Here is a 57,671-nt window from a genome sequence, read left to right as displayed (position 1 = left end):
TCGATACCGCCAGCATGGCGATGGTCGACGTCTCGGAAGGCGCCTGCCGCATGCTGGGCTTTTCGCGCGACGCGCTGCTGCGCATCGACCCGGTGGCGCTGGGCCTGGCCACGCGCACCCAGCTCGAACGCCTGCTGGGCGGCGGCGCCGCGCACGATGGCGAGTCCGAGGCCGACATCGTCGAGACCGACCTGCTGCGCGCCGGCGGCGAAGGTTCGGTGGCGGTCGAGATCAGCTGGAAGCTGCAGGAACCGGATCTCGAGCACCCTGCGCAGCGCATGCTGATCGCGGTAGCGCGTGACATCAGCGAGCGCCTGCAGGCCCAGGAAAACCTGCGCCACGCGGCCAGCTACGACGCCCTGACCGGCCTGCCGAACCGCACCCTGTTCTTCGAAAACCTGCGCGACACCATCGAACTGGCCCAGGACAAGAACTGGCGCGTGGCGGTCCTGTGCATCACGCTCGACCGCTTCAAGGTAATCAACGACACGCTCGGCACGCGTGGCGGCGACGAGCTGCTGCGCCAGTTCAGCACGCGTCTGGTGCGCTGCGCGAAGGTGCGCGATTCGGTCGGGCGCCTGGGCGGCGACGAGTTCGCGCTGATCCTCACCATGCCGCGCGAGCAGCAGGATGCGGTGAACATGGCCAACGACGTGCGCGAATCCCTGCGCATGCCGTTCGACCTGCACGGCCAGCAGGCCGCGCTGACGGCCAGCATCGGCATCGCCATGTACCCGGACGACACGGTCGAGCCGGGCGCGCTGGTCAAGTATGCCGACACCGCCATGGTGCGCGCCAAGGAGGCCGGCCGCGACGGCTACCGCTTCTTCACCGCCGGCATGAACGTGCAGGTGCTGGCGCGCCTGGACCTCGAACTGGCCCTGCGCGGCGCGCTCGAAGATGCGCAGTTCGTGCTGCACTACCAGCCCAAGATGGAATTGAACACCGGCCGCATCGCCGGCACCGAGGCGCTGCTGCGCTGGCACCGCCCCGGCTACGGCCTGGTGTATCCGGCCGAATTCGTGCCGATCATGGAAGAGACGGGCCTGGTGGTGCGGGTCGGCGACTGGATCATCGACGAGGCCTGCCGCCAGATCGCGGCCTGGAGCGCGGACGGGGTGCGCGACGTGCGGGTGGCGGTGAACGTGTCGAGCCGCCAGTTCGTCGAAGGCGACCTGGAAGGCGTGATCCGCGACGCGTTGGCGCGCCACGACGTCGAACCGGGGCTGCTGGAACTGGAGCTGACCGAGAGCGCGCTGATGCAGAACGCCGAGCGCACCACCGAGGTGCTCACGCGCCTGAAGGCGCTCGGGATCCGGATCGCGATCGACGATTTCGGCACCGGCTACTCGAGCCTGGCCTACCTGAAGCGCTTCCCGATCGACAAGCTCAAGATCGATATCGCCTTCGTGCGCGACATCGTCAACAACCCGGACGACGCCGCCATCGCGCTGGCCATCATCAGCATGGCCCACAGCCTGCACATGCAGGTGATCGCCGAGGGCGTCGAGACGCGCGCCCAGATGGCCTACCTGCGGCGCAACCGCTGCGATCAGATCCAGGGCTTCTATTTCTCGCGCGCGCTGCCGGCCGACCAGCTGGCCGAGATGGTGGTATCCAACCGCGCCAAGCCCGACGAGAAACAGACCGCCGACGACAAGGTGCAGACCCTGCTCGTCGTCGACGACGACCCGAACGTCCTGAGCGCGCTGCACCGCCTGTTCCGGCGCGACGGCTACCGCGTGCTGACCGCGTCCTCGCCGGCCGAGGGCTTCGAATTGCTGGCGCTGTACCGGGTGCACGTGATCCTGTGCGACCAGCGCATGCCGGTGATGAGCGGGACCGAATTCCTCAGCAAGGTCAAGGAGATGTACCCGGAGACCATCCGCATCATCCTGTCCGGCTATACCGGGGTGGACTCGGTGCTCGATTCGATCAACCGCGGCGCGATCTACCGCTTCTACACCAAGCCATGGGACGACCAGCAGCTGCGCGACAATGTCCGCCTCGCGTTCCGGCATTACTGGATGACGTACGGGCCCTACGACGACCGCAAGACGCCGCGCGAGGAAGACCAGCAGGGCGAGGCGGCCTAGGACTATCTTTATGGAACTCGATCAGTCCACGCTGGCAGCGATAGTGGGTATCAAATCGATCATCGGCGGCGTCATTTTCTACCTGCTCCACGTCTCGGCCCCGCGTATTTCGGGCATTTGGCTATGGGCTGCCGCCTCTTTCTCGGTCGGCGTTGCCGTTCTGTTCGATACCCTGGATGTCATCGACAATTCGCATCTGGCCGCTCTTGTCTTCACCACGCTGCTGGTGAGCGGGCAGGTTCTTTTTCTGTTCGGGACTGCCGAGTTCCTGGATCGTCCTTTCAAGCGACATACCTTACCCCTGGCGCTTTCACTGGTTGTCATCCTGACGGTAACATGGTCGATTGTCGTGCCTGACAGGCCAGCGAGAGTGCTGGCCCTGACGCCAATGTATGCTGGGGCGAATGCCTGGATGGCATGGCTCCTATGGAGGTATCGCAAGCCACACGCGCGATTTGCCTACGGTATTGCCGCCGCCATCATGGTGATCCAGGCTGCGGCTGCATCGATTCACGCGCTCCTGGAGTTCGGTGCTGGAATGACTGTCCCATCCCCACCCTGGAATTTCCCGGTCATTGCTGTCATCTGGGTCAATGCAATACTCACCATCGTTGTCGGAAGCTGGGTGCTCCTTTTGCTCATCATGCTCCGGCTGGTGGACGAACTGAAGGCCGCGGCCGAAAGGGAAGAGCGCGAACGCATCGCGCGCGACCTGCATGACACCGTGCTGCAGACATTCCAGGGCTTCGTGATGAAAGCGACGGCGCTACTGCCTGAATCCGAATCCGCGTTGGGGAACTCGCTGAGCCGGTGCCTGAACGACGCCACCATCGCCATCCAGGAGGGGCGCGACAAGATCGCCAGCTTGCGTGCCAGCCCGGGTCATGCTCCCCTCTTGCACGAGTATCTGCGGATGGCTGGCGAGCAGGCGGCCGTGCCTGGCCAGCAGTTCATATTACGCTGCAAGGGAGAGGCGCGAGCGCTCCATCCGGGCGTACAGCGAGAGTTATGCGCGATTGGACAGGAAGCCATATGCAACGCCCTTCGTCATGCGAATGCAAGACAGCATGAAGTGATCGTCGAGTACGGTTCGAGAGCGCTCGTGCTGACCATCCGGGACGACGGACGCGGCATCGGCGCCGGCGATCGGGAAAAGCCCCGTCACTGGGGCCTGAGCGGTATCGAGGAGCGCGCCCGGCTCATCCAGGCCGATGCCGCCTTGTATTCCGTACCTGGCGCCGGCACGACATGGCGTATCGAAATCAGGGCGGGCTTGGCCTATGCGGATGTGCAGTCGCTCTCGGCGATCCCGGCCTGTGTTGCGTCGATGGTGAAATAGTCCGCCGGCCGCGCGCGCCGTATCCCGCTCCTCGCGGAAGTCTATGATTCGTTTTCGGCAGGCAGGTTGCTGAAGCGCGCGGGCAGGTCCTCGGGACCGATCCTGCATCCGCATGAAGCCGACTCGCACTGCGCATATTTCCTCGTGTAGCTGACGGTGCGGCCCTGTACCGTTTCTTGGTAGATCTTCAGTCCGCTACCGCACACGCCGCAGAAACCGGCAGGATGCGATTGTCCGTGATCAGGACAGCAGCTGCCGCATCCCGTACAGATGTAGCGGCCTTCGCTGCAGCGCTGGTCCAGCACGCGCGAATCGATGATGTGGTGACAGCCGAAGCCGACGCAATGGTTGATGTAGTGCCTGGCCCCGATCTGGCCGCAATGCTGGTTGTTGCAATGGAAGACCGTGATGCGATAGGCCGCGGTCATGGATACGGTTTCGACGACGCCGTCACGCACCTGCTTGTATTCGGTGCGCGCATAACGCATGTCCGGCAACATCAGCTCACCGCACCCATGGCAATGCAGGAGCGGGAAGATCTCTCGCAAGCGGTTGAAGTAGCCCGCCAGCTTGATCGGGAAGTCCTTGCTGGCCGGTTTGCCCTGGGCGAGGTAGTCGATCCCGTAATGGGCCAGCCATTCATAGATGCTGAAGTCGAGGTAGTGGCGGTTCGGGCGCGGCAGGACCTTGGGGGTGTGGCAAATCTTGCGACGGCAGAGGAAGACGTCTTGCTTCTCCCAATGGACGGCCTCGCACGACAGCGCTCCCAGGGTGTGACAAGAAGGAAACAGCGCCTCCAGCCTGGTAGCCTGCGCTTCGAGCGGCAGCGATTGCGTCATCAGCGCTTCCCATAAGCGCTGCAGGAACACCTGGTAGACGGTGTCGCGGTCGTTTCCAGCCACGACCAGGCTGAACAACTGGTACAGGACGAAGGTCTCCAGATTGCGCGGCATGCGGGTAGAGCCGGCGTACAGCGTGATGAACGCGAGATCCCTGTCGAACAGGCTCTTCTTGAACAGCAGGTTCTCGACGATATCGCGCAGGACCGGATTCGACGGCAGGTCGTCGTCGCAGTTCGTCCTCGCGGCGAAGTGCGTCTGCAGGTAATCCGGGAAGGTGGCGGCTTGCAGTGCGATGACCGATTTCAGGTAATCGTAGATGCGTATGGTGTTGCGGCCGAGCTGGCCGGTGCTGGTATAGACCTGCTGCGCCAGCAGGCAGGTCAGCAGGGGAGCCGGCAGGATATCCAGATGGACCTGGAGCCTGCCACGTGCAGTCAGCGGATCCAGTGTGGCGACACGGCTGGCGATGTCGGCCTCGAAGCGGTGCAGGACCCCGGGGCTGGCGCATGCCCATGGCGCCTCATCCATGATGTGCGATCCGGTGGCGTCCAGCAGCAACGCGTAGTTCTCGCTCTCGTTGCTTTCGTTGGCCACGATGCGCAGGAGCGCTGGCAGCCCGCCGCCGGCGTCACCGTGGACAATCAGCTGAAGGACTTCCGGCGTCGCGTCTTTCAGGTGTTCGCAGAACAGCTTGCGCGCCGCCTGCTGCAGCCGGCCGTTCTGGTCCAGGACTGGAATACGGCCCGGGTTCGGCAGCAGCCCGCGCAGCATGCTGGCCAGGTCGACAAGGCTGACGTTGCCGATGGCCAGGCGCGCCGCCCTGCGGGCGTTGCATTTCCCATCCTTGTACTCTTCGAAGTAGGTGACGAATTCACCTTCCTCCGGCAACTGCGTTTCCCGCCATTCGCGTTTGTGAAGATAAACATCTCTGCCGTCGACTGCCTGGATGAAACCGAACTGGTTCTCGCGACCGGTATTTTTATTGTGTCCGCCGAACCATTTCACTGTGCCATATTGTCGTACCTGTCCGCTGTCGCTGCCTGTCGCCGGGGATGTCATTGTCTGCTTTAGTGGTCGTGAAGATGAAAAAATGCGTCAGCGTACAGCCTGCGCCGGCGACGACGAGGACGGAGGCACGTCGTCGACCAGCCGAAATCCCGGCGCCTCGTCGGCGCGGTGGAGCGTGTGGGAGCTGCAACTCCAGCGCTGGAAGCCGATGTCCGTGACGAAGCCGTCCATCCAGTATTCCCCGGGCGTCCCGGCGCGCATCAATACCGTCACCGCCTGTCCCGCGCCGATGTCCGGGCGATGGCATCGGGTCGGGTAGGATTTTCCACCTGGGCCGAATTGTACATAGGCGATACGCACGAGTGGTGTCCTTGCCATGATGTTCCTTTCAATGGGTAGCCCGGTAGCGGGCGGGGCGCCGCCAGGGCGGCTGCGGCGAATCGTGTTGCGCGTGTTACGACTTCTTGGCGTCGCCCATTGCGGCCTCGCTCGCCTTGAGGAAGAGTTCCATGGCGATGACGCTGATCGGAGCGCCGGTCTCTTCGGCCATGCGCTGGACCAGGTCATGGAACTCCTGGGGGACGCTGATATTGAAATCGACGGGGGGCCGTTGGACGTACTCCATGCCGCTCATGGTCGGTACGAATCCCTTGCGGCCAGCCAGCCAGCGGCGCGCTTCTTCCACAGTGACCAGGGAACGGTTCCCGACCTGCCGCGTTTTCAACGGATCCGCGAGCCTGGGGTTGGCGGCATTGCGCACGCTACGCTCATCCATATTCGCCAGCAGTGCAATTTCGGGCAACGTCAGGTCGTCGCCATCGCCCTTGCCGAGCCCATACACATCCATCGCATGATCGCGATGGCGGCGGCCACCGTCGAGAACGATCCGCGCAATGGCGCCGTGCACGGTGCGCAGCGCCATTGCAGGAAAAGGAGCGCCGCATGTATCGAGGTAGACTTTCATGGCAGGCGTGTCGAGCGTGCGAAAGAACGCCTCGGCGCGGGCATAGGTTCCATCGACGGCGTTTCCCGGACCAAGTTCACCGTTGGGCACGCCGGCCGTTCCGTAGTCATACATGTCGCTCACCGCATTCCAGAGCGCGGAGGCGCGGATGGCCTCCGGTTCTGGCGGACCATTTGCGCCAATCAGGCTGGTGATTTCCTCGCCATATGCCGAGAGGAAAGCAAGCAGCTGTTCCTGCATGTCTGTTTTTGAAAAACGCATTTTTCGTGCCTTTGGATGATATGGTGAATATCATATGACATTCAAATTATCATGTAAAGGATCTCATGGTGAATTCGACACCTATCGGGCGAGCGGGCTGCTGCCGGCCTGAAGCCCGACCTCGCGATACGCCACCGGCGCATGGCTGGGCGCCAGCACCAGCCCGGCGAAGCGCTCGCCGATGAGCCGGTGGCCGGCGCCGTCCGGATGCAGCTCGTCGCGCAGGACCAGCCGCGCGCTGTCGGCCAGGCCATACAGCCGCCTGCCATCCAGGTAATGCAGGTTGGGATCGACGGCGGCCCGCTCGTGCACGATCGCTTCCAGCTCCTGCCGGATGACCCCCAGCGTCAGCTTGCCCTGCGCGATCTCGTTCACGTCGCCGGTGGCCCGGTACAGCACCCGGCCCGCGGCCAGCGCCTCGGTCTCGAACTGCGTCGGACCCGGCACGTCTTCGTGGATCGGAGAGCACAGCGGCGAGACGACGAATAGCGGCGTCGTCGGATGGCCGTCCCGGATCGTGTCGAGAAAGCCATGCACCGCCGGGCCGAAGGCGCGCAGGCGCATCAGGTCGGTGTGCACCAGGTCGATGCCGATCTTGAGGCTGATCAGGTCGGCATCCAGGTCGCGGATGGTCCGCGCCAGGAAGGGATCGAGCAGGGCGTTGCCGCTCAATCCCAGGTTGAGCAGGTCCACGCCGGCGCGCAGCGCGGCGACGGCGGGCCAGGTGCCGGTGGGGTGCAAGACGTTCGCGCCCTGGCTGATCGCGCCGCCATGGTGCAGCCATCTGCGTTTGCGCAGCGAGGGCAGCGCGGCCACCGGCGCCGACGAGCGCAGCGCCACGACCTCGGTCACTTGGTCGTGGGGTAGCCAGATATCGACCGTCTTGCGTCCGCCCGGCAGGTCGTCGAAGCGCACGGTCTGCATCCCGGCGCCGACCGGCGTGGTCGCGCCGGACCGGACGTCGATCTTGAGTGAGCGCGTCCCGCGCGCGCTGGCACGGCGCGCCAGGCGGCCGTCGACCAGCAGGTCATAGACGCCGTCCGGACCGCTCGCGGGCCGGGTCGCGCGCACCACGAGTTCCAGCCAGCGCGACGCGGTCTGGAACGCCAGCCGCACGCCCGCGCCCTGCGCCGCGGCCAGCGCCAGCTGCGGATCGCGCGAGCGGACCCTGGCCCAGGCGGGCAGCCGGTGCGGCAGGAAGCCGGCATCCGTTTTCTCGACCTCGACCGCGCCATGGATGAAGCGCGGCCCGAGCGGCGTGACCAGCGGATGAAAAGCCAGCGCCATGCGCTAGCCGGCCCTGAGGCGCCGCGGGCGGAACTGCAGCAGCAGCGCCGACATCAGGAAGTAGAAGGCGCCGAAGCCGGCGTAGCCGGCCACCGTGGCGACCGTGGGTTCGGCCGGCATGCGCGCCTGGCCGATGAAGACGGCGCCGGCCAGCGCCGACTGCGCGCCGCTCAGGACCATCGCCCACTGGGCGCCGAACGACTTCCAGCGGCGCAGCGCCGTGCCGAGCTGCAGCAGCCCGGACAGGACGGCCCAGGCGCCGAACACCGCCAGCACGCGGTGCATGTCGGGCAGCGAGATGGCCAGCGCCAGCGCGACGGCCAGGCTCACGACGACGTTCAGGAGCTGGGTGCGGTTGGCCGCCAGCCCGCCACTGCGGCGGCCGTCGGCCATATTGGCCAGCGCGTCCCAGGCGGGATAGGCGACCAGCAGCACCGCGCTGGCGACCGCCGACTGGCTGGCGAGCGCCAGCACCGCGATCACCCAGCAGATCGAAAAGCCGGCGCGCACGAAGTAGTAGCGTTTCAGCCAGCCTTCATCGGCGGCGTGGTGGGCAGGTAGTTTGTTCATGGTGTCCCCCTTCGGTTGAAATTAAATGCCGGCATACCATTCGTAGCCGCGGTCTTCCCAGTAGCCGCCGTTGCCGCCCCACAGGCCGGCAAAGCTGTCCACCAGCTCGATCCGCATCAGGTACTTGGCCTGCTTGTAGCCCAGTTGACGCTCGACGCGCAGCCGCAGCGGCGCGCCATGGCCGACGCCCAGGTCGGCGCCGTTCATGCCGTAGGCGAGAATTGTTTGCGGGTGGAAGGCGTCGACCAGGTCAATGCTCTCGTAATAGCGGCCGCTGCCGTCGAGCGTCGTTTCCAGTTCGTCGGCGCAGTGGAACACCACGTAGCGCGCGGACGGCATGACGCCGACCGCGCCGAGCAGGAAGCCCAGCGGCACGCCGGTCCACTTGCCGATCGCGCTCCATCCTTCCACGCAGTCGTGGCGCGTGATCTGGGTGCGCGAAGGCAGCAGCTTGAGCTGGGCCAGCGAAAACGACTGCGGGCGCGCGACCAGCCCACCGACCTGCAGGCGCCAGTCGGCGAAGCCGCCGGCGAGCAGCGCGGCATAGGTGTCGCTGTCGGGCATGCTGGTGCCGTTGACGCGAAAGCGCGGCGAGATGTCGGCCTCGGTGTACTCGCGCGCCAGTGCCGTGCGGTCCAGCAGCCGGCGCTGCGCGCCCATCGTCAGGCTTTCGGCAAGGCGCAGGACGTCGCCGGTTCCGGCGGACGGCCCGCCCAGGTCGCAGCCGGCCAGGGCCAGGGCGCCGGCGCCGGCCAGGAAGCGGCGCCGACCGGCAAGGAAATCAGTCATGGGAGCCTCCTTCCTGGACCGCATAACGTCCCGACAGCATCGAGCGCAGGTTGTTCCACGGGCCCGACAGCAGCACCATGGCCAGGTGCACGACGAGGAACAGCACCAGCAGCGCGGCGCTGATGAAATGGAGGGTGCGCGCCGACTGGCGCCCGCCGAACAGGTCGAGCAGCCAGGGTACGGCGGCGTTCATTCCCGGCGACATCGTCAGGCCGGTCAGCACCATCAGCGGCAGCAGCAGGCCGATGACGGCGAGGTAGCTGAGTTTTTGCAGCGCGTTGTAGTCGCGCGCGCGCTCGTCGTGCGCGAAGCGCAGGCGGGCATGGTCGAGCACTTCGCGCCACAGGTGGCGCGCGGCGAGTTCGCTCCGGCGCGGCAGCAGGTGGCGCCGGAAGTGGTCGCTCAGCAGGCCGTACGCCAGGTAGGCCGCGCCGTTGAAGACGAAGCACCAGGCGAAGAACAGGTGCCAGCGCCGCCCGGCGGCCAGGTCTTGCGCCGAGGGCAAGGTGAGCCAGGCGGGGAAGGGGCCGAGCGCGAGCCACGCCTGCGCGCTGTCGGCCCCGGCCTGGCCCCAGTACAGCTGCGGCCATGCATTGAAGATCTGCATGCCGCTGGCCGCCAGTACGCAAAAGAAGACGGCGTTGAGCCAGTGGGTGAGCCGCGTGACGACGGCGTGGCGCTGGATCATGACGACGCGCGGCGCCGCCTTTTCCTGGGCTGCCTGGTGGATGTGCATGGGAACCTCGGTGGCGATTACATCGGCGGCACGATGCCGTTGTTGCCGACCACGATCTGCTGCGTGACCAGCTTGCCCTTCGCGTCCTTCTGCGCCGGAATGAAGACGACGGCATCAGGCTTCAGGTCGGCGCCCGTGGCCGGTCCGAGCGTCACGATCGGGGTGCCGTCGGGGATGGCGATCTTCTTTTCCTTGCCGTGGTAGGTCACGGTGACGGTATGGCCGTCGACGCCCTGCACCGCATTGGCCACCGTCGCATTCGTCATATTGCTCTTCGGCTTGAGGTCCCAGGCGTAGCTGCCTTCGCCGATGCCCTTCATCGCGGGCGGGAACACCAGCACTTCGAGCGCGCCGTCGCCGCCTTCGGCCTTCGGCAGCGAGGCGATGCCGACGAAGCTGCCCGGCTTGATGTCGGCCATGGTGGCGCGCGCCACGCCGGCCACCTTGTAGCCTTCGGCGAGCGTCACCGTCACGGTTTCGCCTTCGCGGCTTTTCACTTGCAGGGTGTTGGCGGACAGGCCAATGATCTTGCCGCGCACATTGACCTTGTCCTGCGCATTGCCCGCAGCCAGGGCGGGTGACACGGCGCCTGCGGCCAGCGTCGCGGCGGCCAGCAATGGGATGAAACGACGGAATTGAATATTGTTCATGTATATACCTACTAGTTGGTAGATTGAGGGCGCAAAAAAATGCCGGTGCCCGCACGCTGCGCCATGACTGGCGGGACCGGACCGGATCCGGGCGTTCTTCTCTGGAACGCCCGGGTGACACTCATGCCGGCGCCTGGATGCGCGCCAGCTGGGCGGCCGTGATGGCGCCGAACACCTTCGCATCGCCATAGGCGCGTGCCGACAGCATGGCGCCGTGCACCGTGGCCATGAAGACCTCGGCTTCGACCTCGGGCGGCTGCGCCAGCCGGATCGTGCCCTGCTGGACGCCCCGTTCCAGCACCGAGGCCATCCAGGCCGACAGGAAGCGGAAGTAGCCGCGCACCTCCACCGCCACGTCGGCCGGCAGGATCGGCAGTTCCCCGGCCAGCAGGGCGCATACGCAGAACGGCGCGCTCAGGTCTTCGATGCACTTTTCCCAGTACTGGGTATAGGCGCGCAACATGGCGAGCGGGTCGGGAATCGCCTGCTGCAGCCGCTCGATCCCGTCGGCCGTCGCCTGGCGGTGCTGCACCACGATGGCCTTCACCAGGTCGACCTTGTTCGGGAAGTGGTGGTGGATGCTGGCCTTGCGGATGCCGACCACGTCGGCGATATCCGCGTAGCTGAAGCCGTTGTAGCCACCGGCCACGATCAGGGCGCGCGCACAGGTCAGGATGTCTTCGGAGGTGTTGGACATTTTCTTCATGCGAGTATCCTACCTTCTGGTAGGGAGGATCGTCAAGCAGAGTTTCCGGGCCCGTGCCGATCCCTTCAGCCGTCGGTCGAGCGGGTCACGGCCTCCCACGCATCGATCTCGGCCATCCGCCCGGCGAGGGCGGTGCGCACCAGCGCCAGCGCATCGCTGCCGAGCAGCAGGTGGGCCGGCGGGCTCTCGCTGTCGACCAGGCGCAGGATGGCTTGCGCCGCCCTGGCTGGATCGCCGGGCTGCTTCCCGCTTTTCTCGATGCGCGCTCGCCGTACCGGTTCGAAGCTGGCGTCGTAGTCGCCGATCGCACGCGGGCTGCGCACCATCGAACGTCCGGCCCAGTCGGTGCGGAATGATCCCGGCGCGACGGCGGTGACCGCGATATTGAACGGCGCCAGTTCCTTGCTCAGCGTGTCCGAGATCCCCTCCAGCGCGAACTTGCTGCCGCAGTAATAGGCGATGCCCGGCATCGTGATGGCGCCGCCCATCGAGGTGATGTTGACGATGTGGCCCTGGCGGCGCCGGCGCATGCCGGGCAGCACGGCCTTGATCACGGCCACCGCACCGAATACGTTGACGTCGAACTGGCGGCGCATCTCGTCCAGCGGCGATTCTTCCAGCACGCCTTCGTGGCCGTAGCCCGCGTTATTGACGAGCACGTCGATCGGGCCCAGTTCGCGCTCGACGCGGGCCACGACCGCCTCGATGGCGGCGCTGTCGGTCACGTCCAGCAACTGCGGATGCGCGTGCGCCGGGTCGAGGGCCGCGAAGGCGCTCGCCTGCTCCGTGCCACGCACCGTGCCGGCCACGCGATGACCTGCCACGATCGCGGCCTGTGCCAGTGCCCGCCCGAATCCGCTGCTGACGCCGGTAATGAAGAATAGCTTGCCCATATGTCCTCCTTGTTTGCGATGACTGGCATAATATTCTTCAGCTCCAGGCTGTTGATGCCTGAAATGGTCGATTTCTGGCCCAATCCTATGAGTGTCCGCGAACAAACCGTCGAACTGCTGGCCGCCCTGTCGCCGCTGGAAGGCTATAACCTGACGCCGCTGCCGGATGTCCGGCTGCTGCGTTCCGACCGCCCGCTGGCGCGCACGCCGGTGCTGTACGATCCCGGCATCGTGATCGTCTGCCAAGGCAGCAAGCAGGGGTATTTCGGCGGCGAGGTGTATCGCTACGACGCCCAGCATTACCTCGCGGTGGCGGCGCCGGTGCCGTTCACCATGGAGACCCAGGCCAGCGCGGCCGAGCCGCTGCTGGCCATCTACCTGCACCTGGACCTCGAACTGGCGGCCGACGTGCTGCTGCAGGTCCAGCAGCATGGCGGCCTGGCCGAGGCGGGCGCGAGGAGCATGGTGTCGACGCCGGTCGATGCGGCCTTCGCTGCGACCGTGCTGCGCCTGGTGCAGGCGCTGGCCGACCCGTTGGAGGCGGCAGTGCTGGGACGCGGATTGCTGCGCGAGCTGTATTACCGCGTGCTGACCGGGGAGCAGGGCAGCGCCATGCGCGCGGCGCTGGCCCGGCAGGGGAAGTTCGGCCAGATCTTCAAGACCCTGCGGCGCATCCACGCGGCCTACCGCGAGCCGCTGACGGTGGAACAGCTGGCGCTGGACGCCGCCATGAGCGTGCCGACTTACCACCAGCATTTCAAGACGGTCACCGGCACCACGCCGATCCAGTATCTGAAATCGATCCGGCTGCACCAGGCGCGGCTGCTCATGGTGCGCAACGACCGCAGCGCGGCGGTCGCGGCATCGGAAGTGGGCTATGAAAGCGCCTCGCAATTCGGACGCGAGTTCAAGCGCCTGTTCGGCCTGAGTCCGGCGCAGGAAGCCAGGCGCATGCGTTCCAGCTTCGCGCTGCCGCCGCAGGCCAATCCGGCCTTCGTGTCATCGCATTGACGATGATGCCACGGTGCGGCCAGGCGGAAGGCCGTGTCGACGATCTGGCGGCTTTGCATATCCAGGTATGTAACGTTCTATCGGGCAACCGTGCACCGCTGTGATGGTGCGCGCTATATCCTGAATTACATAGCGATGCGCTGTAATGCGCCTTGCTCAACGAGCGAAAAAGGATATCCATGAAAGCACTTGTTTACAACGGCCCCTGCGACGTCCAGGTCAAGAACATGCCGGATGCGAAGATCGAGAAACCCACCGACGTGCTGGTGCGGATCACGACCACGAATATTTGCGGTTCCGACCTGCACATGTACGAGGGCCGCACCAGCATGGAAACCGGCCGCATCCTCGGGCACGAGAACATGGGCGAGGTGATCGAGGTGGGTAAGGCGGTCGACCGCGTCAAGGTCGGCGACATCGTCTGCCTGCCTTTCAATATCGGCTGCGGTTTTTGTGAAAACTGCGAGCGCGGCCTGTCAGGCTATTGCCTGACTGCGAATCCCGGCACCGCGGGCGCGGCCTACGGTTTCGCCGGCATGGGTCCATACAGCGGCGGCCAGGCCGAGCTGCTACGCGTGCCCTATGGCGACTACAACTGCCTGGTGCTGCCGGACGATGCGAAGGAAAAGGAAAACGACTATGTGATGCTGTCGGATATCTTCCCAACCGGCTATCACGCGACCGAACTGGCCGGCGTGAAGGCGGGTGAATCGGTCGTCATCTACGGCGCCGGGCCGGTCGGCCTGATGGCGACCATGTCCGCCTTCATCAAGGGCGCCAGCCAGGTATTCGTGGTCGATACACACAAGGATCGACTGGCCCTGGCCGAAAAGATGGGGGCCATCGCGATCGACGATACCGAAGGCGCCGGCGTGCAGAAAGTGCTCGACCTGACCGATGGCAAGGGGGCCGACCGCGGCTGCGAATGCGTGGGTTACCAATGCTGCGACAAGCATGGCAAGGAAGTGCCGAACCTCACGATGAACAACCTGGTGCAGACGGTGAAGGCGACCGGCGGCATCGGCGTGGTGGGCGTGTTCCTGCCGGAGGATCCGGGTGCGCACGATGAACTGGCCAAGGAAGGCAAGCTGGCCTTCGACTTCGGCAGTTTTTGGTTCAAGGGCCAGAAGATCGGCACGGGACAGGCCAACGTCAAGCACTACAACCGCCAGTTGGCCAAGCTGATCCATGCCGGGAAGGCAAAGCCGTCACAGATCATCTCGCATGAACTGGCGCTGGATGAGGCGCCGACCGGTTACCAGAACTTCGATAAACGTGCCGAGGGCTGGACCAAGGTGGTGCTCAAACCAGGAAAGTAATACCGGGAAATCTCAGCAGCTTAACCCGCGCTGAAGTGATCCCAGCCCGTCAAACCCAGGTCGAGCGGCGCGCAGTGCGCATCGACCAGGCGCAGGCCGGGTGCGGTCTCGATCGTGCCCACCCGGGTGACCGGCGTGGCGGCCTGCGCCGCCGCTTCCAGCACCGCCGCGCGTTGGTCGCTCGGGGCTGTGAAGCACAATTCATAGTCATCGCCGCCGGCCGCAGTGAAGCGGCGCCGCAGCGCGAGGTCCTGGCGCGCCAGCGCCGGGCCAGCCGGCAGAGCGTCGACGTCGAGCGTGGCGCCGACGCCGGATGCCGCCAGGATGTGTCCCAGGTCGCCGACCAGGCCATCCGAGATGTCGAGCGCGGCGTGTGCAATCGGCGTCGCGGCCAGGGCCAAGCCGAGGGCCACGCGCGGCGTTGGCATGTGCAGCCTCGGCGCGGCTTGCTCCTGTGTCTCAGGGGGGAGTTCGACCTCTTTCCAACAGCCTGCCAGCGCCAGGCGTGCATCGCCCAGCGTGCCCGAGATCCAGATGTCGTCACCCGGTTTGGCTGCAGCGCGCCGCAGCGTATGGCCGGGGACGACTTCTCCGAACACGGTGATGCAGATATTCAGCGGCCCCTTGGTGGTGTCGCCGCCGATCAGTTCGCAGCCATGTTCGTCGGCCAGCGCGAACAGGCCGCGCGAGAAGCCGTCCAGCCATGCCTCGTCGGCCCGCGGCAGCGCCAGCGCCAAGGTGAATGCAATAGGCCGCGCGCCCATCGCGGCCAGGTCCGACAGGTTCACGGCCAGGGCCTTGTGGCCCAGCATGACAGGATCGGCGCCGGCGAAGAAATGGCGGTCTTCGACCAGCATGTCGGACGAGATCGCGATCTGGCGGCCAGGCGTCGGGGCCAGCAGGGCGCAGTCGTCGCCGATGCCCAGCGCGACGTCATGGCGGCCGGGGCGTTCGCGGTGGAAAAAGCGCTTGATGAGGTCGAATTCGGAAAGCATGGCGACGATTGTACCGTCCTCGGTTGGTCTGCCAGAAATTGCTGCAACCGCACATAAGTGTGGTGAAAATACGTAGCCATTGACAACATGCTGTCTGATAGAATCGAAAGTCCCGTTTTGTATCAGGAAGGCTGCCCAGCATGGATTCGTCATCTGACAAAAAAGAAGAATTACGTCAGCAACTGCGTCAAGCAGCGCTCGAGTATCACCAGTTTCCCCGTCCCGGCAAGATCAGCGTGGCGCCCACCAAGGGCCTGCTGAACCAGCGCGATCTGGCCCTGGCGTATTCCCCGGGCGTGGCCGCGCCTTGCGAGGAAATCGTCAAGGACCCCGCCAACGCCTACAAATACACCGCGCGCGGCAACCTGGTCGCCGTGATTTCCAACGGCACCGCTGTGCTGGGCCTGGGCAATATCGGTCCACTGGCATCGAAGCCGGTCATGGAAGGCAAGGGCGTGCTGTTCAAGAAGTTCGCCGCGATCGACGTGTTCGACATCGAGATCAACGAGACCGATCCCGATAAACTGGTCGACATCATCGCCTCGCTCGAGCCGACCTTTGGCGGCGTGAACCTGGAAGACATCAAGGCGCCCGAGTGCTTCGACATCGAGCGCCGGCTGCGCGAGCGCATGAAGATTCCGGTCTTCCACGACGACCAGCACGGCACCGCGATCATCGTCGGCGCCGCCATCCTGAACGGCCTGAAGGTCGTCAACAAGAACATCAAGGAATGCAAGCTGGTGGTCTCGGGCGCCGGCGCGGCCGCGCTGGCCTGCCTCGACCTGATCGTCGACCTGGGCTTCCCGATCGAGAATATCTTCGTCACCGACCTGGCCGGCGTGGTCTATAAAGGTCGCGTCGAACTGATGGACCCGGACAAGGAACGCTTCGCACAAGACACGCCGCACCGTTCGCTGGCCGACGTCATCCCTGGCGCCGACATCTTCCTGGGCCTGTCCGCCGGCGGCGTGCTCAAGCAGGACATGGTCGCGAAGATGGGCCCGAGCCCGCTGATCCTGGCGCTGGCCAACCCGAATCCGGAAATCCTGCCGGAAGACGCGAAGGCGGTGCGCGGCGACGCCATCATCGCCACCGGCCGTTCGGACTATCCGAACCAGGTCAATAACGTCCTGTGCTTCCCCTATATGTTCCGCGGCGCCCTGGATTGCGGCGCGACCACCATCACGCGCGAAATGGAAATCGCCGTGGTGCACGCGATCGCCGACCTGGCCCACGCCGAGCAGTCGGACATCGTGGCCTCGGCCTACGGCATCTCGAACCTGTCCTTCGGTCCGGAATACCTGATCCCGATGCCGTTCGACCCGCGCCTGCTGACCCATATCGCGCCGGCCGTGGCCAAGGCCGCGATGGATGGCGGCGTCGCCACCCGTCCGATCGAAGACCTGGAAGCCTACGCCGAAACGCTGCAGCAGTTCGTGTACCGCAGCGGCACCTTCATGAAGCCGCTGTTCACGGTCGCCAAGAGCGCGCCGCCTGAGCTCAAGCGCATCGTCTACGCCGAGGGCGAGGATGAACGCGTGCTGCGCGCGGTGCAGGTGGTGGTCGACGAAAAGCTGGCGCGCCCGATCCTGGTGGGCCGTCCGGCGGTGCTGGAGCAGCGCATCGAGAAGTTCGGCCTGCGCCTCAAGCTGGGCGTGCACTTCGACGTCATCAACCCCGACTTCGACGAGCGCTACCGCGATTACTGGCAGAGCTACCACCAGATGGTGATGCGCAAGGGCGTGACGCAAGACCTGGCCAAGCTGGCCATGCGCCGCCGCCACACCCTGATCGGCGCCATGATGATCCACAAGGGCGAAGCCGACGGCATGATCTGCGGCACCTACGGCACCACCCAGATGCACCTGGAATTCATCGACCAGGTGCTGGGCAAGCGCGCCGGCGCCAACGTCTATGCGGCGATGAACTTCATCATCACGCCGGAACGCCAGCTGGCCATGGTCGACACCCACGTCAACGAGAATCCGAACGCCGAGCAACTGGCCGAGATCACGATCATGGCGGCCGAGGAAATGGAGCGCTTCGGCATCGCGCCGCGCGCGGCCCTGCTGTCGCACTCGAACTTCGGCAGCGCCAATTCGGAATCGGCGCAAAAGATGCGCGCCGCCCTGGCCCTGGTGCAGCAGAAGAAGCCGGAACTGGAAATCGACGGCGAGATGCACGGCGACGCCGCGCTCGACGCCAAGAACCGCGCGAAGATCATGCCGGAATCGACCCTGAAGGGCGACGCCAACCTGCTGGTGCTGCCGAACATCGATGCCGCCAATATCTCGTACAACCTGCTCAAGACGGCGGCCGGCAACGGCATCGCGATCGGCCCGGTCCTGCTCGGCTGCGCGCGCCCGGTCCACATCCTGACCCCGTCGGCGACCGTCCGCCGGATCGTCAACATGACGGCGCTGGCCGTGGTGGACGCTGTTTCTCAGCGGTAATAATTAGCCGGTTTGTACCTGACGCCTGCCCGAGCGCCTTGCGCCCGGGCAGGCGTTTTTGTCTGGACCTGTCTTCAGCTGTCGCGGTTTGTCGTCCTGCAAAGACACTGGTAACAAACCGTAAGCGACCGTCGATGAGCGTCATTTTCGGGTCATAATGTTCAGATAAGTGTTGATTTATTTGCACTCGTTTCTGATGTGCAATTAGGCAAACCGACCTCCTCTGTTACAATCCTAGCTTCGCCGGGCTCGTCAGGTAATACGTGGCGCCCGCAAGACCACCTTCATATCCATCCAAGAACATGCAAAACAAACGAGCCCTCATCACCGGTATCACCGGCCAGGATGGCGCCTATTTGGCCCAGTTGCTCCTGGAAAAAGGCTATCACGTCACCGGCACCTACCGTCGTTCGAGCTCGGTCAATTTCTGGCGCATCGATGAACTCGGCATCACCTCGCACCCGAACCTGTCGCTGGTCGAATACGACCTGACCGACCTGGCCTCGAGCCTGCGCCTGATCGAAACCGCCCAGCCGAGCGAGGTGTACAACCTGGCGGCGCAGAGCTTCGTCGGCGTGTCCTTCGACCAGCCGGTGACCACCGCCTCGATTACCGGCCTGGGGGCCGTCAACCTGCTCGAAGCCATCCGCATCGTCAATCCGAAGATCCGCTTCTACCAGGCGTCGACCTCGGAAATGTTCGGCAAGGTGCAGGCTATCCCGCAAAAAGAAGATACGCCGTTCTACCCGCGCAGCCCGTATGGCGTGGCCAAGCTGTACGCGCACTGGATGACCATCAATTACCGCGAGTCCTACGACATCTTCGGTTCCTCGGGCATCCTGTTCAACCACGAATCGCCGCTGCGCGGCCGCGAGTTCGTGACCCGCAAGATCACCGATTCGGTGGCCAAGATCGTGCAGGGCAAGCTGGAACTGCTGGAACTGGGCAATATGGACGCCAAGCGCGACTGGGGCTTCGCCAAGGAATACGTCGAAGGCATGTGGCGCATGCTGCAGGCCGACAAGCCCGATACCTATGTGCTGGCGACCAACCGCACCGAGACCGTGCGCGACTTCGTCACCATGGCCTTCAAGGCCGCCAACGTCACGCTGGACTGGAGCGGTTCGGGCGAGCAAGAAGTCGCCCACTGCAGCCAGAGCGGCAAACAGCTGGTGGGCGTCTCGCCCAAGTTCTACCGTCCGGCCGAAGTCGAGCTGCTGATCGGCGACCCCGAAAAAGCCAAGCGCGAGCTGGGCTGGGAGCCGAAGACCACGCTCGAAGAGCTGTGCCAGATGATGGTCGACGCCGACCTGCGTCGCAACGAACAGGGCTTCTCGTTCTGATATGACGCGCCTGGCCACGGATGACGTTTCCGCCCTCGCCAAGCAGGCGAGCGGGCGTGAAGGGGAGGGCCGCCGCGCCCTGATCACGGGCCTGCGCGGCTTCACCGGCCATTACCTGGCGCAAGAACTCACGGCCGCGGGTTACCGTGTGTTCGGCACCGTGATGCCGGGCGAGGAAACCGGGCCCGATCTGTTTGCGGTCGACCTGTGCGACCGCGATGCGGTGGCCGCCATGGTCGCCGAGGTCAAGCCCGACGTCGTGGCCCACCTGGCCGGCATCGCCTTCGTGGGCCATGCCAACGTCGAGGCGATCTACCGCGTCAATGTGGTGGGCACGCGCAACCTGCTGGAAGCACTGGCGGCCGGCGCGCATCGCCCCACCAGTGTGCTGCTGGCGTCGTCGGCGAATATCTACGGCAATGCCAACGTGCCGGTGATCGACGAAAGCGTGCCGCCGGCGCCGGCCAACGACTACGCGGTCAGCAAGCTGGCGATGGAGTACATGGCGCGCCTGTGGATGGACAAGTTGCCGATCACGATCGTGCGTCCATTCAATTACACCGGCGTGGGCCAGGCCGAGAATTTCCTCCTGCCCAAGATCGTCAACCACTTCCGCCGCAACGAACAACGCATCGAACTGGGCAACCTTGCCATCGCGCGCGATTTCTCCGACGTGCGCATGGTGGCGCGCAGCTACCGCCGCCTGCTGGCGGCAGCGCCCGCCGGCGAGGCCTTCAACGTCTGCTCGGGCACCCCGCACTCGCTGTCGAGCGTCATCGAGACGATGGGCGAGATTGCCGGCTACCGTATCGACGTGCAGGTCAATCCCGCCTTCGTGCGCGCCAACGACGTGCTTCAACTGACTGGCAGCAATAGCAAGCTGGCCGCCGTGATCGGCGACCTGGCGCCGACGCCGCTGCACGAGACGCTGGACTGGATGTACCGGGCGTGAAACCGGCAGTCATCAAGGTCGGTCTGGGCACGACCATGGTCGAGCCCGGTTTGACCGGTGGCCGCCTGGACGGCATCGGCGTCTACACCCGGGCCTTGATGCAGCACCTGCCCGCAACGGGCTGCGAGGTGGCGCCGTTTTCCTGGCCCCGCCTGCGCCAGGGCGATGCGGGTATCTCCATCGGCCAGGCATTCCCTCAATCTTTTGAGTCAGCGACCTTGACCGACCTGGTGACGCCGGGCGCGCACCGTGTCCACATGCCAGTCGACATCTTCCACGTGACCGACTACCGCGTGGTGCGCATGGATTGCCCGGTGGTGGCCAGCCTGCACGATGCGCTGCCGATCAAGCACCCGGAATGGTGCAATCCGCGCCTGCGCAAGGTCAAAAATTGGCTGCAAGCCCGGGCGGCGCGCAAGGCCGATCACGTGATCGCGCTGTCGCACTTCGCCATCGAAGAACTGGTCGAATGCTTCGGCGTCGACGAGCGGCGCATCTCGGTGGTGCCCTGCGGCGTCGACGAGGAATGGCTCACCGCGCCCGAACCGCAGGCCGTCAAGGCGACCCTGGATGCCTATGGCCTGCAGCCTGGCTATTTCTTCTTTGTTGGAACCCTGCAACCGCGCAAGAACGTCGAGCGCCTGCTGGACGCATATCTGGCGCTGCCCGCGCCCTTGCGCGCCGAGCGCGGCCTGGTAATCGTCGGCGCACCCGGCGCGCGCAGCGGAGCCCTGGTGGCGTCGATCAAGGCGGCGCAGGCGGCGGGCGAGAACGTGGTCTGGCTGGATCGCCTGACCGACTATGGGCAATTGCGCGACCTGTATGCCGGCGCCGGCGTCTTCGTCTTTCCGTCCTTGTATGAGGGCTATGGCATTCCGGTACTGGAAGCCTTCGCCTCGAACGTGCCGGTGGTGGCCTCGAACACGACCTCGCTGCCGGAAGTGGCGGGCGACGCGGCGCTGCTGGTCGACCCCTTGTCGAGCGGCGCCATCGCCGACGCCATGCGCATCCTGGCCACGGACGGTGTTGCGCGCGCGCGCTGTATCGCCGCCGGACGCGCCCGCGCCGAACAACTGACATGGCAAAACACCGCACGCCTGACGGCGGAAGTGTACCGTGCCGTCCTTTCGCAGTAAGCTGAGTTGATTATGCGTGTCCTTCATTTCTACAAGACCTACCACCCGGATTCCGTGGGCGGGGTCGAACAGGTGATCCGCCAGATGTGCGTGGGTACCGGCCGCCTCGGCGTGAGCAATACGGTGCTGTCGCTGTCGCGGCAAGACAACCTGGTTCCGTTCGAATTCGAAGGCCATATGGTGCACCGCGTGCCGCTCAATGCCGAGATCGCGTCCAACGCCATCTCGGTGCAGTCGATCGGCGCGCTGGCGCGCCTGGCGAAGCAGGCCGACGTGGTGCACTACCACTTCCCCTGGCCCTTCATGGACCTGGCCCATTTCATGGCCCGGGTCGACAAGCCGACGGTGGTCACCTACCACTCCGACATCGTGCGCCAGCGCCACCTGCTGCGCCTGTACCAGCCGCTCAAGCACCGCTTCCTCAAGAGCGTCGACGCGATCGTCGCCACCTCGCCCAACTACCTCGGTTCATCGACCGTACTGGCGCGCTACAAGCAAAAAACCTCGGTCATTCCCTTCGGCCTGGACCGCGGCACCTATCCGCAGCCCGAGCCCGACCGCCTGGCGCACTGGCGCGAGCGCGTGGGCCCCAAGTTCTTCCTGTTCGTGGGCGTGCTGCGCTACTACAAGGGCCTGCACATCCTGCTCGAGGCGGCGCAAGGGCTCGACTATCCGATCGTGATCGTCGGCGCCGGGCCGATCGAGCAGGAGCTCAAGGAACAGGCTGCGCGCCTGGGCCTGTCCAACGTGATGTTCGTCGGCGCGATCGACGAACCGGACAAGGCGGCGCTGCTGACCCTGTGCTATGCGGTGTCTTTCCCCTCGCACCTGCGTTCGGAAGCCTTCGGCATCTCGCTGCTCGAAGGAGCGATGTACGGCAAGCCGATGATCTCGAGCGAGATCGGCACCGGCACCACCTATATCAACGTCGATGGCGACACCGGCCTGGTGGTGCCGCCGTCCGACGCGCAGGCGCTGCGCGCGGCGATGCGCACCCTGTGGGACAACCCGGACATGGCGCGCGCCATGGGCCGCCGCGCCGAGGCGCGTTTCGAAGAATTGTTTACGTCAGAGAAGATGGCGGCCAATTACACGGCGCTGTACCACGAGCTGGTGGCAAGGCGTTTGCCCAAGGAAGTCGATACGGCGGTTGAACAGCCTAAATCGCAGTTCATTCGTTAGCGCCAGCACGTCGTTCCTGCCACTGGCAGCAACGACTTCCCGCGCAGGCGGGATCCCAAGTTTGCGTGCTACGCGGCTACGTTTGCCCCTGCCACTGTGTGACGAGACTTGGATTCCCGCCTCCGCGGGAACGACGTTTCAAGGCTAACGAAGATGGATTGTTACGCCGTCTCGGCCCAGCGCAGCCTGATCTCGCGAATCGCCGGCATCTGGTCGGCGAACAGGTCCACCAGCTGCGGGTCGAAGTGGCGGCCCTTCTGCTCGCGCAGGAAATTCACCGCATCTTCCTCGGTCCAGGCCTTCTTGTACGGCCGCACCGAAGTCAGCGCGTCGAACACGTCGGCGATCGCCACGATCCTGCCCACCAGGGGAATGTCTTCCCCGGCCAGGCCGTTCGGATAGCCGCTACCATCGTATTTCTCGTGGTGGGTCAGCGCGATCTGGCGCGCCAGCGACAGCATGCCGCCATCGTGCTCGCCGATGATCTCGGCGCCGATCGTCACGTGGCCCTGCATGATCTTCCATTCGTCGGCGTCGAGCGGTCCCGGTTTCTGCAGGATGCGGTCGGGGATGCCGATCTTGCCCACATCGTGCATCGGCGCCGCGTGCAGCAGGTCGTCGGCCTCGATCTCCGTCATGCCGGCGGCGATGCCGAGGATGCGCGAGAAGTGGCTCATGCGGATCACGTGCAGGCCGGTCTCGTTGTCCTTGTACTCGGCCGCCAGGCCCAGGCGCTGCACGATCTCCAGGCGGCTGGCGCGCAGTTCTTCCATCCGCACCAGCGACAGGTGGGTGCGCACGCGCGCCCGCACCACCGGCGGGCTGACTGGCTTGGTGATGTAGTCGACCGCGCCGGCCTCGAAGCCTTCGACCTCGTCGGCGGTCTCGGTCAGGGCGGTCACGAAGATCACCGGTACCGAGGCGGTGGCCGGATGCGCCTTGAGGGCGGCGCACACCTCGTAGCCCGACATCCCGGGCATCATCACGTCCAGCAGCACCAGGTCGGGCTGCTCCTGGCGCGCCAGTTCGAGCGCGCGCGCGCCGTCCTTGGCGAACAGCAGGCGATAGTGGTCCTGCAGGATCTGGCGCAGCAGCTGCAGGTTGCTGGCTTCGTCGTCGACCGCGAGGATCAGCGGGCGGGTATTCGGTTGGCTCATGCTGGGGATTCGTCGGAAACGTCGTCAAGTGCCCCATCACCCAGCAGGCCGATGACGGTCTCCAGGTGCCCGAGGGCGAGGTCGAAGTCGAAGTCGGCGATCGCCGACTGGACCTGGGTCACGCGGGTGGCGGCCGGATGCGCCGCCAGCGCCGCGGCCAGGCTGGCCATGGCGCCGTCGTTCAGGGCGCCACGGCGCAGGGCCTCGAGCAGCACGCCGCCGGCGCGCCGCGCGCGCGCCAGGTCGACCGTGCTGCCTTGCGCCACCGGCGCCGGCGTCGTCGCCACGGCGCTCAGCGCCTCGAGCGCGGCGTCCAGCGCATTGTTCGCCACCACCACGGTATTGGCGACCCGGCGCGCATCGGTCGGCATCGTATCGGTGGCCTGCTCCAGGGCGGCCAGGGCGTCGGCCAGCAGCTCGAGGCCGACGTTGGCGGCCGCGCCGCGCACCTTGTGCGCCAGCATGCGCAGCTGCTGGTGTTCGCCGCCGGCCGCGTGCAGGCGCAGCGCCTGGCCCAGGTCGGCGTACTGGCGGGCGAAGTGCTCGAGCGCCTCGGCATAGGCGTCCTCGCGGTTGCTCCAGCGGTGCAGGCCGGCGCGCCGGTTCAGCACTTCGCGCGGCGCATTGGCCGCACCAGGCGCATCCGGCGCGCTGCTCGACAATCCGAGCACGCGCGCGATCTCGTGCGACAGCGCGAACCAGTCCACCGGCTTGCTGGCGAAACCGTCCATGCCGGCATCGACGCTGGCAGTGCGGTGTTCCTGCAGCACGCTGGCGGTCATCGCGATCACCGGCAAACGCGGGCGGCCCTCTTGTGCTTCACTGGCCCGAATCGCGCGGGTGGCGGCCAGGCCGTCCATGGTCGGCATCTGGAAGTCCATCAGCACCAGGTCGAACCCGCCGTCGACGGCCAGTTCGACCACGGCGGCGCCGTCGCGGACGGCGGTCATGGTGTGGCCTCGGCGGCTCATCAGGAGCTGCATCAGTTCCAGGTTCTGCGGCACGTCGTCGGCCACCAGCACGCGCAGCGGCGGCAGCACGGCGGCGCTGCGCACGCGCGGCGCCTGCTGCGCAAAGCGCGCCAGCACCAGCGGCACCCGCACGTGGAAGGTAGTGCCGCATCCGAGCTCGCTCTCGGCCCAGATCCGGCCGCCCATCAGCTCGACCAGCTGCTTGCTGATCGTGGTGCCCAGGCCGGTGCCGCCGAAGCGGCGCGTCATCGAAGCGTCGGCCTGGGTGAATGGGTCGAAGATGGCGGTCAGGCGCTCGGGCGCGATGCCGATGCCGGTGTCGATCACGGCGATGCACAGCTGGTCGCCTTCGGCGCCGACCTTGAGCGTCACGCTGCCCTTGGCGGTGAACTTGATCGCATTGTCGAGCAGGTTGGTCAGCACCTGGCGCATGCGCAGCTCGTCGCCGCGCAGGCCCGTCGGCAGCGCCGGATCGTACTGGATGTCCAGGTGCAGGCCCTTCGCGCGCGCGTTCGCGGCCAGGGTCGAGGACAGTTCGTCGATCAGGGACAGCAGGTTGTAGTCGTTCTGCTCCAGCTCCACCGCGCCTTTTTCGAGCTTGGCGGTGTCGAGGATCTCGTTGAGCAGGCGCAGCAGGGCGCGGCCGGCGCTGCGGATGGTGTCCAGGTGGCGCCGCTGCTCCACGTCCAGGTCGCCGTCCAGCAGCACGTCGGTGAAGCCCAGGATCGAATTCATCGGGGTGCGGATCTCGTGGCTCATATTGGCCACGAAGGTCGCGCGCGCGGCGGCCGCCTGCTCGGCGGTTTCCTTGGCGGCGCGCAGCGCTTCTTCCATCTGGCGGCGCTCGGTGATGTCGAGGATGACGCCGTCCAGCCACTGCACGTCGCCGGCCTCGTTGCGCACACCGGTGCCGTTTTCCCACAGCCAGCGCACGCCGCCATCGGCATGCAGCAGGCGGTATTCCACCAGGTAGGGCCGTCCTTCGCGCAAGGCGGCGCCGGTCTCCCTGGCGACCCGGACGCGGTCTTCGGCATGGATCATGGCGCCGAACACGCGCCGCGGCGGCTCGCCCAGGAAGTCGGCGGCCGGGTAGCCGGTGACGCGCTCCACTGCTTCGCTGACGAAGACCATCGGCCAGTCGCCATCGAGCTTGCTGCGGTAGGAGATGCCGGGAATATTGCCGATCAGGGAACGGAACTGCTGTTCGCTGTCGCGCAGTGCCCCTTCCATGGCGCGTCGCTCGCTGATGTCGGTGACGAAGCAGACGAACAGGTCTTGTCCATCCAGCAGCGCGTGGCCGAGCGCCCCGCGCACCGGTACCAGGCTGCCGTCCTTGCGCAGGCCGAAGGTTTCGGTGCTGGTGTTGAGGCCTTCCAGGCTGCCCTTGCGCAGCACGTGCAGCAGGCCGCGTTCGGCGCTGCGGTCACGCTCATTGAGCAGCAGGGCGATATTGCGCCCGACGATCTCGTCGCGCCGCCAGCCGAAGATGCGCTCGGCCGAGGCGTTGAATTCGGTGATGGTGCCGTCGCGCCCGACCGTGATCACGCCGTCGACGGTGGTGGTGAGCAGCGCGCGCATCCAGGCTTCGCTGCGCTCCAGGCCAAGGTATAGCTCGCGGTAGCGCAGCAGGCCGTTGGCGGCGACCACACCCAGCGACAGCGCCACCGTGATGAGCGTGATCGACAGCGCCAGGAAGTCGCTGTTGGAACCCGACAGGCCATAGGGATCGACTTCGCCCGCGAAACGCGCCGCCGCCATGCCGGTATAGTGCATGCCGGCGATCGCGCAGCCCATCACCACCGCCGCGATCAGCAGGCGGCGCGAATCGGTCATCGACTTGTAGCGCGACAGGCCATGGCGCACGCCCAGGGCCAGCGTGGCCAGCACCACCGCGACCACGATCGACAGCGCGAACATGGCCGGATCGTAGTAGAGGTCGAGGCGCGTGCGCATGCCGGCCATGCCGGTATAGTGCATGGCGCCGATGCCGGCCCCGACCAGCACCCCGCCCACCAGCAGGTGCGCCAGGCGCAGCTGGGGACGCGAAATCAGGTTCAGCGCGACCCAGGATGCGCCGATGCTGGGCAGTGCCGACAGCAGCGTGATGCCATGGTCGTAATGGACCGGCGTGCACAGGTTGAAAGCGAGCATGCCGATGAAGTGCATCGACCATACGCCGGCGCCCAGGGCCAGGCTGCCGGCGCCGAGCACGATGGCGCGGTGCGCCGGATTGCTGCTGGCGCGGCCCGTGATCTGCAGGCCCATCCACGAAGAAAAAATCGCCACCAGCAGCGACAGCACGACCAGGCGTGGCTCATAGACCCCATAGGTCAGCATGGATGGGTCGGCAGGGGCGTTAAATAATTGCAACATGAATTCGCGGGTAGTCAGGATAGGAAAACTCTATCCATAAGGCATGACCGCGAAGTATGGCATCTTCCCGCGTGGAAATGTAGTGATTACTGGATTTACTGGATTTTTAGCGATGTAATGTAGCTTCCAAGCGACCATTTTGCTGCGGGCGTGGTTGAGCAACCACGTTCGCTCGCAGATTGCATGGGGCTACGCCGATCGCGGCGGTGCGTCGGCAGGGGAAGCTGGCAGCGTCGCCTCGAAACCGGTTGGCGGCAGACCCTGGCACCAGCGGCGCCAGATCAGGCGCAGCGTATGCTCGATGCCGTCGGCGATCCGGGTCCTGGAGTCCGACGTGGGCAGCGCATAACGTTCGCGCAGCGTGGCGCGCACTGCCGCCAGCGCCGGCAGGTCGGCGCAGATGGCCAGGCCCTTGGCGACGAAATCGTCGACATCGTGCGCGACGAAATGGTGCAGCCCGCAGTACTCGAGGAAGCAGGCGGTCTGGCGTCCGGTCACGGTGCCCGCATCCAGGGTCAGGGTCGGCACGCCCATCCAGCCGGCGTGCATGGTCGTGGTGCCGCCCGGGTAGGGGAAGGTGTCGAGGCACAGGTCGACCCGCCCGTGCAGCGCCAGGTAGTCGTGCATCCCGGTGCGGCCATGGAATTCGACGCGGTGCGCGGCGATGCCTTCCTGTTCCAGCCAGGCGCGCAGCAGGGCATGGTCGTCCTGCTCGGGCATCCCGGCCATCAGCAGCCGCGCATCGGGCAGGGCGCGCAGCAGCGCCCCCCAGGCCCCGATCACTTCGCGGTTGAACTTGCTGAGACGGTTGAAGCTGCCGAACGTGACGTAGCCGTTGGCCAGGGCGGGCAGCGGGCCGACGTCGGGCGCGGTGGTGACCGGGTGGAAGGGTAGCGACAATGGCAACTGCACCAGTTTTTCGGTGAACAGGTGGTCGTACTGCCCTCGCGGCAGGAACTTGCGCTCGGCCAGGTAGTAGTCCATCGCGGCCAGGCCGGTGGTGCCGGGGTAGCCGATCCAGGATGCCTGCAAGGGCGCCAGCCGGCGCGCGAAGGCGGGCAGCCGGTTGAAGGAAGTGTGGCCGGACAGATCGATCAGGATGTCGATGCCGTCGGCGCGCACCAGCCGCGCCAGCGCATCGTCGTCGAGCTCGGTGATGTCGCGCCAATGGGGCAGGTGGCCGCGCAGGCGCGCGGTGACCGAGTCATTCAGGGTATGGTTGTAGTAGGCATGCAGCGCCAGTCCGGGACGCTGTCCCAGGCGCTCGAAAACCGGCTCGATGAAGGCGGCGACCGCATGGTTGCGCAGGTCGCCCGATACGAAGCCGATGCGCAGGCGCCGCTCCGGCTCGGGCGTGTTGTCCCAGTGGAGCGACGGCGAGGTGTTGCGTTCGACCAGCTCGCCATAGTGCAGGTGCTCGCGGAACAGCGCGTCCGGCGTGAGCCCGGGCATTTCGTTCATGCAAAACAACATATTACTGCGGGCGCCGATATTCTCCGGGCGTCGCTTCAGCAATGTGCGATAGACAGCCACCGCTTCGGCCGCCCGACCCTGGGCCTGCAAGATCAGCGCGAGTGTGATGGTGGCATTCTCATGCTGTGGATCGAGCGCCAGCACCGCGGTGGCGGTGGCATACCCTTCGGACAGGTTCCCTTGCTCGGACAGGGTAATGGCCAGCTGGTTAAGGGTATCCACATTCCCGGGCTGCCGCGCGATCACGCGCCGCAGCACATTTTCGGCCTCGTCCAGCCGGTTGGCACGCATCAGCAGCGTGCCCAGGTTGTTGAGCGTTTCGAGATCGTCGTCGTCGAACCTGGCGGACATCGCCATCGCATGCAGGGCCCCCTGCGCCTCGCCCCGCCGGTGATAAATGCCGCCCAATAATTTCCAGCCGAATGGGTGCTGGGGGAAGCGCTCGACGAGCGCGCGCGCGACCTCGTACGCTTCTTCGCTGCGTCCCTCGGCGAACAGCGCTGCGGCGGCGTCGATCTCGGCGCTGTCGGGCGCGCCCGAGCTTGCCAGCTGCCGTTCGATGTCGTCGATGACCGGACCTTGCAGGCCGTGGGTCCGGCCGAGCTGGAGCAATTGCGCGGCGGCGGAGAACTGGCGCGCTGAGATCAGGGCGTCGAGATAGGCCAGCCAGTGGGCCTCCTGGTCGGGGTCGGCTTCCAGGGCGGCGGCGAAATGGGGCATCGCCACCTCCGCATCCCCGGCGCGGATGGCCAGCACGGCCACGGCGTGGTGGGCGCCGGCGTGGCCGGGTTGGAGATCGAGTACCGCCCCGTACAGGGCGAGCGCCTGGTCGAAGTTGCCCGCCTCGGTTTCGAGGTGTGCGGCCTGCATGGCCTGGTCGACGATCTGGCGGACGTCAGCGCTGGGGGGGGGCGTGCTCATGGCGCTACATTAGGGTATGAGGCGGGCGAGGGTCAAGGAGGCTGTATCTCGTGCCACAGGCCGGGCTGGGTAACAAAAAAACCGCTGGTCCGGTGATGGATGCGGGTTTCTAGCTTGCTGGTTTGGTGCCTCCGGCTGGAATCTTCATCGTAGTAAAAACAATGACTTGTGACAGCAATGCGTGATTTTGGAGTGGCTCTTTTCGTTATGAAGAAGACTTCCAATTTGTGCTTGACGAGGCACGTAGCGAGGTGCAGCATTGTAATTTTTGCACCGCTACATATGTCCTATAGCAAACGACGAGAACTCGCAGACCTGTATCGTACAATGCGTGTCGAGGCGCGGAATATCCTGATGCAAGACTTGGCGGCGGAAGGGATGTCAGAAATTCGATTGGCTGACATTGGGCCCGAAGCGCTGCGTTACGCTACTCTCTGGGAGGACGACGCCGAGCGGTTAGTGGACTGGAGTTGGGAAAAGCTCTACAAAAAATGGTCTAGTCGGCCTCGCCATATTGCGTTAGCGATCTGGATCGACCCGACGTTGTGTTGCCTGGTCTTAGGCAAAATAACAGATGGTAGAGTAGCTGCTCGGATCGATCGAATCGAGCGTAACCCGAATGTATCCGACGATCAAATCGCTTCCGTTGGGGTGGTTGCTAAGCGTTACTTAGACTACATCGGTCGCATTGCCAAATGTCGTCAAGCTGTTGTATGGGAGCCGGCATCAGAGCTAATTGACTACTACAAAGCGCTGGGATTTACCACTGAAATGGTAAAGCGAGGTAAGATAGTAGGCTTAAAGTACGAAATTGTCTGAATTGTTGATCTGAAGAAAGGTGAGGATTATGAAAAATGCAACCTCAAATCGTAAGCAACAGTTCGTCAAGCTGAAAGTTGTGAAGCTCGGAACGAAATCGGGCGTGTCGGTGGCTGCTAGGGATCTGACTACTCAGATTGAACGGGTTAGGGCCTATGCTGAGTCGAACCGGGGCACCTTTGCAACACAGGTCGAGAGTGCAAAACGTGCTCTTCCTTCAAGAGTGCCTGTAGTGATGACTGGTCCACAAAAGCGACACGCGACACGGTAGTCAGTATGCATGCTTCGTTGAAAGCCACCTGAGGGTGGCTTTTCTAATTCTGGTTCGTGCACTGCGTTAATTTCGATCTTGGTATCTTGCTGCCCACTAAATGACTTCCTTAGCCCTGCACAGCGCCTGCCACGTACAGAGCGAGTCGATGGCAACCGAATCGACTTCGGAAAATCGGGCAGGCATGCCATGCGCTCTCGTACTACGGACTCACTACGCTTGAGATAGGTCGCGATCGCGGCGATGTGCCACAAGTCGATTTCGATGGGAAGTGCTGGCTTGAGTTGCTTCGCCAGCTCGGCTGCGAGTCGCGTGATCAGGTCGCTGTCGGCGGTCATCCGGAGGCCCATCATCCGGAGGGTCACATCATCCGGAGGGTCTGACAAACTCGCCGCGCCAGAAAGCAAAAACCCGCGCTTCCTAGGAAGTGGCGGGTTTCACGCTGAACCGACTTGCTTGCTACTGGTGGTGCCTCCGGCCGGAATCGAACCGGCACGCCTTACGGCGCTTGATTTTGAGTCAAGTGCGTCTACCAATTCCGCCACAGAGGCCCAATAGCAGGCGCGAATCTTAGCACATCGCACACACAACTGACCAGTGCGCGCAAGAAATTGGCAGAACACGGCATACGGTAGCCCTGATATATGCCGCTACCCCAGACCCAGAGCGGTGGCTCAGCGCGCAATCCGATGCTGCAACAACCGCAAACTCCCCACCGGCCCGACGATCTCCAGCACATGCTCGCGCACCGCGACATTGATCGCGCCTTCTTGCCCCCGCAACCAGGGGCGCGGGCGGAAGTACCGAATGCTGGTGCTGTCCGCCGCAGTGCGCCGGTAACCCAGCGCGCCCAGCGCTTCGTCGAGCGTGTTGATCATATAGTGGGCATCGAAGCGGGTGCGCATCTCGAAGCGGCCCGGCCCGAGCATATACACCGGCAGCAAGCCGCCCACGATGGCCGGCAGCACCACGAAGGGCAGCGGCGTGTCGGGGTCGATCAGGTGCAGCGTCAGCACCAGCAGCGGCAGGCCGCCCAGCAGCGTCAGCGCCCAAGGCAGGGACTGGCGCCAGGTGTCGATGCGCCGCAGGAATCCGGGCCGCTCCCGGACGCGCACGATCTCTGAAAACGTCACACTTTTCATGGTGATCTCTCCCTCACAGCATCTCGTGCAACGGTCCATGTTGGCCAATACTTAAACTGACGCAACACCCCATTCAGCCTGGTAATTGATCTGCATCGACTCGCACATTGTGACGAGCGGCACCAGGCCGGTGCTTGACTCCGCGCAAACACGCATTCTTTGCGAATAGGTTCTCATATTGGCAACACTTGCCGCGCACAGGTGAATATCGTTGCTCGCGAGCCTCATAAAGAAACAAGCCGCACGGTGTGCGGCTTGTCGAAGTGCATTTTATTGATTGCGGCGGAACAGCCTGAAGCGCTCGTCGCGGTCGGAGGCGCGCCGGCCTTCCCACAGCGGGATCGTGTTGCGCACGCTCCATTTGCGCAGCAGCGCGCGGTCATTGCGGTTGCGCAGGCTGTCCTGCAGCAGCACATAGTCGCACTTGCCGCCGTCCAGGGTAACGAAGGGCAGGCGGCCGTAATAGGCCAGCGAGGCGCGCTGGGCCGGGCCGACATTGGTCTCGATGCAGTCGGTGTCGGCCGGCAGGCGCGCCGCGATCTGCTGGGCCACGCCGGCGTAGCTCTTGCCGTAGTTCAGATCCGGCAGGAACAGCGTCATCAGGAGCACCCACAGCAGGATCAGGCCGCCGGACGACAGCACCACCGCGCGCCACAGCACCGATGGCTGGCGCGACAGGCGCCAGTGCACCAGCACGACCCAGCCCACACTGGCGGCGGCGGCCACGGTGAAGGTGACGATGCCGATTTCCGGCGTGAAGCCTGGCACCAGCTTGAGCGCGTTCTTGGCCAGCTGGGCCGGCCAGCCGGTCAGCTTGGCGATCCAGAACAGCCAGATGGTGGCGCCCAGCATGGTCAGCACCATCACCGAGAACCAGTCGATGGCGTTGATCGCGCCGCGCTTCATGGTCGGCAGGCCGAAGGCGGCCATCAGGGCCAGCGGCGGCAGCATCTTGAGGAAGTCGCTGTTCTCGGGCACCGGGTCGCACAGCAGCTGCAGCACCAGGGCCAGGAAGAAGAACACCGGCAGCACGATGTGCAGCATCTGCTGCTGGCGGCGCCAGGCCCAGACCGCCCAGATGGCGAATGGCCAGGCCGGCCAGAAGAACCAGACGCCCGTGCGGAAGAAGGTCTTCACCGCAACCCAGCCGGGCACGCCAATCTGCTCCGCGTTCCAGGCCAGCCAGTCGGCCACCGGCGGCAGGCCAAACGGCTGCACGACGATGGCGGGCAGGATCCATACCATGGTCAGGCCAACGCCGACGCCGGTTGCGACGGCCAAGTGGCGCAGCGCCTGGCCCGCCGGCATGTCGAGGTAGCGGGTGCAGGCGAACAGAGCCACGATCAGCACCAGCGGCGGCAGGAAGCCCTGGGTGAGCGTCAGGGCGCCCAGCGCGAGGCCGACCAGCACCGCGTTGCGGGTGCTGGTGTGCTCGACGTAGCGCACGGCGCGGTACAGGAAATAGGCCAGCAGCGCGCCCTGCAGGGTGGCGGCCAGGGTCAGGTGGCTTTGCAGCAGCAGGCCCAGGCTGCCGAGGTAGATCAGGACCGCGGTGTCGCCCAGCGTGCGGCCATAATCGTCGGGCTCGGGCTGGCCGCCGAAGGCCAGGCGCAGCGGCTGGGCCTCGGCGCGTCGGCCGAGGTGGAAGGCGGTGTACCACAGCGACATCGTGCCCAGCACGAAGATGGCGATGGTCGAGACGCGCGCGGCCAGCACGTCGCCCAGGATCCAGCCGAACAGCTTGATGCAGATGGCGCCCAGCCAGAAGGCCAGCGGACCTTCGTCGACGCTGGCCAGGCCGGCGATGTTCGGGTACAGCCAGTCATCCAGGCCGCCATGCGCCATGGTCCACATGATGCCGAAGCTGCCCGCGTCTTCCTTCCACAAATCGCGGCCGATGATGCCGGGCAGGATGTACAGCATGCCCAGCGCAAGCAGGGCCCAGCGGGGCAGCGCCAGGGTGGCGGCGGCGGGTAGACGGACTGGTTTCATCGGCAAATCGGATGGATGGAATAACTGCGTAGTATAGCTGCGAAAAAAAAGAAGCCGCTGAGGCGGCTTCTTTGGCGAAGCCCGGGTGGGCTTCGAAGATTCTACTGCGGCAATTAGCCGTTGGCGACCGAGGTCTTCGAGCCGACTGCGCCGAACTTCTGGCGGAATTTTTCGACGCGACCAGCGGTGTCGACGATCTTGTGCTTGCCGGTGAAGAACGGGTGCGACTCAGCCGACACCTCGATCTTGACCAGTGGGTAATCTTTACCTTCGTGGTTGATCGTTTCGCGGGTGTTGATGGTCGAACGGGTGATGAATTTGAAGTCGCACGACAGGTCGTGGAAGACGACTTCGCGGTATTCTGGATGGGTATCGGTCTTCATGGTATTGCTTTCTATTGAGTTGGTAGCCAAACAGCACTTCGGCGGTCGTCCTGCTTCTTGACCCGATTGCCGATCACTTGCCAGGGGTTGGACTGAACCGGAGATTATAAGGCTTGTTGCATCTCGATGCAACAAGCCGTAGGGTGGGCAGCTACGCCGTCCACGCGGTGATAGTTGCAATGCGAGTCACCGCGCACGGGCCGATTACCGTGTGATTGAACGCGTGGACGGCAAGCCGTCCACCCCACATAGACAGCGCCAACAAAAAAGGCAGCCCGAAGGCTGCCTGTGCACGCGTTGCGCTGGGGCGGATCAGCCGCCGCGGCGCATCATGTCGAAGAACTCGACATTGTTCTTGGTCGCGCGCATCTTGTCGAGGATGAACTCCATCGCCTCGATCTCGTCCATCGAGTACAGCAGCTTGCGCAGGATCCAGATTTTCTGCAGCTGGTCGGGCTTGATCAGCAGTTCTTCGCGACGGGTGCCCGATTTGTTCAGGTTAATCGCCGGATAAACGCGTTTCTCGGCCAGGCGGCGCTCCAGGTGCACCTCCATATTGCCGGTGCCCTTGAATTCTTCGTAGATCACGTCGTCCATGCGCGAGCCGGTCTCGATCAGCGCGGTCGCGACGATGGTCAGCGAGCCGCCTTCCTCGACGTTACGGGCGGCGCCGAAGAAGCGCTTCGGACGCTGCAGCGCGTTGGCGTCGACACCACCGGTCAGCACCTTGCCCGAGGCCGGGATCACGGTGTTGTAGGCGCGCGCCAGGCGGGTGATCGAGTCCAGCAGGATGACCACGTCCTTCTTCATTTCGACCAGGCGCTTGGCTTTTTCCAGCACCATCTCGGCGACCTGCACGTGGCGGGTCGCTGGCTCGTCAAACGTGGATGCGACGACTTCGCCGCGCACCGAACGCTGCATCTCGGTCACTTCTTCCGGACGCTCGTCGATCAGCAGCACGATCAGGGTGACGTCGGGATGATTCGCGGTGATCGCATGTGCGATGTGCTGCAGCATGACCGATTTGCCGGACTTCGGCGACGCCACCAGCAGGCCGCGCTGGCCCTTGCCGATCGGCGAGATCAGGTCGACGATGCGGCCGGTGATGTTCTCGGCGCCGTTCATGTCGCGCTCCAGGCGCAGCGGCTCGTTCGGGTGCAGCGGGGTCAGGTTCTCGAACAGGATGCGGTGCTTCGAGGCTTCCGGCGATTCGCCATTGACCTTGTCGACCTTGACCAGTGCAAAGTAACGTTCGCCGTCCTTCGGCGTACGCACTTCACCTTCGATCGAGTCACCCGTATGCAAGTTGAAACGACGGATCTGCGACGGCGAGATATAGATGTCGTCGGTCGAAGCCATATAGCTCGCGTCCGGCGAGCGCAGGAAACCGAAACCATCCGGCAGCACCTCGAGGGCGCCGTCGCCGAAGATCTGCTCGCCCTGCTTGGCGCGCTTCTTCAGGATCGCGAACATCAGTTCCTGTTTGCGCAGGCGGGCTGCGTTGTCGATGTCGAGGCCGATTGCCATTTCCAGCAGCGCGGAAACGTGCATCGCCTTCAGTTCAGATAAATGCATGTGTGTGGGTGACCCGTGACGGGTGAATTAGGTAGGGGAGGGGACTGCGTGGGTTAATCGAGGCGGGAGGGTGACTCCCGGCCAGTATTGTGACTGCGTGGCGACTGCGCGGGCGCGCCGTCGCCGCTATATTACTTGTATCAGATGTTGCTGTCGATGAAAGCGGTCAGCGGACCCTTGGCGACGGCGCCGACTTTCTGGGCTGCGACCTGGCCATTCTTGAACAGGATCAGGGTCGGGATGCCACGGATGCCGAACTGGGCCGGCACGGCCTGGTTCGCGTCGACGTCCATCTTGGCGATCGTGATCTTGCCTGCGTATTCCTTGGCTACTTCTTCCAGGATCGGGGCAATCATCTTGCAAGGGCCGCACCACTCGGCCCAGAAATCGACCAGCACCGGCTGCTCGGACTTGAGCACGTCGGCTTCGAAGGATGCATCGCTGATGTGTTTGATGTTTTCGCTCATGGTTTCCTCAATGTGAGGTAAGAATCGTTATTAACGCCTTGAGACTCGTCATGCGGAATGTCTCGACCGGCTACCGTGTGTACTTCCTTGCCAAATATTGCTGCTACACAATGGTGGAGGCACTGTGTGCGAATTTCAATATTGGAAGAACGGCTAGAGGGTGTCAGGCGGGGAATGAGGCGAATAATACCCCATTTTTTTAAAAAGTGTTCGGGGCTTTGTACAAAATCTCAACATGCCAGCGCATGGCGCAATTGCTCGGGCGTGAGCGGCTTGCGGAACGAGCCAACCACCCGGAGGCCAAGGGCGCGCGCCAGTTCGGCGGCGGCCTCGCGCACCTCGTCCTCGAGGGCCGACAGCAGGATCACCTTGCCGGCATAGCCCAGGCTGGCCGCGGCCTGCAGGAACTCGATGCCGTCCATCTCGGGCAGCACCAGATCGCAGATCAGGACGTCGGGCATGGCTTCGTCGAGCCGGGCCAGGGCCTGGCGCGCATCGAGTTCGAGGACGATCTCGCACGGCCCGCAGGCGCCGAGCATCTCGCGCATGACCTCCAGCAGCAGGTGATCGTCGTCAAGCACCAGCACGCGCAGTTGCGCGAAAGGCGAATCGGCGGCGGCGTCGGGAGGCATGTGCGTCATTATCTGGAATGGGTAGATCGACGGCCATTATCTCGAAAAACTGGCAAGCCGGGTTGTCCGAATCCGTATTTATTTATCAAACGCTACCGGTGAAGCGCGCCAGGTGCCCCGGATGCCACATGGTGGCCACCGACGCCACCCGGCCGGCCGAGGTGGTGCGCCGGTGCAGCACCAGGCACGGGGCGCCGGCCCCGATCGCCAGCAGGCGCGCCTCTTCCTCTGGCGCCGGCTGGGCCTCTATCGTATAGGTGGCCCCCTGCAGCGGCGCGCTCGCCATCAGGTGTTCGTTGGGCGTGATGCGCGAAAAATCCTGCTCCAGGTAGGCCGGGGCGCAGACCGGGTTGACCCAGCGGTCTTCGAGCTGGACCGGCGTTTCGTTTTCGAAGTGGACGATCAGCGAGTGGAACAGGGTGGCGCCCGGCTCCAGGTCGAACTCCGCGGCCAGCGTGTCGTCGGCGCTTTTTTCGTCCAGCGCCAGCACGCGGCTGGTGTGCTGCTTGCCGCGCGCGCGGATCTCGTCGGCGATATTGCGGATCTCGACCAGGGTACCCTGGTACTTCTGGGGCGCGACATAGGTGCCCGAGCCCTGGCGCCGCACCAGCACCTGCTCGGCGGTGAGTTCACGCACGGCGCGGTTGACGGTCATGCGCGAGACGCCGAACTGGCGCACCAGCGCCTGCTCCGACGGCACCAGCTCGCCTTCCTTCCAGCGGCCGGAGGCGATTTCGCCAACCAGGTAATCCTTGATCTGCTGGAAAATGGGCGACTTTTCCTGCATGCTGTCTTGCGCGGTCTGTGCTTCCAAACTCAATCTCCGAATGCCTGGCCTCTGGGACCACGCCCGATTCTAGCATCGCGATTCGAAAGCAAGACCCGGAGTGTGGCCTGGTGGCTGCGGCTTCAGGATGGCGCTATTGCTGAAGGAGGACACCATCATGACAACAAGGGATAGCGACGAGACTGATGACACGCGCTGGGACGCCGTGCAGCGGCGCGACGCCGGCGCCGACGGCAGTTTCTATTATTCGGTGCGTACCACCGGCGTCTACTGCCGGCCCTCGTGCCCGTCGCGCGGCGCGAAGCGCGCCAACGTCGCCTTCCATGCCAGCAGCCAGGCGGCCGAGGCGGCGGGCTTCCGGCCCTGCCTGCGCTGCGCGCCGCACCTGCCGCCGCTGGCTGAGCGCCAGGCGGACGCGGTGGCGCGCGCCTGCCGCCTGATCGAGGAATCGGAGGAGGAGCCAGACCTGGATGCCCTGGCTCAGGCTGCCGGCATGAGCCGCTTCCACTTCCACCGCGTGTTCAAGGCCCGGACCGGGATCACGCCCAAGGCCTATGCCGCGGCCAGGCGCGGCGCCCGCGTGCGCCAGGAACTGGAAGGAGGCGCCTCGGTCACCGACGCCCTGTACGGCGCCGGCTATGGTTCCAGCGGGCGCTTCTATGCGGCGTCGAACGAGGTGCTGGGCATGCAGCCTTCGAACTACCGCGCCGGCGGGCAGGGCGAAACGATCCGCTTCGCCGTGGCCGAATGCTCGCTGGGCGCCATCCTGGTCGCGGCCACCGGGCGCGGCATCTGCGCGATCCTGATCGGCGATCAACCGGAACCGCTGGTGGAAGACCTGCAGGCGCGCTTTCCCAAGGCCGAGCTGCGCGGCGCCGAAGAAGACTTCGAACGCACCGTGGCGCTGGTGATTGGCCTGGTCGAGCAACCGCGCATCGGTCTCGAGCTGCCGCTCGACGTGCGCGGCACCGCCTTCCAGCAGCGCGTGTGGCAGGCGCTGCGCGCGATTCCCTCGGGCGAGACCGTGACCTATGCCGAACTGGCCGAACGGGTCGGCCTGCCCGATGGCGCGCGCGCCGTGGCCGGCGCCTGCGCCGCCAATCCGGTGGCGGTGGCGATTCCCTGCCATCGCGTGGTGCGCACCGGCGGCGCGCTGTCTGGGTATCGCTGGGGGATCGAGCGCAAGCGCGCACTGCTCGAGCGCGAGGCAGAGCAGTGACCGTCATCGATTGGGATGACGTCGGCGTCCAGCTCGACGCCGCCGGCTGCGCCGTGATTCCTGGCCTGCTCGATGCGCGCCAATGCGCGCGCTTTATTAGCGCCTACGACGAGCCGCAGCGCTTTCGCAGCCGGGTAGTGATGGAGCGCCACGGCTTCGGCCGCGGCGAATACCAGTATTTCGGGTATCCGCTGCCGGAGCCGCTGGCCGCGCTGCGCGCCAGCCTGTATCCGCCGCTGGCGCGCATCGCCAACCGCTGGCAGGCGGCGCTCGGGCTGGATACGCGCTTCCCGCCTGCTCACGCCGACTTCCTCGAGAAATGCCACGCGGCCGGCCAGTTGCGTCCGACGCCGCTGCTGCTGCGCTACCGCGCCGGCGACTACAACTGCCTGCACCAGGATCTGTATGGCGAACAGGTGTTTCCGCTGCAGGTGGCGGTGCTGCTGTCGCGGCCAGGCGAAGACTTCGATGGCGGCGAGTTCGTGTTGACCGAACAGCGGCCGCGCATGCAGTCGCGCGCCGAAGTCGTGAGCCTCCATCAGGGCGACGCCGTCGTATTTGTCGTCAACCAGCGGCCGGTGCAGGGCACGCGCGGCGTCTACGGGGTGGCGATGCGGCATGGCGTCAGCCGCGTGCGGCAGGGCCTGCGCCACACCCTGGGGATCATCTTCCACGACGCCACCTGAAGGGCTGTCGCCCACGCATGCAGTACACTCTGTCGAACCGTGCCCACGAAGCGCGGAAACCCATTTCGGAGAGAGAAAAAAAGCATGCGCGCGCGCCAGATATCCCTGCAGTGTTCCCTACTCGTCCTGGCTGCCCTCGGCAGCCTGTCGGCACATGCCGATACCCTGATCGACAACGCCAACGGCTATACGCTGAACGGGAAGGGTGAGCTGGTCCAGTTCACGGCGATCGCCTTCGACGACAAGGGCCGCATCATCGCCGTCGGCAGCGGCGCCGACGTCGCCGCGAAAGCGCCGAACGCGAAGCGCGTCGACATGGGAGGCCGCACCGTGCTGCCGGGCCTGATCGACGCCCACGGCCACGTGTTCGGCCTGGGCCAGCAACTGACCCAGCTCGACCTGTTCCACAGCACCTCGCTGGACGGCGCCCTGAAGTCGATCGGCGACTACGCGCGGGCGAACGCTGGCCACGAATGGATCCGCGGCCGCGGCTGGAACCAGGAAAACTGGAAGCTGGGCCGCTTCCCGACCGCGCAGGAACTCGACGGCGTTATCAAGGACCGCCCGGTGTGGCTGGAGCGCGTCGACGGCCACGCCGGCTGGACCAATAGCCGCGGGCTGGCGCTGGCCGGCATCACGAAATCGACGCCGGACCCCGTCGGCGGCAAGATCGTGCGCGACGCCAATGGCGACGCGACCGGCGTGCTGGTCGACACCGCCCAGGAACTCTTGACCCGCGTGCTGCCGCAGCAGACCGAGGCCGAGGGGCGCCTGATGCTCGACCGCGCGCTCGGTGAGCTGGCGCGCGTGGGACTGACCAGTGTGCACGACGCCGGCGTCGACGTGGCCCAGGACCGCCTGTACCGCGCCTATGCGGATCAAGGCAAGCTGACTACCCGTGTGTACGGCATGATCGCCGGCACCGACAAGGACTTCGACCAGCTGGCCGCCAAGGGCCCGCTGAAAGATTACGGCAATGGCATGTATGCGCTGCGTTCCGTGAAACTGTATTCGGACGGCGCGCTGGGCAGCCGCGGCGCGGCCCTGATCAAGCCCTACAGCGACGAGTCGCACTCGCACGGCCTGTTGTTCTATAAAACCGCGCAGATGGATGCGATGATGGCCAAGGCCATGCGCAAGGGCTACCAGGTCAACGTGCATGCGATCGGCGACGCCGGCAACAAGCAGATCCTCGATATCTATCAGAAGGAGCTGAAGGCGACGCAGAGCGGCGCGCAACGCCACCGCATCGAGCACGCCCAGGTCGTGACCCCGGCCGATATCCCGCGCTTCAAGACGCTGGACATCATCCCATCGATGCAGCCGACCCACGCAACGTCGGACAAGAATATGGCCGAGACCCGCATCGGGCCGGACCGCATCAAGGGCGCCTATGCCTGGCGCAGCTTCCTGCACCAGGGCTCGCGCATCGCCTGCGGTTCGGATTTCCCGGTCGAGTCGCCGAATCCGTTCTTCGGCATCCACGCAGCCGTCACGCGCCAGGATGCGCAGGGGCAGCCGGTGGCCGGCTGGTATCCGAACCAGGCGATGTCGCTCAAGGAAGCCTTCCGCTGCTTCACCCTCGATGCCGCTTACGCCGGGCACCAGGAAAAAGAGTTGGGTTCGCTGGAGCCGGGCAAGCAGGCCGACTTCATCGTGATCGACCAGGACCTGTTCCGCATGCCGACCTATGACATCCACAAGACCGGCGTGCTGGAAACCTGGGTTGCCGGACGCCAGGTCTTCAAGAAATGATTTGACGAGGTTGTATAGACAACCTAGACTTCAGAGCAGCTTTACGGCGCGCGCCGCTGGCGTGCGCCGTGTCACCGACCGAAGGAGCCGCCATGTCCCAAGATACCCGTCCCCTGGACGACCCGCGTTTCGACCCCTCGCGCATCATCCAGGCCCCGCGCGGCAGCACGCTCAGCTGCAAGAGCTGGCTGACCGAAGCCGCCTACCGCATGATCCAGAACAATCTCGACGCCGAGGTCGCGGAAAACCCGCAGCGCCTGGTGGTCTATGGCGGCATCGGCCGCGCCGCCCGCAACTGGGAGTGCTATGACCAGATCCTGGCCTCGCTGCGTGAGCTGGACGACGACCAGACCCTCCTGATCCAGTCCGGCAAGCCGGTCGGCGTGTTCCAGACCCACCCGGATGCGCCGCGCGTGCTGCTGGCGAACTCGAACCTGGTGCCGAAATGGGCCGACTGGGAACACTTCAACGAACTCGATCGCAAGGGCCTGTTCATGTACGGCCAGATGACGGCCGGCAGCTGGATCTATATCGGCACCCAGGGCATCGTGCAGGGCACGTATGAAACCTTTGCCGAGGCGGGACGCCAGCACTTCGGCGGCGATATGGCAGGCCGCTGGGTGTTGACGGCGGGCCTGGGCGGCATGGGCGGCGCCCAGCCGCTGGCCGCGACCTTTGCCGGCGCCGTCTCGCTGACCGTCGAATGCCAGCAGAGCAGCATCGACTTCCGCCTGCGCACCCGCTACCTGGACAAGCAGGCGCGCGACATCGACGAAGCCCTGGCCATGATCCGCCAGCACAAGGACGCGCGCGACGCCATCTCGATCGGCCTGCTCGGCAATGCGGCCGAGGTGCTGCCGGAACTGGTGCGCCGTGCGCAGGAAGGAGGCCTAGTGCCGGACCTGGTCACCGACCAGACCTCGGCCCATGACCTGATCAACGGCTACCTGCCGATCGGCTGGAGCGTCGAGGAGTGGAAGGCTGCGCAACAAGACCCGGCGCAACACCCGCGCCTGAAGGCGGAAGCGGCGGCATCGTGCGCGATCCACGTGCGCGCCATCCTTGACTTCAAGGCGCTCGGCGCCCATGCCGTCGACTACGGCAACAATATCCGCCAGGTGGCCAAGGACGAGGGCGTGCAGGATGCCTTCGACTTCCCGGGCTTCGTGCCGGCTTATATCCGGCCGCAGTTCTGCGAGGGCCGCGGCCCGTTCCGCTGGGTGGCGCTGTCGGGCGACCCGGAAGACATTTATAAGACCGATGCCAAGATCAAGGAACTGTTCCCGCACGACGCGCGGGTGCACCGCTGGCTCGACATGGCAAACGAAAGGATCGCCTTCCAGGGCCTGCCGGCGCGTATCTGCTGGCTGGGACTGGGCGAGCGCCACCTGGCCGGCCTGGCATTCAACGAGATGGTGCGCACGGGCGAGCTGAAAGCGCCGGTCGTGATCGGCCGCGACCACCTCGATACCGGCTCGGTGGCCAGCCCGAACCGCGAGACCGAGGCCATGCGCGACGGCACCGATGCGGTGTCCGACTGGCCGCTGCTGAACGCCTTGCTGAACACGGCCGGTGGCGCCACCTGGGTCTCGCTGCACCATGGCGGCGGCGTGGGCATGGGTTACTCGCAGCATTCCGGCGTGGTGATCGTGGCCGACGGCACCGACGCCGCGGCCAAGCGCCTGGCGCGGGTGCTGGTGAACGACAGCGCCTCGGGCGTGATGCGTCACGCCGACGCCGGCTATGACAGCGCCATCGACTGCGCCAAGCGCAATGGCCTGAATCTCCCAATGATCAAGTAACGCGAGCACAAGCTGATGAACGACACCAACAACTTCACCCTGCAACCAGGCCAGATGGCGCTGAGCGACCTGCGCGCCGTGTGGGCCGCGCGCCAGCCTTTGAGCCTGGCGGCCGACGCCTGGGACGCCATCGCGGCATCGGCCACCACGGTCGAGGCCATCGTCGCCAAGGGCGACCCGGCCTATGGCATCAACACCGGCTTCGGCATCCTGGCCAAGGCCCATATTCCCAACGACCAGCTGGCCACCCTGCAGCGCAACCTGATCCTGTCGCATGCGGTGGGCACCGGCGAACTGCTGTCGGACACCATCGTGCGCCTGATCCTGCTGACCAAGATCGGCAGCCTGTCGCGCGGCTATTCGGGCGTGCGTCCAGTGATCGTCGAGACCCTGATCGCCCTGTACAACGCCAACATCATGCCGGCGATTCCCTGCCAGGGCTCGGTCGGCGCCTCGGGCGACCTGGCGCCGCTGGCCCATATGACCCTGGCGATGCTGGGCGTGGGCCCGGTGCGCCACAACGGCGTGCTGGTCGAGGCGGGCGACGCGCTGCTCGCGGCCGGCATCGAACCGGTGACCTTGGCGGCGAAAGAGGGCCTGGCCCTGATCAACGGCACGCAGGTTTCGACCGCGCTGGCGCTGCACGGCCTGTTCATGGCCGAGCGCCTGCTGGAAGCCGCGATGGTCACCGGCTCGCTGTCGGTCGATGCGGCGCGCGGCAGCGATGCGCCGTTCGATCCGCGCATCCACGCGGTGCGCGGCCAGCCGGGCCAGATCGCGGCGGCGAAGATCTACCGAGAACTGGTGGCCGGCAGCGCGATCCGCGCCTCGCACCTGGTGGGCGACGAGCGGGTGCAGGACCCGTACAGCCTGCGCTGCCAGCCGCAGGTGATGGGCGCCGTGATGGACCTGATCGCCAATGCCGGCCGCACCCTGCTGATCGAGGCGAATGCGGTGACCGACAATCCCCTGCTGTTCGAGGGCGGAGAAATTATTTCAGGCGGCAACTTCCACGCCGAGCCGGTGGCCTTTGCCGCCGACACGCTGGCGCTGGCGATCGCCGAGATCGGCGCGCTGGCCGAGCGCCGCATCGCGCTGCTGATCGACGCCAACCTGTCCGGCCTGCCGGCCTTCCTGGTGCGCGAACCGGGGCTGAATTCCGGCTTCATGATCGCCCACGTGACCGCCGCGGCGCTGGCCTCCGAAAACAAGTCGCTGGCCCATCCGGCCAGCGTCGACAGCCTGCCGACGTCGGCCAACCAGGAAGACCACGTGAGCATGGCGACCTTCGCTGCGCGCCGTCTCGACCAGATGGCGCACAATACGGCGGTCATCGTCGGGATCGAGCTGCTGGCAGCCAGCCAGGGAATCGAATTCCACCGCCCGTTGAAGAGCTCCGGGACGCTGGAGTCGGTACATGCCCAGCTGCGCCAGCACGTCGCCCCCTACGATGCCGACCGCTTCTTCGCGCCCGATATCGAGGCTGCGCGCAAGCTGGTGGTCGATGGCGCGCTGTCGGCGTCATGCAAGGAGTTGTTCACCGTGCTGCACCCGTAAACCGATAACGGAGAGGAGTCGTGATGGAGTTCCGGTTCAAGGCAGGCAGGCTTCCCATGCTGGTATCGATGCCGCATGCGGGCACCGACATACCCGACGAGGTGGCGGACACGCTGGCGCCTTGCGCCGTGGCGCGCGCCGACACCGACTGGCATTTGCCGGAACTGTACGGCTTCCTGGAAGAGATGGGCGTCTCGACCATTTCGGCGCGCTGGTCGCGCTACCTGATCGACCTGAACCGCCCACCGGAGAACACCAATCTGTATCCCGGCCTGGACACGACCGGCCTGTGCCCGCTCGACACCTTCGGGCGCGAGCGTCTGTACAAGGAGGGCATGGAGCCCGATGCGGCGGAGGTGCAGCGGCGCCTGGAACGCTACTGGCGGCCCTACCACGAGCAGCTGGGGGCGGAGCTGGAGCGCCTGAAGGCGCAGCACGGCCGCGTGGTGCTGTGGGAAGCGCATTCCATTGCATCCATCGTGCCGCGCTTTTTCGAGGGCAAGCTGCCGGACCTGAACTTCGGCACCGCCGAAGGCAAGTCATGCGATCCGGGACTCGAGGAGGCCATCCTCGGCGTGGCGCGTGCCCAGGAGCGCTACACGATCGCCCTGAACGGCCGTTTCAAGGGCGGCCACATCACGCGCCACTACGGCCAGCCGTCGAACGGCGTGCACGCGATCCAGCTCGAGAAATGCCAGTGCCTGTACATGAACGAGGCGCCGCCGTTCGACTATCGTCCTGACGTCGCGGGCCAGCTGCAACCGCTGCTGCGCGACATGGTCGGCGCTGCGGTGAACTGGGTGCGTTCATGACGACCGCCCTGTTCGCGCGCCATGCGCTGCTGCCGCAGGGCTGGCGGCGCGACGTGCTGCTCGAATGGGATGCGCAGGGCGACCTGACGCGGGTGACGCCCGGCGCCACGGCGTCCCCCGGCACGCGGCAGGCGCAATACGTCCTGCCCGGCATGGTCAACCTGCATTCGCACGCCTTCCAGCGCGCGCTGGGCGGCCTGACCGAAGTCGCCGGCGACGGGCCGGACAGCTTCTGGACCTGGCGCGACCTGATGTACCGCTTCGCGTCCCGCATCACCCCAAGCCAGATCGAGGCCATCGCGGCCCAGCTGTTCGCCGAGTGCCTGCGCCACGGCTACACCTCGCTGTGCGAGTTCCACTACCTGCAGCGCGACGTCGACGGCGCCGCCTATGCGCGGCCGGCCGAGACGGCCGAGCGCGTGGCGGCGGCGGGGCAGGCGACCGGCATGGGACTGACCCTGCTGCCGGTGCTGTACAGCCACGCCGGTTTCGGTGAAAAGCCGCTGGCGCCGGCGCAGGCGCGCTTTCGCACGAACGTCGATGAGGTGCTCGGCATCGTCGAGGCCTTGGGGGCGCTGCGTAGCGGACAGCTGGAGGTCGGCGCCGCGCCGCATTCGCTGCGCGCGGCCACCATCGGCCAGATCCGCGAGCTGGCGGCCGGCCTGCCGGGCCGTCCGCTGCACATCCACATCGCCGAGCAGCAGGGCGAGGTGCAACAATGCCTGGCGCATGCGGGACGGCGACCGGTCGAGTACCTGATGGACCACGTGGCGCTCGATGCGCGCTGGTGCCTGGTGCATGCAACCCATCTGAATGACGCCGAAGTGACGGCGCTGGCGCGCAGTGGCGCTGTCGCCGGCCTGTGCCCGACCACCGAGGCCAACCTGGGCGACGGCCTGTTCCCGCTGGCGCCCTTCATCGAAGCGGGCGGACGTTTCGGCATCGGCAGCGACAGCCACGTATCGCAAAGCCCGGTGGAAGAGCTGCGCTGGCTCGAGTACGGCCAGCGCTTGCTGCACCAGAAGCGCAATGTGGCGCACAAGCCCGCCCAGCGCGACGTGGCCGGCTTCCTGTGGCAGGCTGCGCTTGGCGGCGGCGCGGCCGCGGCGGGGCGGCGCGTCGGGCGGATCGAGGCCGGGAGCCGCGCCGACCTGCTGGTGCTGGACGAGGATCATCCTAACCTCGATGGCATCATTGAGGCCGAAGTGCTCGGACGTGTTGTATTCTGTGGCAACGATAACCTGGTGCGCGACGTGCTGTGCGGCGGCCGCTGGGTGGTCGAGAACGGGCGCCACATGGCGCAGGAGGCGATCGCCGGACGTTACCGGCAAGCGCTGAAGGAGTTGCGCGCAGTGTCCCAGGAGGTGGCGAAATGACTGTCTTGATTCCATTTGCAGGCTTGTCCCCGGTGCCGTGGAAGAACGGCGGCGGCAGCACGATCGAGATCGCGATCGGCCCGCCTGACGCGGGCTTCGACGATTTCGACTGGCGCGTCAGCCTGGCGACCATTTCCGAGGACGGCGCGTTCTCGCAGTTCCCCGGCGTGGACCGCACCCTGGCGCTGGTCGACGGCCATGGCCTGACCTTGCAGATCGACGGCGAGCCGACCCTGATCAGCGATGCCGAACCGGTGATCGCGTTCGACGGCGCCTCGGAAGTGCAGGCCCGGCTCAATCGCGGGCCGACCCTGGATTTCAATGTCATGTCGCGCAGCGAGCGTTGCTGGCACCAGTTCGGGCGGCGGCGCCTGAGCGGCGACTCCACCTTCGTCGCGCGCGCCGAGGTGACGGTGCTGTTCCTGGCCGAGGGCGACAGCCTGCAACTGGCCAGCGACGACGAGCGCATCGGCCTGGTGCGCTACGACGCCGTGATCCTCGACCAGGGCACGGTGTGGTCGCTGGAAGCGGGGCAGGCCACGATCTTCATCGTCGACGTCCACTATTATTCGGAAGATGACGACGCAGAGATGTATGACTGACCTGCTTTTCACCAACGTCCACCTGGCGACAATGGAGGACGGCTACGGCGAGATAGTAGATGCCGCGCTGGCGGTGAAGGATGGCCGCATCGCCTGGATCGGCAAGCGCGCCGACGCCCCGCAGGCAAGCCAGGTACACGATTGCGGCGGCGCCTGGATGACGCCGGGCCTGGTCGACTGCCATACCCACGTGGTCCACGCCGGCAACCGCAGCAACGAGTGGGAAGCGCGCCTGAACGGCGCCACCTATGAAGACATCGCGCGCCAGGGCGGCGGCATCATGTCGACCGTGCGCGCGACCCGGGAAGCGAGTATCGACGAACTGGTCGCGGCCAGCCTGCCGCGCGTGCGCGCCCTGCTGGCCGAGGGCGTGACCACGCTCGAGATCAAGTCCGGCTATGGCCTCGAACAAGGCGCCGAAGAACGCATGCTGCGCGCCGCGCGCCGCATAGGCGAGCTGCTTCCGGTGCGGGTGGCGACCACCTTCCTCGGCGCGCACGCGTTGCCGCCGGAATTCGCCGGCCGCCAGGACGACTACGTGACCGAAGTGTGCGAACGCATGCTCCCGGCGCTGGCGGAACAAGGCCTGGTCGACGCGGTGGACGCCTTCTGCGAACGGATCGGTTTTACCAGCGCCCAGACCGAGCGCGTATTCGACGCCGCGCGCAAGCTCGACCTGCCGCTCAAGCTGCATGCCGAGCAGTTGTCGGACCAGGGCGGGGCGGAGCTGGTGGCGCGCTACGAGGGCCTGTCGGCCGACCACCTGGAACACCTGAGCCTTCAAGGCATCGCGGCGATGGCGCGCGCCGGCACCGTGGCGGTGCTGCTGCCGGGGGCTTATTACTTCCTGCGCGAGACCGTGATGCCGCCGATCGACGCGCTGCGCGAAGCCGGCGTGCCGATGGCGGTGGCCACCGACTGCAATCCCGGCACCTCGCCGATGACTTCACTGCTGCTGGCGATGAATATGGCCTGCACCCTGTGGCGCCTGACGCCGCAAGAAGCGCTGCTGGGCGCGACCGCCTATGGCGCGCTGGCCTTGGGCCTGCAGGCCGAGGTCGGCACGCTGACGGTCGGCAAGCGCGCCGACCTGGCCTTATGGAAGATCGCCCGTCCCGCCGACCTGGCGTATGCGATCGGCTTCAATCCCTGCCAGGCCGTGGTCAATGGCGGCGTGCTGCGCGCGCCTCATCTTGCTGTCTAGTCCGGCAACACCTGTCCCCTTGTCGCAACACCCGCAGTCACAGTGGGTAGGTGCTTGATCGCCCTCAAGCCTGGGTTTCGCGCCTGGTTGATGATGGATTCAAGACGCAATAAAGACTGATAGTTACAGCGGCGGTTACAGCGGTAAGCAAATGTAAGCCTTAATGGATCATTAAGAATGGCCGACTATAGTCATTCATGTGATTCCCATCTCCCCTCCCCATTTGCCAAAATGGGTTTGCCCACGGTGCTACGGCCCGTGGGTTTTTCTTTGTGCGTCGCTTTATTAAGTGCTTTAACTGCGAATACTTTAGCTGCGCTGCGAAAGTGCTACCAGGCTGTCGCCGGTAACGCGGCAGATCCGCCAATCCGGCATGACATCCGCCCCCATGGCTTTATAAAACTGGATGGCCGGTTCGTTCCAGTCGAGCACCGACCACTCGAAACGGCCGCAGCCGCGTTCGACCGTCAGTTGCGCCAGGCGTTGCAGCATCTGCGTGCCATAACCCTTGCCACGGTGCGCCTGCTTCACATACAGGTCTTCCAGGTACAGACCCTTCTTGGTGAGGAAGGTCGAGAAATTGTGGAAGAACAGGGCGAAGGTAACGACTTCACCGTTTTCTTCGCCGACGATCGCTTCGCACGATGGATGCGCGCCGAACAGGCCTTCGTGCAGGAGGGTTTCGGTGGCGACCACCATGTGTTCGAGTTTTTCAAATACGGCCAGCTCCACGATCATGGCGTGGATGTGGACAACGTCTTGCGGCTGCGCGGGGCGGATGGAGAAATTAACAGTCATGGCGATTCGATGGCATTGTTCAGGTTAGCGGATTGCACGCTCTTGGCGGCAGGTGCGCGCACGGCCCAGGCGACGCTGGCCAGGCACAGCACCATGCCCAGGAATTCGAGGAGGCCCGGGCGGTAGTCTTCGAGCTGGACCGACAGCAGCACCGACAGCACGGGCGTGACGACGCCGATATAGACGGCCTTGTTGGCGCCGAGGCGGCCGATCAGCGTGAAATAGGCGAAGAAGGCGATCACCGAGCCGAAGATCGACAGGTAGACCAGGCCCGCCCAGTAGGTGGCGCTATCGGGCAGGACGAAGGCGTCGCCGTTGGCCAGCGACCATACCGCCACCATCGACGCGCCCCACAGCATCGACCAGGCCATCGTCAGTGGCAGGTTGGAAGATTGTTCCTTGACCTTGTTGACCACGATGCTGCCGGCCGAGCTGGCCAGGGTGGCGGCCAGCGCCAGCACCACGCCAGCCAGGAAATGGCCGTCGCCGCCCGTCTTCAATTCTTGCCAGGCATCGCTGATCGAGTGCCAGAACAGCAGGGCCACGCCGACGGTGGCGACGGCGCCGCAGGCCCAGGTACGGCGGCTGATGGCGGTGCCGAAAAAGATGCGGCTCCAGATCGGCGTCCAGAACACCATCAGCGCGAACATTACCGCCACCAGGCCGGACACGATGTGCTGCTCCGATTCATAGGTGCAGATATACGAGATGCCGAAGGTTAGCCCGCCCTGCAGCGCCATCCAGCGATGGGTGCGCCAGGGCAGCCGCAGGCTGTCGCGGCGCACCAGGCAGATGGCGAACAGGGCGGCGGCGGCCAGGAAGAAACGGTAGGCGACCGACACGGCGGGAGCGGCGTGTCCCAGCTGTAAGGTGATGGCCCAGAAGGTCGAGCCCCAGATCAGTGAGGCGACGATAAAGAGGACGGGAGAAGACATTCGCGGGAGTATAGTCCTCCCGCTTTGTTCCTGCCGGCATCTTTTAAGGCGGCGGCACGCTGTGTTGTATCAAAACCGCAACATCGTCATCCGGGTGATCAATAGGCCAGCCGCATCCGCCGATACAGGAAGCTCAGCACGAACAATGGCCCGATCAGCAAGAAGCGCAGGTCGTCGAAGAACGACGGTTTCTTGCCCTCGATATGGTGGCCGATGAATTGCCCGATCCAGGCCAGCACGAACACCCCGATCGAGGTCACCAGCACGGTGCCCTCCGGCAGCATGTTCAGCAGACCCAGCATCAGCGCGGCCATCGCCGCCATCCCGAGCGCGAACGGCCTGGACAGCCTGGCGTAATAGACCAGCGCGGCGGCCACGACAGTCAGGGCCACAATCGGGTGAATTGCCCACAGGATGCCCAGCAGGCTGAACACGATGGCGGGGATGCAGACGAAGTGGATCAGTTCGTTGACGGGATTGCGGTGGCTCTCGGCATAGCGGGCCAGCAAAACGTCGATATCGCGCGGCGTAGAGGAAAATTCCATGACGGCGGTCTCCGGTTGTTATGCCGACGATTCTACGCCCGCTTCAGTTACCTTGTCCCGTCTACCGCGCCCCTGATGGCAGAGCCGGCACGGGCGCCGCGGTGTCGGCCGGCTGCAGGCGCAGGTTCGGATGGTTCGCGAACAGTTCCGAGATCCATTCGACGAACACCCGCACCTTGGCCGACAGGTGGCGGTTGTGCGGATAGACGACGTGCACCGGCAGCGGGTCGCAGCGCCATTCGGGCAGCAGGCGCACCATTTTGCCGGTGGCCAGGTATTCGTTGAGCAGGTAGTCCGTCATATTGATCACGCCCAAGCCGGACAATCCCGCCTGGACATAGGCGCTCGAATCGTTCAGGGCGATGACGCCGGGCAAGGTCATCTCGATGCGCTCGCCATCGTGGCTGTAGTCCCAATTCAGGATCTTGCCATTCCTGGCCGAGAAATAATTGACACAGCGATGGCGCTCGAGGTCGCGCGGGTGCATCGGCATGCCATACCGTTCCACATAGGCGGGCGAGGCGGCGGTCACGAAGTTGATCACCCCGACCCGCCGTGCGATCAGGTTGGTGTCCAGCAACTCCCCACCACGGACGGCGCAATCGACGCCTTCCTCGATCAGGTCGACCGGTCGGTCGGTGGTGCCGAGCTCGAGCGTGATGTCCGGATAGCGCTCGAAGAAGTCGGGCAGGGCGGGGATGAGGATCTCGGAGGTCAGGCCGGTTGGCGTATCCACCCGCAGGCGCCCGCTGGGGCTGAAGCGGTGGCGCGACAGCGATTCCTCAGCATCGCGCACGTCCGACAGGATGCGCACGCAGCGCTCATAATAGGCGGCGCCGTCCGACGTCACCGACACATGGCGCGTGGTGCGGTGCAAGAGCTTGGAAGCGAGCGAGGATTCCAGCGATTGGATCAGCGTCGATACCGTCGCCTTGGGCAATTGCAGGGTCTCGGCGGCGCGCGTAAAGCTGCCGGCATCGACCACTTGCACGAATACTTCCATGGCCTGGAGTTTGTTCATATCCTGTTCTCCGGATCAAAGGGTAGAGCAAAATGCGAGGATTGTTCAGCAATCCGAACAATCAATTCGGTATTGCCATCTTTATCTGATTGTAGATGAAGACTATTATGTGTGCATCGCAACAATGTATTGACCAGGAAGACGGAGCAGGCCATGAGCCATCGGAACATTCAGAACGGAATCTTTACCACGGTAGCAGTCGCCTTGAGCGGCGTCGCACTGGCGGCACTGCTCTGCACCGATGCCTACTCGCGCGCCGCCGGCGCCGAGGCACGTGGTTTCCATGCGCTGTCCCTCGAAATGCAGATGAGCTGCGTGGGCGATTGCGCCGGCGTCGACGAGCGCATCGTCGAGCTCCAGAAACAGGGCGGCGCCCGATGAGCGCCGTGCTGGAAGCCGTCGACCGCACCCTGAAGGTGCGCGAGCTCGAGGTCGGTGGCGCCACCGGCCCCCTGGCCGCACGGCTGTATGCCGCCGGCCCTGCCGCCAAACGCGACATGCTGGTGGTGTACTTCCACGGCGGCGGCTTCGACAGCGGCGACCTGGACGAGTGCGACGACTTCCTGCGCAGCCTGGCCGAATGCGACCACCTGCCGCTGGTGCTGGCCACCACCTATACGCTGGCGACTGTGAGCCCGTTCCCGGCCGCGGTCGAGGATGCCCACGCCGTGCTGCAGTGGGCCAAGAAGAACAAGACCAAGCTGGGCTGGAATGGCAAGCAGATGGTTACGGCCGGCATCGAAGCCGGCGCCAATCTGGCTGCGGTGTGCGCGCTGATGTCGCGCGACCGCGGCGGCCCGGCCCTTGCCGGCCAGATCCTGGTCATGCCGATGCTCGACCCGGCCCTCTCTACCGGTTCGATGCGCCAAATGACCTATTGTGCCGATCGCGAAAAAGCGGCTACCGTATGTGCGGCCGCCTACCGCGGCTATCTGCCGCATGCGGCCGACCGCTCGCATCCGTATGCGGCGCCGCTGCACTCGAGCCGTCTCAAGAACCTGGCCCCGGCCCTGATCTTGTCGGCCGAAGACGACCCATTGCGCGACGAGGCCGAACAATACGGCGCAAAACTGATCAATGCCGGCATCTGCACCACCGTGCGCCGCATGGCCGCACCGGACCTGCAGGATCCGAACGGGCGCAACGAGTGCGCCTGCAAGGTGCAGGCAATGCTTGAAATCTCCAGCTTCCTCGCGCGGCTGGAAGGGCGCGGAGGCGCCTGACCGCTCAGCACCAGTCCACCTGACGCCTGGCCGCGCCGGGCACACAATCGTATCGCAAGACACCGTGCCAGGCGCACTGGTGGGGGAACCGCTGTAACTGCGTCTTTCGCAGTTTATGTGGGTAAGTAAGAGTAAATCTACAAAGGAGGGTCGCCATGAATCACAACGAGCAGGCACGGGGCCGGCGGTTGCAAGCAGCGCGCGACTGTCCACGGGCCTGAGCCCGGCGCCGCCGGCATGAACTGACCGGCCGCGCTCCATCCAGATACTGAACTTTTTTCCGCGCTGCGGCGCGGAAGGGGCTTCTTTTCGCCAGCGTTTCGCTCGACTCGACAAGTCGACGACGCCGGACGGGGTTTTATTGTCTTTTCAATCGTGTTTAATAAGAAGGGTTAATCATGAATAACCAACCAGAACTGGGCAAAACAAAAGGTCTGTTGCAGGGCAACCTGCGCGTGATCGTCGCTGCGCTGGCGCTTGCCGGCGTGGTCGGCGCCGGTGTGACCGGCTGCGCCGACGCCAATAGCAACGATGCACCGGCCGCACCTCCGGCGCCGCCGGTGTCCGCCGCCGTGGTCCTGCAAAAACCCGTCCTCGAGACCCAGGAATTCTCGGGCCGCCTGGAAGCGATCGACGTGGTCGAGATCCGTTCGCGCGTCTCGGGCTACATCACCGCCGTCAATTTCAAACCGGGCGCCGAAGTCAAGAAGGGCGATGTGCTGTTCGTGATCGACCCGCGTCCTTACCAGGCCGAGTCCGACCGCACCCAGGCCGCCGCCGCCGCGGCCCGCGCCCGCGCCGACCTGGCGCGCCTGGAGCTGCAGCGCGCCGAGCGTCTGCTGGGCGATAAAGCCATTGCCCAACGCGAGTTCGACGAGCGCGACGCCGGCCAGAAGGAACTCGACGCCACCGCCCGCGCCGCCGCCGCCGAACACGAAGCCGCGCGCCTGAACCTGGCCTATACCCGCGTCACCGCCCCGATCGACGGCCGCGTCTCGAAAGCCGAAATCACCCTCGGCAACCTGGTCGACGCCAGCGCGGTACTGACCTCGGTGGTGTCGCTGGACCGCATCTACGCCAGCTTCGACGGCGACGAAAACACCTATCTGCGCGTGAGCCGCCGTACCCACGCCGGCCAGCCGGTCGACGTGAAGGTCGGCCTGGCCGGCGAAGAAGGCTTCCCGCACAGCGGCAAGCTCGAATTCGTCGACAACCAGCTCGATAGCCGCAGCGGCAGCGTGCGCATGCGCGCCACCCTGGCCAATGCCGACCGCCAGCTGGCGCCAGGCCTGTTCGCCCGCGTCCAGATCGCCGGCGGTGCGCCGACCCAGCAGATCCTGATCCAGGACCGCGCCATCAACACCGACCAGGACCGCAAATTCGTCTACGTGGTCGACAAAGAGGGCAAGGCCGAATACCGCGCCGTCAAGCTCGGACCACTGGACGATGGCTTGCGCGTGGTGCGCGAAGGCCTGAAACCGGGCGAGAAGATCGTCGTCAACGGCCTGCAGCGCGTGCGTCCCGGCGCGCCGATCGCCGCCCAAACCGTGCCGATGGTGGCCCCCGCGGCCGCAGCCCCGGCGGCCAAGGACGCCAAAGTGGCGCTGGCCGACGTCAAGGAGTAATCGAACATGAACTTTTCCAGATTTTTTGTCGACAAGCCGATCTTCGCGGCGGTGCTGTCGGTGATCATCTTCGTCGGCGGCCTGATTTCGATCTTCCAGCTGCCGATCTCGGAGTACCCGGAAGTGGTGCCGCCTTCGGTGGTGGTGCGCGCCCAGTATCCTGGCGCGAACCCGAAGGTGATCGCCGAAACCGTGGCCACGCCGCTTGAAGAACAGATCAACGGCGTCGAGGACATGCTGTACATGTCCTCGCAAAACACCTCGGATGGTGCGCTGATGCTGACCGTCACCTTCAAGATCGGCACCAACGTCGAGCAGGCCGAGACCGCGGTGCAGAACCGGGTCCAGCGCGCCTTGCCGCGCCTGCCGGAAGAGGTGCGCCAGATCGGCGTGACCACGGTGAAATCGTCGCCCAACATCACCATGGTGGTCCACCTGAATTCGCCCAATGGCCAATACGATGACCTGTACCTGCGCAACTACGCGGTGCTGAACGTCAAGGACCAGCTGGCCCGCATCAATGGCATGGGCGAGGTGCAGCTGTTCGGTTCCGGCGAATACGCAATGCGGGTCTGGCTCGATCCGCAGAAGGTGGCAGCGCGCAACCTGACCGCGGGCGATGTGGTCGACGCGATCCGCGAACAGAACGTGCAGGTCGCGGCCGGCGTGATCGGCCAGGGTCCGGCCAAGGACGCCGACTTCCAGCTGACCGTCAACACGGTGGGCCGCCTGCAGAGCGTCGAGGAATTCGGCGACATCGTCCTCAAGACCAATGCCGACGGCGGCACCACCCTGCTCAAGGACGTGGCGCGCCTGGAACTCGGTTCCAGCTCGTATGCACTGCGCTCGCTGCTGAACAACAAGTCGGCGGTAGCGATTCCGATCTTCGCCGCCCCTGGCGCCAACGACCTGCAATTATCAAGCGACGTGCGCGCCACGATGGACGAGCTGGCGAAGGATTTCCCGCAGGGCGTCGAGTATTCGATCGTGTATGACCCGACCCAGTTCGTGCGCGAATCGATCGATTCGGTGGTCAAGACCCTGCTCGAAGCCGTGGTGCTGGTGGCGCTGGTCGTCATCATCTTCCTGCAAACCTGGCGCGCCTCGATCATCCCGCTGCTGGCGGTGCCGGTCTCGGTGGTGGGTACTTTCGCCGTGATGCTGGCCTTCGGCTTCTCGATCAACACCCTGTCGCTGTTCGGCCTGGTGCTGGCGATCGGTATCGTGGTCGACGATGCGATCGTGGTGGTGGAAAACGTCGAACGGAATATCGCGAATGGCTTGACGCCGCACGATGCGACTATCCAGGCGATGAAGGAAGTCTCCGGTCCGATCATCGCCATCGCACTGGTGCTGTGCGCGGTGTTCGTGCCGATCGCCTTCGTGGCGGGCCTGACCGGCCAGTTCTACCGCCAGTTCGCCCTGACCATCGCGATTTCGACCGTGATCTCGGCCTTCGTGTCGCTGACCCTGGCGCCGGCCCTGTCGGCCTCGATCCTGCAGCCGCATCACGCGCCGAAAGACCGCCTGACGCGCATGATCGACGCCGTGTTCGGCCGTTTCTTTGGCGTGTTCAACCGCTTCTTCGCCCGTTCGTCCGAGAAGTACGAAGACGGCGTGAAGGGCGTCCTGCGCCGCAAGACCGCCGCCATCGGCGTCTACCTGGCGCTGGCCGTGGCCGCCGTATTCATGTTCAAGGCGGTGCCGCCGGGCTTCGTGCCGCAGCAGGATAAAGCCTACCTGATCGGCTTCGCCCAGCTGCCGGACGCCGCTTCGCTCGACCGTACCGAAGCCGTGATCCGCCAGATGTCGTCCATCGCCAAGGAAATCCCGGGCGTGGAATCGTCGATCGCCTTCCCGGGCCTGTCGATCAACGGCTTCACCAATGCGCCGAATGCCGGCATCGTGTTCACCAGCCTGAAGCCGTTCAAGGATCGCAAGGGCAAGGACATGAGCGCGGACGCCATCGCGGCCGAGATCAACAAGCGCATGGGCGCCGTCGAAGACGCCTTCGTGCTGGTGCTGTCGCCACCGCCGGTGAACGGCCTGGGCACCACCGGCGGCTTCAAGATGATGATCGAAGACCGCGGCAACGTCGGCTACGACGAGTTGAACAACGCGGTGCAGGCAGTGCAGGCACGCGCCTGGCAGACCCCTGAGCTGGCCGGCGTGTTCTCGGGCTTCCAGATCAACGTGCCGCAGCTGTTCGCCGACATCGACCGCGTGAAAGCCAAGCAGCTGGGCGTGCCGCTGTCCGCGATCAACCAGACCTTGCAGGTGAATCTCGGTTCGGTGTACGTGAACGACTTCAACCAGTTCGGCCGTACCTACCAGGTGCGCGTGCAGGCTGACGCCGAGTTCCGTTCGCACCGCGAGCAGATCGAGCAGCTGAAGGTGCGCAGCAATACCGGCGAGATGATTCCGCTGTCGTCGGTGATGCGGGTGAAGGACACCTATGGTCCGGACCGCGTGACGCGCTACAACGGCTATGTGTCGGCTGAGCTCAATGGCGGCGCCGCTCCGGGCGTGTCGTCGGGCCAGGCGCAAGCCATCATGGAACAGATCGCGAAAGAGACGCTGCCGAAGGGCGTGTCGTATGAATGGACCGAGCTGACCTACCAGGACATCCTGTCGGGTAACACCATGATCTATGTGTTCCCGCTGTGCGTGCTGCTGGTGTTCCTGGTGCTGGCCGCACAGTACGAAAGCTGGACCCTGCCGCTGTCGGTGATCCTGATCGTGCCGATGTCGATCCTGTGCGCGCTGGCCGGCGTCAAGCTGTCGGGTGGCGACAACAATGTGTTCACCCAGATCGCGCTGTTCGTGCTGGTGGGGCTGGCCTCGAAGAACGCGATCCTGATCGTGGAATTCGCTCGCGAACTCGAAGACCATGGCCGCAGCGTGATCGACGCCGCGCTGGAAGCTTCCCGCCTGCGTCTGCGTCCGATCCTGATGACGTCGATCGCCTTCATCGCCGGCGTGGTGCCGCTGGTGTTCTCGAGCGGCGCCGGCGCGG

General features: G+C 65.2%; 48 protein-coding genes and 1 tRNA gene (2 of these 49 only partly in view). 23 read left to right on the top strand and 26 right to left on the bottom strand.

The genetic code is table 11. From position 1 onward, the window contains the following. Both SOM28_RS05660 and SOM28_RS05655 read left to right on the top strand, forming a co-directional pair. Positions 1-2,096, top strand: partial view of an EAL domain-containing protein gene (locus SOM28_RS05660; RefSeq protein ID WP_320467498.1) — the 3' portion only. The gene continues 508 nt to the left of window position 1, outside the view; only the last 2,096 of its 2,604 coding nucleotides appear in the window; its start codon lies beyond the left edge, outside the window; the stop codon is at positions 2,094-2,096. 10 nt (positions 2,097-2,106) lie between these two features. Then, the gene (locus tag SOM28_RS05655; protein WP_320467497.1) at positions 2,107-3,435 is read left to right on the top strand and encodes a sensor histidine kinase; all 1,329 of its coding nucleotides are present in this window, start codon (positions 2,107-2,109) and stop codon (positions 3,433-3,435) included. Positions 3,436-3,476: 41 nt separating this feature from the next. Here SOM28_RS05655 and SOM28_RS05650 read toward each other — a convergent pair whose 3' ends face one another. From SOM28_RS05650 to SOM28_RS05605, 10 genes are all read right to left on the bottom strand, one after another. Beyond that, positions 3,477-5,336, bottom strand: a complete 1,860-nt coding sequence (locus tag SOM28_RS05650; RefSeq protein WP_320467496.1) for a cold-shock protein — start codon at positions 5,334-5,336, stop codon at positions 3,477-3,479. Positions 5,337-5,372: 36 nt separating this feature from the next. Then, positions 5,373-5,663, bottom strand: coding sequence for a hypothetical protein (locus SOM28_RS05645; RefSeq protein WP_320467495.1), 291 nt, complete (start codon positions 5,661-5,663; stop codon positions 5,373-5,375). 76 nt (positions 5,664-5,739) lie between these two features. Continuing rightward, positions 5,740-6,510, bottom strand: coding sequence for a hypothetical protein (locus tag SOM28_RS05640; RefSeq protein ID WP_320467494.1), 771 nt, complete (start codon positions 6,508-6,510; stop codon positions 5,740-5,742). Positions 6,511-6,591: 81 nt separating this feature from the next. Next, entirely contained in the window at positions 6,592-7,797 is a 1,206-nt protein-coding gene (locus SOM28_RS05635; RefSeq protein ID WP_320467493.1) for an SGNH/GDSL hydrolase family protein, read from the bottom strand. Positions 7,798-7,800: 3 nt separating this feature from the next. Continuing rightward, a complete protein-coding gene (locus SOM28_RS05630; protein ID WP_320467492.1) occupies positions 7,801-8,367 on the bottom strand; it encodes a DUF308 domain-containing protein in 567 nt (188 codons plus the stop codon). Positions 8,368-8,388: 21 nt separating this feature from the next. Beyond that, positions 8,389-9,156, bottom strand: a complete 768-nt coding sequence (locus tag SOM28_RS05625) for a molybdopterin-binding protein (protein ID WP_320467491.1) — start codon at positions 9,154-9,156, stop codon at positions 8,389-8,391. Next, the gene (locus SOM28_RS05620) at positions 9,149-9,892 is read right to left on the bottom strand and encodes a cytochrome b/b6 domain-containing protein (RefSeq protein WP_320467490.1); all 744 of its coding nucleotides are present in this window, start codon (positions 9,890-9,892) and stop codon (positions 9,149-9,151) included. Before SOM28_RS05620 ends, SOM28_RS05625 begins: the two co-directional genes overlap by 8 nt. Positions 9,893-9,909: 17 nt before the next feature. Next, positions 9,910-10,542, bottom strand: coding sequence for a hypothetical protein (locus SOM28_RS05615; RefSeq protein WP_320467489.1), 633 nt, complete (start codon positions 10,540-10,542; stop codon positions 9,910-9,912). A 121-nt stretch (positions 10,543-10,663) separates the two neighbouring features. Next, a complete protein-coding gene (locus SOM28_RS05610; protein WP_123070459.1) occupies positions 10,664-11,248 on the bottom strand; it encodes a TetR/AcrR family transcriptional regulator in 585 nt (194 codons plus the stop codon). 65 nt (positions 11,249-11,313) lie between these two features. Further along, positions 11,314-12,141, bottom strand: coding sequence for an oxidoreductase (locus tag SOM28_RS05605; protein ID WP_123070460.1), 828 nt, complete (start codon positions 12,139-12,141; stop codon positions 11,314-11,316). Between the two features lie 87 nt (positions 12,142-12,228). On the opposite strand from SOM28_RS05605, the gene SOM28_RS05600 reads away from it, so the two are divergent. Further along, positions 12,229-13,152, top strand: a complete 924-nt coding sequence (locus SOM28_RS05600; RefSeq protein ID WP_320467488.1) for an AraC family transcriptional regulator — start codon at positions 12,229-12,231, stop codon at positions 13,150-13,152. Positions 13,153-13,331: 179 nt separating this feature from the next. Continuing rightward, positions 13,332-14,471: a glutathione-independent formaldehyde dehydrogenase gene (locus tag SOM28_RS05595; RefSeq protein ID WP_320467487.1), complete on the top strand. Its 1,140-nt coding sequence runs from the start codon at positions 13,332-13,334 to the stop codon at positions 14,469-14,471. Positions 14,472-14,491: 20 nt separating this feature from the next. Here SOM28_RS05595 and thiL read toward each other — a convergent pair whose 3' ends face one another. Continuing rightward, the gene (thiL, locus tag SOM28_RS05590; protein ID WP_320467486.1) at positions 14,492-15,466 is read right to left on the bottom strand and encodes a thiamine-phosphate kinase; all 975 of its coding nucleotides are present in this window, start codon (positions 15,464-15,466) and stop codon (positions 14,492-14,494) included. A 140-nt stretch (positions 15,467-15,606) separates the two neighbouring features. Between thiL and SOM28_RS05585 the strand changes: the two genes are divergently transcribed. The 5 genes from SOM28_RS05585 to SOM28_RS05565 all read left to right on the top strand — a co-directional run bounded on the left by SOM28_RS05585 (position 15,607) and on the right by SOM28_RS05565 (position 22,532). Beyond that, the gene (locus SOM28_RS05585) at positions 15,607-17,919 is read left to right on the top strand and encodes an NADP-dependent malic enzyme (protein WP_320467485.1); all 2,313 of its coding nucleotides are present in this window, start codon (positions 15,607-15,609) and stop codon (positions 17,917-17,919) included. Positions 17,920-18,221: 302 nt separating this feature from the next. After that, positions 18,222-19,262, top strand: a complete 1,041-nt coding sequence (gene gmd / locus SOM28_RS05580; RefSeq protein ID WP_123069807.1) for a GDP-mannose 4,6-dehydratase — start codon at positions 18,222-18,224, stop codon at positions 19,260-19,262. Position 19,263: 1 nt separating this feature from the next. Then, complete coding sequence (locus tag SOM28_RS05575) at positions 19,264-20,214, top strand: GDP-mannose 4,6-dehydratase (RefSeq protein ID WP_123069806.1); 951 nt, start codon at positions 19,264-19,266, stop codon at positions 20,212-20,214. Beyond that, positions 20,211-21,350 (top strand): glycosyltransferase family 4 protein, encoded by a 1,140-nt coding sequence (locus tag SOM28_RS05570; RefSeq protein WP_320467484.1) that lies wholly within the window; start codon positions 20,211-20,213, stop codon positions 21,348-21,350. Before SOM28_RS05575 ends, SOM28_RS05570 begins: the two co-directional genes overlap by 4 nt. Before the next feature lie 12 nt (positions 21,351-21,362). Next, complete coding sequence (locus tag SOM28_RS05565) at positions 21,363-22,532, top strand: glycosyltransferase family 4 protein (RefSeq protein WP_123069804.1); 1,170 nt, start codon at positions 21,363-21,365, stop codon at positions 22,530-22,532. Positions 22,533-22,693: 161 nt separating this feature from the next. Here the strand turns inward: SOM28_RS05565 and SOM28_RS05560 are convergent, their stop codons facing one another. The 3 genes from SOM28_RS05560 to SOM28_RS05550 all read right to left on the bottom strand — a co-directional run bounded on the left by SOM28_RS05560 (position 22,694) and on the right by SOM28_RS05550 (position 29,427). Continuing rightward, complete coding sequence (locus SOM28_RS05560) at positions 22,694-23,689, bottom strand: response regulator (protein WP_320467483.1); 996 nt, start codon at positions 23,687-23,689, stop codon at positions 22,694-22,696. After that, positions 23,686-27,033, bottom strand: coding sequence for an MHYT domain-containing protein (locus tag SOM28_RS05555; protein WP_320467482.1), 3,348 nt, complete (start codon positions 27,031-27,033; stop codon positions 23,686-23,688). Before SOM28_RS05555 ends, SOM28_RS05560 begins: the two co-directional genes overlap by 4 nt. 189 nt (positions 27,034-27,222) lie before the next feature. After that, a complete protein-coding gene (locus SOM28_RS05550) occupies positions 27,223-29,427 on the bottom strand; it encodes an O-linked N-acetylglucosamine transferase, SPINDLY family protein (RefSeq protein WP_320467481.1) in 2,205 nt (734 codons plus the stop codon). Between the two features lie 354 nt (positions 29,428-29,781). Here SOM28_RS05550 and SOM28_RS05545 point away from each other — a divergent pair, with 354 nt between their 5' ends. Next, entirely contained in the window at positions 29,782-30,246 is a 465-nt protein-coding gene (locus SOM28_RS05545; RefSeq protein WP_320467480.1) for a hypothetical protein, read from the top strand. A 737-nt stretch (positions 30,247-30,983) separates the two neighbouring features. On the opposite strand, the gene SOM28_RS05540 is transcribed toward SOM28_RS05545, so the two are convergent. The 8 genes from SOM28_RS05540 to hutC all read right to left on the bottom strand — a co-directional run bounded on the left by SOM28_RS05540 (position 30,984) and on the right by hutC (position 37,495). Continuing rightward, a tRNA-Leu gene (locus tag SOM28_RS05540) sits at positions 30,984-31,068 on the bottom strand. Between the two features lie 123 nt (positions 31,069-31,191). Further along, positions 31,192-31,659, bottom strand: a complete 468-nt coding sequence (locus tag SOM28_RS05535) for a hypothetical protein (RefSeq protein WP_320467479.1) — start codon at positions 31,657-31,659, stop codon at positions 31,192-31,194. 270 nt (positions 31,660-31,929) lie between these two features. Further along, positions 31,930-33,651, bottom strand: a complete 1,722-nt coding sequence (locus SOM28_RS05530; RefSeq protein WP_123070914.1) for an ArnT family glycosyltransferase — start codon at positions 33,649-33,651, stop codon at positions 31,930-31,932. 113 nt (positions 33,652-33,764) lie between these two features. Beyond that, positions 33,765-34,034, bottom strand: coding sequence for a type B 50S ribosomal protein L31 (locus SOM28_RS05525; protein ID WP_123070915.1), 270 nt, complete (start codon positions 34,032-34,034; stop codon positions 33,765-33,767). A gap of 312 nt (positions 34,035-34,346) precedes the next feature. Further along, positions 34,347-35,609, bottom strand: coding sequence for a transcription termination factor Rho (gene rho / locus SOM28_RS05520; protein ID WP_005665081.1), 1,263 nt, complete (start codon positions 35,607-35,609; stop codon positions 34,347-34,349). Positions 35,610-35,749: 140 nt separating this feature from the next. Beyond that, positions 35,750-36,076, bottom strand: a complete 327-nt coding sequence (gene trxA, locus SOM28_RS05515) for a thioredoxin TrxA (protein ID WP_005665082.1) — start codon at positions 36,074-36,076, stop codon at positions 35,750-35,752. Between the two features lie 230 nt (positions 36,077-36,306). Continuing rightward, complete coding sequence (locus SOM28_RS05510) at positions 36,307-36,717, bottom strand: response regulator (RefSeq protein ID WP_320467478.1); 411 nt, start codon at positions 36,715-36,717, stop codon at positions 36,307-36,309. Between the two features lie 76 nt (positions 36,718-36,793). Continuing rightward, a complete protein-coding gene (hutC, locus tag SOM28_RS05505; RefSeq protein ID WP_123071918.1) occupies positions 36,794-37,495 on the bottom strand; it encodes a histidine utilization transcriptional repressor HutC in 702 nt (233 codons plus the stop codon). Between the two features lie 157 nt (positions 37,496-37,652). Between hutC and ada the strand changes: the two genes are divergently transcribed. From ada to hutI, 9 genes are all read left to right on the top strand, one after another. Beyond that, a complete protein-coding gene (ada, locus tag SOM28_RS05500; RefSeq protein ID WP_320467477.1) occupies positions 37,653-38,714 on the top strand; it encodes a bifunctional DNA-binding transcriptional regulator/O6-methylguanine-DNA methyltransferase Ada in 1,062 nt (353 codons plus the stop codon). Next, positions 38,663-39,400, top strand: coding sequence for a 2OG-Fe(II) oxygenase (locus SOM28_RS05495; RefSeq protein WP_414675164.1), 738 nt, complete (start codon positions 38,663-38,665; stop codon positions 39,398-39,400). Before ada ends, SOM28_RS05495 begins: the two co-directional genes overlap by 52 nt. Positions 39,401-39,484: 84 nt before the next feature. Beyond that, entirely contained in the window at positions 39,485-41,155 is a 1,671-nt protein-coding gene (locus tag SOM28_RS05490) for an amidohydrolase (protein ID WP_320467475.1), read from the top strand. 92 nt (positions 41,156-41,247) lie between these two features. Continuing rightward, positions 41,248-42,957 carry a urocanate hydratase gene (hutU, locus tag SOM28_RS05485; RefSeq protein WP_320467474.1) on the top strand — a complete coding sequence of 570 codons (1,710 nt, stop codon included), beginning with the start codon at positions 41,248-41,250 and terminating at the stop codon, positions 42,955-42,957. Between the two features lie 15 nt (positions 42,958-42,972). Continuing rightward, positions 42,973-44,514, top strand: a complete 1,542-nt coding sequence (gene hutH / locus SOM28_RS05480) for a histidine ammonia-lyase (RefSeq protein ID WP_320467473.1) — start codon at positions 42,973-42,975, stop codon at positions 44,512-44,514. Positions 44,515-44,537: 23 nt separating this feature from the next. After that, positions 44,538-45,326 (top strand): N-formylglutamate deformylase, encoded by a 789-nt coding sequence (gene hutG, locus SOM28_RS05475; RefSeq protein WP_320467827.1) that lies wholly within the window; start codon positions 44,538-44,540, stop codon positions 45,324-45,326. Next, on the top strand, positions 45,323-46,702 hold the full coding sequence (locus SOM28_RS05470; RefSeq protein WP_320467472.1) for a formimidoylglutamate deiminase: 1,380 nt from the start codon (positions 45,323-45,325) through the stop codon (positions 46,700-46,702). The genes hutG and SOM28_RS05470 overlap by 4 nt, the downstream gene beginning before the upstream one ends. Next, complete coding sequence (locus tag SOM28_RS05465; protein ID WP_123071909.1) at positions 46,699-47,304, top strand: HutD/Ves family protein; 606 nt, start codon at positions 46,699-46,701, stop codon at positions 47,302-47,304. The genes SOM28_RS05470 and SOM28_RS05465 overlap by 4 nt, the downstream gene beginning before the upstream one ends. Further along, a complete protein-coding gene (gene hutI, locus SOM28_RS05460) occupies positions 47,297-48,508 on the top strand; it encodes an imidazolonepropionase (RefSeq protein ID WP_320467471.1) in 1,212 nt (403 codons plus the stop codon). The genes SOM28_RS05465 and hutI overlap by 8 nt, the downstream gene beginning before the upstream one ends. Before the next feature lie 309 nt (positions 48,509-48,817). Here hutI and SOM28_RS05455 read toward each other — a convergent pair whose 3' ends face one another. From SOM28_RS05455 to SOM28_RS05440, 4 genes are all read right to left on the bottom strand, one after another. After that, on the bottom strand, positions 48,818-49,306 hold the full coding sequence (locus SOM28_RS05455; RefSeq protein ID WP_123071907.1) for a GNAT family N-acetyltransferase: 489 nt from the start codon (positions 49,304-49,306) through the stop codon (positions 48,818-48,820). Further along, complete coding sequence (locus SOM28_RS05450; RefSeq protein WP_123071906.1) at positions 49,303-50,241, bottom strand: DMT family transporter; 939 nt, start codon at positions 50,239-50,241, stop codon at positions 49,303-49,305. The genes SOM28_RS05455 and SOM28_RS05450 overlap by 4 nt, the downstream gene beginning before the upstream one ends. Before the next feature lie 98 nt (positions 50,242-50,339). After that, the gene (locus SOM28_RS05445; RefSeq protein ID WP_320467470.1) at positions 50,340-50,786 is read right to left on the bottom strand and encodes an Mpo1 family 2-hydroxy fatty acid dioxygenase; all 447 of its coding nucleotides are present in this window, start codon (positions 50,784-50,786) and stop codon (positions 50,340-50,342) included. Positions 50,787-50,847: 61 nt separating this feature from the next. After that, entirely contained in the window at positions 50,848-51,807 is a 960-nt protein-coding gene (locus SOM28_RS05440) for a LysR family transcriptional regulator (RefSeq protein WP_320467469.1), read from the bottom strand. 153 nt (positions 51,808-51,960) lie between these two features. On the opposite strand from SOM28_RS05440, the gene SOM28_RS05435 reads away from it, so the two are divergent. From SOM28_RS05435 to SOM28_RS05420, 4 genes are all read left to right on the top strand, one after another. Continuing rightward, positions 51,961-52,188 carry a hypothetical protein gene (locus SOM28_RS05435; protein WP_109348049.1) on the top strand — a complete coding sequence of 76 codons (228 nt, stop codon included), beginning with the start codon at positions 51,961-51,963 and terminating at the stop codon, positions 52,186-52,188. After that, positions 52,185-53,030, top strand: coding sequence for an alpha/beta hydrolase (locus tag SOM28_RS05430; RefSeq protein ID WP_147933221.1), 846 nt, complete (start codon positions 52,185-52,187; stop codon positions 53,028-53,030). The genes SOM28_RS05435 and SOM28_RS05430 overlap by 4 nt, the downstream gene beginning before the upstream one ends. Positions 53,031-53,428: 398 nt before the next feature. Then, the gene (locus SOM28_RS05425; RefSeq protein WP_320467468.1) at positions 53,429-54,655 is read left to right on the top strand and encodes an efflux RND transporter periplasmic adaptor subunit; all 1,227 of its coding nucleotides are present in this window, start codon (positions 53,429-53,431) and stop codon (positions 54,653-54,655) included. A gap of 6 nt (positions 54,656-54,661) precedes the next feature. Beyond that, positions 54,662-57,671 carry the 5' portion of an efflux RND transporter permease subunit gene (locus SOM28_RS05420; protein ID WP_320467467.1) on the top strand. Its footprint extends 170 nt past the window's final position, so the window shows 3,010 of its 3,180 coding nt (coding positions 1-3,010); the start codon lies at positions 54,662-54,664; the stop codon falls past the right edge of the window.

This window comes from Massilia sp. CFBP9026 (assembly GCF_034045165.1).
GTDB lineage: Bacteria > Pseudomonadota > Gammaproteobacteria > Burkholderiales > Burkholderiaceae_D > Telluria > Telluria arenae.
Note: the sequence above shows the minus strand (reverse complement) of the source record. Positions and strands in the feature narration are given on the sequence as shown.

Bases quoted from the DNA above. Each gene is read 5' to 3' on its own strand.
- SOM28_RS05655 (WP_320467497.1), top strand. From the start codon at position 2,107: ATGGAACTCGATCAGTCCACGCTGGCAGCGATAGTGGGTATCAAATCG.
- SOM28_RS05650 (WP_320467496.1), bottom strand. From the start codon at position 5,336: ATGACATCCCCGGCGACAGGCAGCGACAGCGGACAGGTACGACAATAT.
- SOM28_RS05645 (WP_320467495.1), bottom strand. From the start codon at position 5,663: ATGGCAAGGACACCACTCGTGCGTATCGCCTATGTACAATTCGGCCCA.
- SOM28_RS05640 (WP_320467494.1), bottom strand. From the start codon at position 6,510: ATGCGTTTTTCAAAAACAGACATGCAGGAACAGCTGCTTGCTTTCCTC.
- SOM28_RS05635 (WP_320467493.1), bottom strand. From the start codon at position 7,797: ATGGCGCTGGCTTTTCATCCGCTGGTCACGCCGCTCGGGCCGCGCTTC.
- SOM28_RS05630 (WP_320467492.1), bottom strand. From the start codon at position 8,367: ATGAACAAACTACCTGCCCACCACGCCGCCGATGAAGGCTGGCTGAAA.
- SOM28_RS05625 (WP_320467491.1), bottom strand. From the start codon at position 9,156: ATGACTGATTTCCTTGCCGGTCGGCGCCGCTTCCTGGCCGGCGCCGGC.
- SOM28_RS05620 (WP_320467490.1), bottom strand. From the start codon at position 9,892: ATGCACATCCACCAGGCAGCCCAGGAAAAGGCGGCGCCGCGCGTCGTC.
- SOM28_RS05615 (WP_320467489.1), bottom strand. From the start codon at position 10,542: ATGAACAATATTCAATTCCGTCGTTTCATCCCATTGCTGGCCGCCGCG.
- SOM28_RS05610 (WP_123070459.1), bottom strand. From the start codon at position 11,248: ATGAAGAAAATGTCCAACACCTCCGAAGACATCCTGACCTGTGCGCGC.
- SOM28_RS05605 (WP_123070460.1), bottom strand. From the start codon at position 12,141: ATGGGCAAGCTATTCTTCATTACCGGCGTCAGCAGCGGATTCGGGCGG.
- SOM28_RS05600 (WP_320467488.1), top strand. From the start codon at position 12,229: ATGAGTGTCCGCGAACAAACCGTCGAACTGCTGGCCGCCCTGTCGCCG.
- SOM28_RS05595 (WP_320467487.1), top strand. From the start codon at position 13,332: ATGAAAGCACTTGTTTACAACGGCCCCTGCGACGTCCAGGTCAAGAAC.
- thiL (WP_320467486.1), bottom strand. From the start codon at position 15,466: ATGCTTTCCGAATTCGACCTCATCAAGCGCTTTTTCCACCGCGAACGC.
- SOM28_RS05585 (WP_320467485.1), top strand. From the start codon at position 15,607: ATGGATTCGTCATCTGACAAAAAAGAAGAATTACGTCAGCAACTGCGT.
- gmd (WP_123069807.1), top strand. From the start codon at position 18,222: ATGCAAAACAAACGAGCCCTCATCACCGGTATCACCGGCCAGGATGGC.
- SOM28_RS05575 (WP_123069806.1), top strand. From the start codon at position 19,264: ATGACGCGCCTGGCCACGGATGACGTTTCCGCCCTCGCCAAGCAGGCG.
- SOM28_RS05565 (WP_123069804.1), top strand. From the start codon at position 21,363: ATGCGTGTCCTTCATTTCTACAAGACCTACCACCCGGATTCCGTGGGC.
- SOM28_RS05560 (WP_320467483.1), bottom strand. From the start codon at position 23,689: ATGAGCCAACCGAATACCCGCCCGCTGATCCTCGCGGTCGACGACGAA.
- SOM28_RS05555 (WP_320467482.1), bottom strand. From the start codon at position 27,033: ATGTTGCAATTATTTAACGCCCCTGCCGACCCATCCATGCTGACCTAT.
- SOM28_RS05550 (WP_320467481.1), bottom strand. From the start codon at position 29,427: ATGAGCACGCCCCCCCCCAGCGCTGACGTCCGCCAGATCGTCGACCAG.
- SOM28_RS05545 (WP_320467480.1), top strand. From the start codon at position 29,782: ATGCAAGACTTGGCGGCGGAAGGGATGTCAGAAATTCGATTGGCTGAC.
- SOM28_RS05535 (WP_320467479.1), bottom strand. From the start codon at position 31,659: ATGAAAAGTGTGACGTTTTCAGAGATCGTGCGCGTCCGGGAGCGGCCC.
- SOM28_RS05530 (WP_123070914.1), bottom strand. From the start codon at position 33,651: ATGAAACCAGTCCGTCTACCCGCCGCCGCCACCCTGGCGCTGCCCCGC.
- SOM28_RS05525 (WP_123070915.1), bottom strand. From the start codon at position 34,034: ATGAAGACCGATACCCATCCAGAATACCGCGAAGTCGTCTTCCACGAC.
- rho (WP_005665081.1), bottom strand. From the start codon at position 35,609: ATGCATTTATCTGAACTGAAGGCGATGCACGTTTCCGCGCTGCTGGAA.
- trxA (WP_005665082.1), bottom strand. From the start codon at position 36,076: ATGAGCGAAAACATCAAACACATCAGCGATGCATCCTTCGAAGCCGAC.
- SOM28_RS05510 (WP_320467478.1), bottom strand. From the start codon at position 36,717: ATGACGCACATGCCTCCCGACGCCGCCGCCGATTCGCCTTTCGCGCAA.
- hutC (WP_123071918.1), bottom strand. From the start codon at position 37,495: ATGCAGGAAAAGTCGCCCATTTTCCAGCAGATCAAGGATTACCTGGTT.
- ada (WP_320467477.1), top strand. From the start codon at position 37,653: ATGACAACAAGGGATAGCGACGAGACTGATGACACGCGCTGGGACGCC.
- SOM28_RS05490 (WP_320467475.1), top strand. From the start codon at position 39,485: ATGCGCGCGCGCCAGATATCCCTGCAGTGTTCCCTACTCGTCCTGGCT.
- hutU (WP_320467474.1), top strand. From the start codon at position 41,248: ATGTCCCAAGATACCCGTCCCCTGGACGACCCGCGTTTCGACCCCTCG.
- hutH (WP_320467473.1), top strand. From the start codon at position 42,973: ATGAACGACACCAACAACTTCACCCTGCAACCAGGCCAGATGGCGCTG.
- hutG (WP_320467827.1), top strand. From the start codon at position 44,538: ATGGAGTTCCGGTTCAAGGCAGGCAGGCTTCCCATGCTGGTATCGATG.
- SOM28_RS05470 (WP_320467472.1), top strand. From the start codon at position 45,323: ATGACGACCGCCCTGTTCGCGCGCCATGCGCTGCTGCCGCAGGGCTGG.
- SOM28_RS05465 (WP_123071909.1), top strand. From the start codon at position 46,699: ATGACTGTCTTGATTCCATTTGCAGGCTTGTCCCCGGTGCCGTGGAAG.
- hutI (WP_320467471.1), top strand. From the start codon at position 47,297: ATGACTGACCTGCTTTTCACCAACGTCCACCTGGCGACAATGGAGGAC.
- SOM28_RS05455 (WP_123071907.1), bottom strand. From the start codon at position 49,306: ATGACTGTTAATTTCTCCATCCGCCCCGCGCAGCCGCAAGACGTTGTC.
- SOM28_RS05450 (WP_123071906.1), bottom strand. From the start codon at position 50,241: ATGTCTTCTCCCGTCCTCTTTATCGTCGCCTCACTGATCTGGGGCTCG.
- SOM28_RS05445 (WP_320467470.1), bottom strand. From the start codon at position 50,786: ATGGAATTTTCCTCTACGCCGCGCGATATCGACGTTTTGCTGGCCCGC.
- SOM28_RS05440 (WP_320467469.1), bottom strand. From the start codon at position 51,807: ATGAACAAACTCCAGGCCATGGAAGTATTCGTGCAAGTGGTCGATGCC.
- SOM28_RS05435 (WP_109348049.1), top strand. From the start codon at position 51,961: ATGAGCCATCGGAACATTCAGAACGGAATCTTTACCACGGTAGCAGTC.
- SOM28_RS05430 (WP_147933221.1), top strand. From the start codon at position 52,185: ATGAGCGCCGTGCTGGAAGCCGTCGACCGCACCCTGAAGGTGCGCGAG.
- SOM28_RS05425 (WP_320467468.1), top strand. From the start codon at position 53,429: ATGAATAACCAACCAGAACTGGGCAAAACAAAAGGTCTGTTGCAGGGC.